Genomic DNA, 57,671 nt, shown 5'->3' with positions numbered 1-57,671 from the left:
CAGGCGTAATCGAAAAATCGCTATTTGCGTTCACGACTTCCGCAAACTTCTCTGGAGTTTGCTCTTTCTTATCAAGCGCTTGGAATTCACTGATCATGCCGTAGTAACTTTTCTTTTGGTTGTATAAACCATCGAGGATCTCGAACTGACCAAAGTTGAAGTTTGGCGCGTAATCCTGATTTTTGAATGCTTCGCCGTCGCGTTTTTGTGGTTTAGGCAAGTTTGCTGATGAGTAGCTAAAGCCAAAAGAGCCGGTTTCGTGGTCAGCAGTAACAATGATCAGGGTGTCATCACGGCCTTTTGCCCACTCATAAACTGAGTTTACCGCTTCATCGAATTTAAGCATTTCATGCAGCATCGTACCTGCATCGTTACTGTGGCCAGCCCAGTCAATTTGGCCGCCTTCAACCATCAAGAAAAAACCGTCTTTGTCTTTTGAAAGAATGTCGATTGCTTTGGTGGTCATTTCTTTCAGCGATGGCTGCGTGCGTTTTGGATCGTTTTTGCTTTGACTGTAGGCAATACCATCGTTCATGCCCGAGTAAGCAAAAAGTCCAAGTAATTTGTCACCTTTAGCTTGTGTGAGCATATCGCGGCTGAAAGCTAAGCTATAGCCTTGGTCTTGCGCTTCGGCAAGCAAGTTGCGTTCGTCTTTGCGTTTCGATTTTAGGTAGACATTACCTTGAGTGAGCTTTTCAAGTTGCTCGTATGTCTCTCCCTTGTCGTTTGTCGACTTTGGAATCCAATGACGAAGTCCACCAGACATCATCACGTCTACGCCTGTTTCGAGCATATCCGCCGCAATATTGTTTTCTAGGGAGCGATGTGGTTGATGAGCGGCAAATGCTGCTGGCGTTGCGTGGGTCATACGCGTATCAGAGACGAGCCCTGTCGCTTTACCTTTACTTTTGGCTTTTTCCAAAATAGTTTCGACATGGTTGCCTTGGCTATCAATGCCAATGACTTCAGAAGCGGTAGGGATTCCTGTCGCTAGCATCGTAGCTGAGCACGCAGAGTCGACGACAATTGCGTCTTCTGGATTGGTTAGTGATGATCCAATCACACCTTCTTGAGCGAGTTTGTATAACGCTGTGCTTTCGCCTTTGTAAACCGAGTTAGGTGCGTGTTTTGCGTAGGTCTCGAGTAAACCAACTTGTTGAGGACCCATGCCGTCGCCGATCATCAAAATGACGTTTTTGATTTCAGCTGAGAGTGCGTTGAAAGAGAGGGTAGATGCAGCCACTGCCGTAACGATTGGAGATACTAAGCGCTTCATTATATTTTCCTTGTTTATTGAAAGCGCAGGCATTAAAGCAATGATTTATGAAAGTTTTGTGTCGGTAATAAAAGTTTAACCAAATTGTCGTTTTTGTTTGGTTTTGCAGAAAAAATGAGTCGCTCTCTAACGTTCGTTAGTTTGGAAAGAAGAAAGCCCACAAACGTGGGCTTGGATTACGCTTAGGAGTTGAAAGCATGGACTAAAGTTATCCATTCAGTGCCTTCACAAGAAACCTAGTTTAGGGAGCAATAAACGAGCATATATTATCGGGCCACAAGAGCGGTCGAATTCACTTACGTTTGCATCATATCGTTCTTTGGCTTATTAAATTATGGGCTGCAGTAAGTGTTTGGTTCAAATAGGATTTGTTGTCGTGACGATTATCAGACTGGTTATCAGACTAATGCCAGTATGATGCCACCAACGGTAAGTGCCGCAGAAAGGTATTGACCCGCAGAATATGAGCCATCCTCTTCTTTCTCGATTTTATCGGGGTGATCCATGCCAAGCGCACCATGTGTGAAAGATTCGACCTTTTCACCAACAGATTTATCTTCTGCTTCTATTTTTTTGCTGTCGTGCTCGATTTGTTGCAGAGCGGCAAGTAGCGCTTTGCCTTCGGTCGAAAGCGTCACCTTATTGTGTTCGACTTTCAGCGGCGAAGCACTAGTTTCTTCTTGTGCAATACTTGCTTGTTTAGAGGCGACAGGTTGTTTGGCATAGCTATTAACAGAAGTGCTTCCTACTGGATTCATCGAATACTCCTTGGAACATCGACACTCGGTCACTGAGTGCGGGTAAAAAGCAGTTATATTTTTATCGGCGGCAAAGTTTATTTCTGAAGCTATTTGGATAAAAACAGGTCTGCTTTTGCCGCTTCTAGTTTCTATTGGTGATCATTAGCAAAAAATAGACCAGCAGGAAGCAGACCCTTGTCACTCTATGAACTTGAAGCGGTGTGATGATGCAACGCAACGGCAAGGTAGTAACTTAAATTGAAGACCAGCTACTTACATTGAAGATCGTTATTGCGTTTAGTTAGATGTTGATATGCCGCCATGCGGTGAGCATCTTGTACATACCGTACTGGTGGTGCGAGAACCTCTAACTGATAGTCTGTATTATCAGAAAGCACGTTATCTGTTGGGCTAATTACAACCACTTTTAAGCTCGGGTTGCGGCTTAAGATTGATGCTGCCGTACCCAACCCTTGCTCGGTGTGAAACTTGCCCGCAACATGGACAATCTGAGCGCCTGGGTTGTCGTCTAGATAGCTAACGATAGATTCCGCCATAGTTTCATCCCAAGTAACTTGAGCTGCAAACTGTTTTTCCGTCTGCTCTGGCTTACCGTGATGCATGGATGCCATGAACTTTTCTTTGTACGGACTACTACCAGTGTTGATGGCTTGTGCAATGAACATCCGCTGATCATCATCGAGCTTGTTAATGTAATCTAGCCCTTGTCGACCAATGCATCGGACAATGCTCTTTGGTGCATTTGCTGCAATGACCGGGAGATTTTTCTGCTTAGCAAACTCCACGAGAGGGCGATAGTCGCTTTCATAATTGGGCCAAGCGTTGGCTTGTTTCATTAAGTACTGTTCGCCGATCTCCCCACGTAGGTAAGCGTCAACAACAGGTTGTTTGTCGCGGGTAAATTGTTCCATAGATAACGCGAGTGAGCGGTCGTAGGACGTAAGTTGTTTGAGCATATCGGTTTGAAAGCGATGAACGCCGGCGTGTGTGTGCCATTCACCAATAAGAATGACATCTGCTTGTTGCAGCTCAATTGGCAGTTTGCTTAGAGCGATGTGCTCGCCAGAAGGGGTGTATAGTTGGTAGTCGTAAAAACTAGTGACTTCCGCTGAGGTTGCGTGAGAGTTGGTGTGCGTATATGAAGAGCAACCAGTAAGTAAGCCTGCAAAGAGCAAGCTCAAAGTAGAAAAGCGCATTGAAAAGCCTCCAAAAATGTCCGGATGATATTAATGGAGGCTGAGCAATGAATCAATATAAATGATAACTATTTGCGTTTGTTGTTTTTTTGACGTATTAATTGAGTGTTTTTTTGCGATATACACGCAACATAAAATCAGCCTCACATTGGAAAAGTGTAGCGGATTTCAACTCTTCACGAAGAGCATCGGTTGCTTTCCATGCGAATGGCGTCATTTGCAATAAATCGACTGCGGCTCCGTTTTTCAAGTCCATAACATAGTTAAGATGCTGCTGGTGCTCTAATTCAAACCCTTCAATATGTTCTGGTTCTTCATTGTGAAGACGAACTTCTTGATAAATCCGCTCACGCAGTTGGTATAAGTGGCGACTAGCAGGAGTAACCGTGACAACAACGCCGTCGTTTTTTACAACGCGCTGCAGCTCCTCAGCTTTACACGGGGCATAAATGCGCAAAATGGCATCTAAGGATTCATTTGCGAAGGGAAGTCGGTGACTAGAAGCCACACTAAAGTTGCAGTGCGTGTAACGCTTCGCCGCGTAACGAATGGCAACTTTGGAAATGTCTAAGCCATAAATCGTGGCATGGTTCGCTTGTGTTTCTATCGTCTTTTGTACTTGATCTGTGTAGTAACCTTCACCACAACCAATATCTAATAATTGATGGGTGCTCCCCTCAGTGTATGTTGCACACAGCTGCGCCACTTCTTGGCGCATTGGGTTGTAGTAATCTCCTTCGAGGAATCGACGACGAGCTTGCATCATCTCTTTGTTGTCACCAGGATCTTTAGAACGTTTGTGGTGCGCTGGCATCAAGTTAACGTAGCCTTCTTTTGCTAAGTCAAACTGATGATTGTTTTCGCACTTAAACGTTTTTTCATTTAACGCTAGAGCTTGGTGGCATAGAGGGCATTGATAGTTCATGACGATCTCGAACAGAAAGTAGGGCGGCAAATTCTATCAAAAAGCGTGGTATCAAGTGAAACAAAAAGAGCCGACTGGGTCGGCTCTTATTAAGTATTAGTGGAAGAAGTCGACTTGCTCTTTCAAGTTTCGTGCTTGTTGTTGAAGTTCAATGGCACTTTGCGAGGTTTTTGCGCTCGTGTTGCGGCTTTCTCGGTTAAGTTCACTGATAGAATGGGCATTTGCTGCAATTTCTTGTGAAACTTGAGCTTGTTCTTCTGAAGTCGCTGCAATGGCGTCGGCTTGAGAGGCTATCGACTGCACTTGTACTGCGATGGCTTCTAATGCTGTGCCCGCGTCTTGTGCTTTGTCCAAGACCTGGTTTGCACTGCGTTGGCTGTCTGTCATCATATTAACTGCATTATGAGTCGACCCTTTTAGTTTCTCGATAATTTCCACGACATCCTGAACTGAGCTTTGGGTTCGGTGCGCAAGTGTGCGCACTTCATCTGCTACAACTGCGAAGCCACGACCTTGTTCACCTGCTCGTGCTGCTTCAATGGCGGCATTCAAGGCAAGTAAATTGGTTTGCTCAGCAATTTCATCAATCATTTTAGTGACGGTTTGAATACTCTCGCTATCGCGATTTACTTGCTCGATAGCCGTTGCTGATTGATCCAATTGATCGTTAAGTTGAGCAACGTCGATACATACGCCTTCAACAATCGCGAGACCAGACTGGCTATCGGTATTTGCTGAGCGTACGTTTTCCGCAATGCTTTCGACTTGTTGTGCGACAGATTGAGCGGAAGAGGCCATTTCTTCAATCGCTGTCACAACTTGCTCGACTTCTTGTTGTTGTCGGTCGGCTTGGGTCAAATTGCTATGTGCATCGTTGGCAACGCTGGTGGAGTTGCTCTCCACTAAGTCGCTTGTTGAACGGATCTTACCGACAAGTTCATTGAGCTGACTTGCCATACTGGCGACACCCGAGCTCAGGTTCGTAATTTCATTCTTTGATGCTTTACGAGACGCTGGGACGCTCAAGCTGACTTCGCCGCCGGCTAAGCGAGTCATGTATGAGTTTAGAGTCGTGAGAGGTTGTAAGCTGTGATTCAAGAAAAGTGTCAGTACAACAAAAGTAATGATTGCCGCTACCGAAGAAATGATGGCAATGAGTGTGAGAAGCGTGTCGCTACCTTTTGTAACTTCTTTGATAAATGTACCGCCTAGCAGTTTCCAGTTCCAACCTGGAACCTCTGTGTAGACAAGATACTTTTCGCCTACGTTACCTTGGTACTCGAAAGGGTAGCGAATTAATCCACTAGATTGTTCGAAAATCTGGCCAAAAGGCTTGTGACCATTGTAGTCGGCGACTTCTAGTATTGACGAATCTGAGCCGCTTTTTGCTGGATGAAGTAGGTATTTACCAAGATTGTTTTCGTCGTTATCAACGATAATGGTGTAACCAGTGTCGCCCCATTTTATCTCTTCGAGTGCATCGAATAAGGTTTGTGTCGCTTGGTCTACTGGTAAGCCAATAAACGATAGGCCTGCTACCTTTCCTGTCGCATCTTTGATTGGGGCATAGTAGGTAATGTAGCGCTCGCCATACAATTTAATTTGAGCGTAATACGGTTGTCCTGCTTTAAGTTGCTGATAACCAGGATGGTTGATGCCTAGCGTGGTTCCGACCGCTCGCTGACCTTGTGGATCTTTTAGGGAGGTGGACACCCGAATAAAGTCGTCACCCAATGGTGCGAATAGCGTTGCTATAGCGCCGGTATCACGTGTGAAACTGTCGACCAACTTGGTGTCATTAATTAAGCTTTCACTGTATTGAGTGATGTTTGGTACTTCATGTCCCATGAAGTCAACCGTGTAATTTTCGACATAGACACCGGCAAGGTAGCCATTGCGAAAAGTAGATTCGAGGACTTTAGCGGTGTGCAGGTAAGCATCGAATTGGCCAGCAATGGTTTTTGCCATTGATTCTACTTTAGATTGGTGTTCTTTCAGTGTGCTTTCCAATAGAACATCGGAAGCGTTGCGGTAAACAAGCGCTGCAATACTGCTGAAAGCAATGAATAGACACAAAGTGATCACCAGTTTCAACTGGAATCCGACACTTTGATTTCGGTATCTCTCTAACATAGACTAATTCCTGATATTTTTATTATTTATGAGTTTTGTATCGGTATGCTATCGGTTTATATGATCAATTTTTTTGATATTTATTAATGAAACCGTCAAAAGTGACCAGTAACCAATAAGTTAGTAAAGATAGGACCATCTAAGCAGAGCTTTTATTACAAAAAAGCCGGGTATCCCCGGCCTTTATATGGTGATTCTTACTGCGCTGAAATGACAGTGACAAGTTCATGTGTCTCACCTGGTTGGAGCGTTTGACCTTGCTCAATACTTGGTGCATGAACAGCAGACTCCACACACAACATGGTTTGATAACCATCGTCAGCCATGTCACCCATGCTTTGCGCACCTTCTGCCCAAGGGTTCCATAATACTGCTGAGTTGTGGCCTTGGTTGTGTACGCTTAGCGTACGATCCAATACCGGGTCTTTTACCAAAATTTTCGCTTCTGGTTGCGTGTAAACGCGATCAATGGTGTCAGTTAGTTGTAGAACATTACCACCTTGGCATACCGCATCAGCTTTCAAGCTATCAATGTACTCGGCACCCATGCCTGTCGTTTGTGCTTGCTTAATGTCTCCAACGTTTAGGTAAGTATGTAATGCGCCAGAGAAGGTCCAAGCCTCGTCATCGATGTTCATGACTTTGAGCGTCACTTTTAGCTCATCGCCCACTTCAATCACCAAACGAGCGTCAAACATATGGGGCCAAATATCGTGGATTTCTTCTGTCGGGAACAGAGCAAGTTCAACAATCACACCGTTATGGTTCTCACGATGTTCAACCAACTCCCATTCTGCGGTGCGGGCAAAGCCGTGAGCTGGAGCAGCAATACGCCCAAACCAAGGCCAACAAATCGGAATACCACCGCGAAGAGCAGCTTTACCATCGAAGACAGCTTTTTCGCTCATCCAGATCAGATCTTCTTGACCTTCAGGCGTGAACGACACGACATGACCACCGTGTAGCGAGATGCCTGCCGTTGCTTTGTCATGAATCACTCGGATGATTTTTATCTGATCAACTTCAACGATAGTGACGTTATCAGATAGCACCGTTAGGGCTGGGAGAGTTTTTAAATCCATGTATAGTTTCCTATCGCTGGGGAGAGCTTTTAGACGCGCTTCTCACATTAAATGCAACATCGAGCCTGCATTCTCTCAAATTCCAGATACAAAAAAGGCGACCCTAGAGCCGCCTTTTCTTTAACGAAGTTATTCGCTAATTGCTAACTTTCTAATTACTTAGAGATGTGAGCGATTAGGTCTAGAACTTTGTTTGAGTAACCGATTTCGTTGTCGTACCAAGATACAACCTTAACGAATTTGTCAGTTAGCGCGATACCAGCTTTAGCATCGAATACTGAAGTGCAAACTTCGCCGATGAAGTCTTGAGATACAACTGCATCTTCAGTGTAGCCTAGAACGCCTTTTAGTTCGCCTTCAGAAGCTTCTTTCATCGCTTTACAGATGTCTTCGTAAGAAGCACCGTTAACTAGGTTAACAGTTAGGTCAACTACAGAAACGTTAGCAGTTGGTACGCGGAAAGCCATACCAGTTAGTTTGCCGTTTACTTCTGGAAGTACAACGCCTACAGCTTTAGCAGCACCAGTTGAAGATGGGATGATGTTTTGAGAAGCACCACGACCACCGCGCCAGTCTTTAGCAGAAGGACCATCTACAGTTTTTTGAGTTGCTGTAGTTGCGTGAACTGTAGTCATAAGACCAGATTCGATACCGAACTTGTCGTTAAGAACTTTAGCGATAGGCGCTAGACAGTTAGTAGTACAAGAAGCGTTAGAAACGATGTCTTGACCAGCGTAAGTGTCGAAGTTTACGCCGTTAACGAACATTGGAGTAGCGTCTTTAGAAGGACCAGTTAGTACAACTTTTTTCGCGCCAGCAGTGATGTGCTTACGTGCAGTCTCGTCAGTTAGGAAAAGACCAGTTGCTTCAGCTACAACGTCAACACCGATTTCGTCCCATTTTAGGTCTTCAGGGTTGCGCTCTGCAGTAACACGTACAGTTTTACCGTTAACGATTAGGTTACCGCCTTCAACTTCAACAGTACCGTTGAAACGGCCGTGAGTTGAGTCATACTTAAGCATGTATGCCATGTAATCTACATCGATAAGGTCGTTAATACCTACTACTTCGATGTCGTTGCGCTCTTGCGCTGCACGGAATACGAAACGACCGATACGGCCAAAACCGTTAATACCTACTTTGATAGTCATTATAGTTGCTCCACAACTTAATTTCTGATTAAAGATAACTGGTAGTAAAATTACAGAATCCAGTAAACATCTGCAAGTGATAATCGGACTTAACTTGTTTAAAGTCAAAAAAAAGCGACGCTTTTTTTAACAATTCTTTGCAAATGTACGTTTTTTAAACTTTTAACTGATTCTTCTGTAGCCCAGTTGGCGTAATATAACTGGTGAGATAAGTGCTCTTATCAAATTAATTACGCATGGTGTCCTGGTGAGAAAGTATGTGCTACAACTGTTAAGAGAAGCAAGTTTTTTGCTAAAAAAGTCAATACCAAGAACAGTAAATAAGGAGCCGAAAGTCGTGGAACAAAGCGGGAAAAAAGTGACGAAGTCAGATGAACAGTGGCGTGAGCAACTGTCTGATGAAGAGTTCCGTGTTTGCCGAGAGCAAGGTACAGAGCCTCCTTTCAGCGGTAAGCTACTGCATAATAAGGAAACTGGTGTTTATGCTTGTACTTGTTGTAATGCCCCTCTCTTTGTCTCTGATAACAAGTATGACTCTGGCTGCGGATGGCCAAGTTTTGATGCGCCTATCAACGATCAAGCGGTGCGTTATTTAGAAGATCTAAGTCACGGAATGGTACGTACAGAGATTCGTTGTGCAACGTGTGATAGCCATCTAGGGCACGTTTTTGAAGATGGCCCACAGACCACAGGAGAGCGTTTTTGTGTTAATTCTGTGTCGTTAATTTTCAACAAATCAGAATAATAACGACAAAATTGTGCTCGAGATTGTTTTATCCTTTCAGGATGATTCATGCTCAACAGTGATCTGAGTGTCGCTCGACTTAAATAAAAACTCCCGCTCATTGCGGGAGTTTTTCGTTTATATCTCACTGGGTATCATTGCTGGGGAATAGATACCTTTCTCTATGGCTTTCGCCACCGATTCGGCTAATTCATCCAACTGCTTATATCGCTCTGGATGACTGAAATTGAACATACGTTGGAGCTGCTTTTCATCAGCAAGCGGTACGTCGAATCTCTTCGCGACCATTGCCCATAGATACGCTTGCTCTTTGTCTCCAAGCCCCTGATGAATACTTGCCATTGACTTGAGAATGACCGGATTGATGTTGTCTTCATCAGATAAAGACAACGCGTTATTAAGAAGCTCCAGGGTTTTCTTGGTATCTCGGTTGGTATAAAAAGTGGCTAATGCATATTGCATCTCAGCATTATTTAATTGGGGAGACCCTTCCATTTGTAAAAATGCGCGCCGAGCTTGAGTATCTCCCGTTTGAGACCATAAGAAATACAAAGTAGCCGGGTCTTCTGAGCCTTTTAACTCGTTTACGATGCGCTCTAGCTCATCAATACTGTGTACCAATGCATTAAAGCGTTGTCTTTTGAGAGCACTTTGATCAATAGGGGTGATCTGGGAGGCGAGTTCTAAGCATTTCCTATATTCAGCGACCAGACCGTATTCGATGATTTGGTTGGCCTCTGATGGGTTTTTCAATTGCTCAAACCGATGCCAAACCAAATTTGTTCTTGGAATTCGACATTGGCCGTCATCCATATTGAGCTGCTCGCAACGCAGCTCTGGTGTTTTTTGGCACAACTCTTCGGTTGTCACATTACCTTCAAAACAGCCCGATAGCGCAAAACATGCGAGGCTGAGAAGTAACCAGTTTGTTCTTTTCATGGCTTTGCTTGTGATCCGTTACACCAATTCATTTTCGTATTCTTGACTCAGTTTCTTAACCCGTTATGTTCTGTAAATAGAATGTAATAAGAAGGTACACTATGGACGCAGAACAACTATTACAAGCGATGACTCCAGAAGTTTATGATCGCTTAGTCTATGCAGTAGAAACGGGAAGATGGCCTGAGGGTACAACACTTTCTAAAGAGCAGCGAGATTCGTGTATGCAAGCTGTGATGTTGTATCAATCAAAACATAATACTGATGCGCAGCATATGACGGTTGCAGCCGGTGGTGAAATCAGTTTTAAATCAAAACAAGAGCTTAAAAAACAATTCAGCGGAGAAGAGAGCGATATTGTTCGTGTCAATCCGAACATTGATTAATCCTTACGCCTTATTTCTCAAAATTTTATTATTTTGATTTTGAAAGAAAAAAGCCCAAATTGTATTGGGCTTTTTAGATCGTAGAAAGCTTGAACTTACAGGCTCATTTCACCACGCAGTACTTGTTGCATTCTCTCTTTTACTTCTTCGTAAGAAAGGTTTTGGCTTAGAAGGTAGTGTAGTTTTGCCAGCGCCGCTTCGGGCGTCATGTCAAAGCCACTGATAACACCAGAGTCTGCGAGAGCACAACCTGTGGCATATCCGCCCATATTCACTTTACCTGCCAAACACTGAGTTAGGTTTACGACAATAACGCCGCGCTCAGAGGCTTCTTTCAGGTGACCAAGCAGCTCAGGGTTCTGAGGAGCATTACCGACACCAAAAGTCAGAAGAATCATCGCATTCACGGGCTGACGAAGCGTGTTGCGGATAACTTCGTGTGAAATACCAGGGTACATGGTGATCACACCGATTGGTTGTGGCGTGATGTTGTGAACCTTAAACTCACCTTCTGGTTGTGCACCAACGGTTACGCTGTTGCTAACTTGAATATTGATCCCAGCTTCCAATAGTGGAGGAAGGTTTGGTGAAGTAAAGGCATTAAAACCGTCTGCATGAGATTTTGTACTGCGGTTACCACGCATCAATTGATTATTGAAGAACAAAGTTACTTCGTTGATCGGGTAGTTTGCCGCAATATGTAGCGCGTTTAATAGGTTTGCTTGGCCGTCAGAACGCAGCTCTGCGAGAGGGATTTGTGAACCCGTTACAATCACTGGCTTACCAAGGTTTTCAAGCATGAAAGACAATGCGGACGCTGTGTACGCCATGGTGTCAGTACCATGTAGGATAACGAAACCATCGTATTTGTCATAGTTGTCACGAATATCATTCGCAATCTGCTGCCAGTCAGCAGGTGTCATATCTGATGAGTCAATCAGAGGGTCGTATTCGTGGATGGTGTAATCCGGCATTTCAGGACGATGGAATTCGGGCATGCTTGCTAATTGCTTTTCCATAAAGCCAGCAACAGGCACATAGCCGTGGTCGGATTTTTGCATTCCGATGGTACCACCGGTGTAAGCGATGTAGATGTGTTTTCTAGTCATCGTTTTTTCTTTCGTGTAGGGGAACAGAGGCGGGGATTATATACCTAAATAACCTTGAGATGCGAGGCTATACGCACAGCATCAGAAAGTCATCTGAGGAGATGCAAAGCCTAATAAAAAGGGCACTTCAAGTAGAAGTGCCCTTTGTAATATTGATGGAAAAACTACTGCACTTGGCAGTTCAAACAAAATGCGTATTGACCTTTAGGATCGTTGAAGCTTTGGAGCAAGCTTGCGTCTTGTTCGAATTGTTGAGCTACGGGTTGAAGACTTTTTGGTAGCAAGCTTGTTGCATCAATACCTAGAGAGACTTTCACCTGTTTCATAAACTCTTGTAGAAATAGTTCAGTAGGTGAAAGAGGCTCTTCTACCCAGTAAATGCCATAATCGGTCACGTTCGCTAGTTTCGCCGCTAGCTCTACAGCATCATCAAAGTCACCCATTTGATCGACAAGACCAAAGGATAGTGCATCTTGGCCAGTCCAAACTCGACCTTGAGCAACTTTGTCAACTTCCTCTAGAGACATATCGCGATTCTCGCCAACTAGAGAAATAAAGCGCTTGTAACCGTGCTCGATACCTAACTGGAACACTTGAGACGCGCCCTCAGAAAGGCCAGTGGTAATACCGTCACCTGAGAACGGCGATGTGCCAACGCCATCAGTATTAATACCTAACTTGCTAAAGCCTTTTTCAAACGTGGTGATGACACTAAATATACCAATGGAGCCCGTCAGGGTTGTTGGCTGAGCAACGATTTTGTCTGCGCTCATTGAAATCCAATAACCACCAGAAGCGGCCAAACTCGACATGGATACAACAACCGGCTTACCTGCTTGCTTCAGAGCTTCTACTTCGTTACGAATCACTTCAGAAGCAAAGGCACTGCCTCCTGGACTATCTACTCGTAACACGACCGCTTTCACTTTTTCATCATTGCGTGCTTGACGCAGCAAGCTTGCGACCGTGTCACCACCAACAGTTCCGCGAGGTTGTTGACCGTCCATAATCGCGCCACTGGCTAGAACAACGGCGATGTCGTGTTGAGGTAGTGTGTAATCAGGACGAATCGTTGCAAGGTAGTCGTAGTAACCAATCGCGTTGTAGCTGTCTTTGCCGTCGCTACCAAACTGTTTTGCAAATAGAGTGCGAATGTCTTGGCGTGTCGCGAGTTCATCCACTAGCCCCAATTTGACTGCGAGCTGAGCAATATCGCCATTTACAGACTTCATCTCGTTAATCAGCTCATCCATGGTTGGATTAAGCACTTTCGCATCAATGTTTCGGTTTGTTGTTACGTCATCAACAAAAGCACTCCATAATTGAGTAACCCAACGTGTTGCTGACTCTTTCGCCGCATCGGACATGTCATCACGAATAAAAGGTTCGATAGCGGATTTATAAGTACCTACGCGAAAAACATGAGTAGAAACGTCAAGCTTTTCAAGTAACGTTTTGTAGTACATTGAGTAAGCGCTGTAACCTTTAATCAATACACCACCATCAGGTGCCAGATAAACTTTATCGGCGTAACTTGCCAAGTAATATTGGCTTTGGTTGTAGAAATCACCTACGGCGTAAACGGGTTTGCCTGATGCTTTAAATTCGTTCAACGCTTTCGCGATGTAACGTAGTTTCGTGAGATTTGTTTCTGGCATGTCTCGCAGTGCTAGCACTAATCCAGACACTTTAGGATCGTCTTTCGCGTAGCGAATAGTATCAACGATATCGAAAAGGACGTTTTCTTTCGGTAGCTCATTACCCAAAAGGGAACCAGCAAAAGAGTCCATTGGGTTTACATAACGTCTTTGTTCGACAATTGGGCCTGAAAGGTTCATCACCAATGCCGATTCTTTTTCGACGACAGGTTGACCGTCTCCGGTATAAGTAAAGGCAAAGTAGAAAACGGCAATCATCAGCAAGAAAATTAGGTTTGCCAGTGCGAGTCTGATGAAAGTGATACTTTTCCATATCCCTTTAAATATCAAACCAATAAATTTGAAGAGTTTTTTCATCTTGTCTCCATAACGAGATAGTTACGCCGAGTCTAACAAAGTATGGGTTCTTATCTCTAAGATCTCAAAAGATAACATTTTTTTAGCTTATCACGACCACTCAACAATTGGCATATTTTCACACGAGATTGATCGGTGTTACAAAAATGTAAACGCTTGTTTGATTTTTTGGTTGAGCAGGCTTAATCTGGTCAGACCATGATAATAACAATGGATGTTAAGTGATGTCTGCCATGTACCCAAACCTATTAAAGCCACTGGACCTCGGTTTCACACAATTACGAAACCGAGTTCTGATGGGATCAATGCACACTGGCTTAGAAGAGCACAAAGAAGGATTACAGAAGCTCGCGGCTTTTTATGAAGAACGCGCGAAAGGCGGTGTCGGACTGATTGTAACCGGAGGTTTTTCTCCTAACTTACGCGGTCGTTTACACCCGTTGAGTGCTGAATTCAGCAAGCCAAAACATGCTAAAGCCCATAAAGTTGTGACAGAAGCGGTGCACAAGCACGGTGGTAAAATTGCGTTGCAAATTCTCCATGCTGGGCGTTATGCAATGCATCCATTCTCGCAAAGTGCATCTGGCATTAAAGCGCCAATTGCAAAGTTTGCTCCGAGTGAAATGAGCGACCGCCAGATAAAGAAAACCATCGACGCGTTTGCTAATAGTGCGGAGTTAGCACAGCTTGCTGGTTATGATGGCGTCGAGTTAATGGGCTCGGAAGGTTACTTGATAAACCAATTCTTATGTAAACGTACTAATATGCGTTACGACGAATGGGGTGGCAGCTATAAAAAACGTATGCGTTTTCCGCTAGAAATTGTTAAAGCGGTACGCAAGACGGTAGGTGACAAGTTCATCATCATCTTCCGTCTTTCTATGCTGGATCTTGTCGAGCAGGGCAGCACTTTTGAAGACGTTATCGAATTGGCGAAAGCACTTGAAGAGGCTGGCGTCACGATTATTAATACGGGTATCGGTTGGCATGAGGCTCGAATTCCGACAATTGCGACTCAAGTACCACGCGGTGCGTTTACATGGGTTACGGAAAAAGTTAAACCTCACGTTTCGGTTCCTATTATCACTTGCAACCGTATAAATACGCCAGATGAAGCAGAACGTATTTTATCTTCAGGTCATGCCGACATGGTTTCGATGGCGCGCCCATTCTTGGCCGATCCTTACTTTGTTGCTAAAGCCGAACAGGAAAAAGCGCAGCTTATTAATACGTGTATTGGTTGTAATCAGGCGTGTCTAGATAACGTGTTTAAAGGTAAGCGCGCCAGTTGCTTAGTGAACCCTCTAGCGTGCTATGAAACCGAAATTGTTGTTGAACCAGCCTTTAAAAAGAAAAACATTGCAGTTGTTGGTGCTGGACCTGCGGGCTTGGCTTGTGCGACCACACTGGCTGAACGTGGCCATAAGGTTGATTTGTTCGAAAAGAACGACCGCATCGGTGGTCAGTTCCGTCTTGCGATGCAGATCCCTGGTAAGGAAGAGTTTCGAGAGACGATACGATATTTCGCTAACCGTATTGATGAAACAGGCGTGAATCTGCACTTATCGACGGAAGCGAACTATGACTTACTCACAGAGTACGATGAGATAGTGATGGCATCGGGTGTTGAGCCACGTAAAGTCAATATTGATGGAATTGATAACCCAGAGAAAGTCGTCGACTATCAAACTCTCATTCGAGACAAAACGCCAGTCGGTGAGAAAGTGGCTATCGTTGGTGCTGGTGGCATTGGCGTAGATGTCGCGACCATGCTCACAGAGCCAGTTGGACAAACGTTGGATGACTGGTTGCATGAATGGGGAATCGACAAGGAGATGTCTCAGCCGGGTGGTTTATACCCTTACCCTGATGCGGTTAGCGATAAAGAAGTCTGGGTACTTCAGCGTCGTAAAGGTCGTGTAGGTAAAGGTCCGGGTAAAACGACAGGTTGGATCCATAAACGTACCCTTGAAAAACGGGGCGTACATTTAGTCGGTGGTGTGTCTTACGATAAAATTGATGATCAAGGTTTGCACATTCATGTAGATGGAAAAGAACAATTATTGAACGCGGACAAAGTCGTCATTTGTGCGGGGCAAGAGTCTGTTCGTCCATTTGAAGATAAATGGTCTGAACTCGGAGAGAAGATTCATATCATTGGCGGAGCTGACCATGCGGGTGAACTTGATGCTGTGCGTGCGATTCGTCAAGGTGTTAAATTGGCGGTAAAACTCTAGCCTTTTAATGTGTGTTTACCAAAAAAGCTGCGCTTTGAGCGCAGCTTTTTTGTATAGAACTAGTCACTGATATCTGGCAGTTGTTTGGCCATTACCACGCCAGCAAAAGTAATAAAAGAGAACACTAACACCACAGCTGAAAGGCTCAAGAAGTTCGACATAACACCAAGAGAGCTCATTAGAAGCAGCATTATCCCAACCACTGTGTTACTCACGGCTACATAGCTCGTCCGTTTGTCACCTTCTGCGATATCAACTAAATAGGTTTTTCGTCCGACTCGTATTCCGTCGTGGGCAATACAAACACAAAAGTAAAGCAGAGGAATCACGAATAGGAAGCTTTGGCTAGCGGTGACCCATGTATCGTAAATAAATAACACAACACCAAGTAGCGCGCTCATCATTGCGCCTATGACCATCACACTGCGGCTGGAGCGATCGGACATTCTTCCCCAGAAAGGACCTGACACAAAGGAGGCTAAGCCACTCGCAAACATAAAGAGAGCTAGCACCCAGAGCTGTCCACCCAGAGATTGCTGTGCCAGCACAACGTAGTACGGTGCACTCAGCGCAGAACATAAAAATAGTGTCCGCGTGATAACGAATCGACGAAAGGTCACGTCTGTCTTAAGTAACGCGAGTTGTTTAAATGCTTCGAGGACGCCATTTCGACCACCGTCTACCTCACCGGCATACTCATTAATTCGCGCATAGACGAATGCCGCGATGAGCCATATGACGCCCGCTAAGCCTAAACTCAGACCGTAAAAGCGCTCTGTCGGCTCTACGTCCCATAACCAGGCTAGTGCCAGAAGGCTCGCGAAAAGCAGCGTAACCAGGCCAGCAGCGCTTGAAGACCAGCCGTTGACTTGACCTCGTTGGTTTTTAGGGATGGTTTTGCCCAATACATCTTTTGATGCGACGGAATTTAAACCGCGTGAGAGGCTGAAGATCACAAGGCATGCAATCACACCATAACCCGCAGCTGCTCCTGTTAGAGTTAATGCGACCAATCCGATTGCAAATATGGAAAGAGCCTGCAAGATACTGCCAATTACCCAGACCCATTTTCTTACTGGAATGCGTCGGATGTAGTGCGCGATGCTAAGTTGTGGGATAAGGGATCCTGACTCACGAATAGGAACCAGCCAACCAATTAAGTAAACCGGAGCCCCGAGACTTTGTAGTATCCACGGCAACGTGACTTTAGGATTGATTAACGCATCGCCGACTTTCGTTAAAAACTGAGCGAGAATGATTTTAAGAAAGTTGCCGGGAACTTGATGACAAGCTGATTCAGGAATCGCCTTACAGGCACGGGCATCTTCGTCATTAACGATCTTTTCGTAAATGCTGTTTTGTTTGTCCTTGTTCATCAACCTGCCTATGTTCAACTTATTCATTTCGCGAATAAATTAACATTAAACCCAGATTGATGTTAAGTGAAGCACGTTATCAAGCCCACAGAAAACCGGTTGTTATTCGCAGGAGCAGATTGTGCTAAAGTGGCGTAAACAAAATAACAACGATATTCAATAAGGATTCTTTCATGGACGCTCTCGATCTTTTGCTCAATCGCCGATCTATCGCGAAGTTATCCGCGCCTGCACCAGAAGGTAAAGCTCTTGAGAACATCATTCGTGCTGGCCTTCGTGCGCCTGACCATGCGGGATTAACCCCTTGGCGTTTCGTTATCGCACAGGGCGATGGTTTGAAAAAACTGTCAGATATCTTGGTAAAAGCGGCAGAAGCTGAAAATAGTGATGAAGCGGTGGTCGAAAAGGTAAAGAATGCCCCATTTCGCGCACCAATGGTGATCACGGTGATTGCTAAAGTAACAGAACATGAGAAAGTACCAGCACTAGAGCAACACTTATCTGCGGGATGCGCTGTACAAGCGATGCAAATGGCAGCCGTAGCGCAAGGCTTTCAAGGGTTTTGGCGCTCAGGTAAGTGGATGTTCCATCCAGAAGTTCATCAAGCATTTGGTTTAGAAGGTGACGATGAGATTGTTGGTTTCTTGTACTTAGGCACGCCTGGTTGTACACCGATGAAAGTTCCTGAGCGTGACCTTTCTCAGTTTGTTGAATTTCTATAACTGAAAACTTAAATAAACTGACTGTTTATTTATACAGTTTTTCTTGATTTATTAGGGCTACATTCGTTAATGTGGCCCTAATTATATTTATTTCCAAAACGTTATGTCTCGTCTGTTTATTGCTGAAAAACCAAGCTTAGGCCGTGCGATTGCCGCTGCACTGCCAAACCCTCAAAAGAAAGATCAAGGATTCATCCGCTGTGGGAACGGGGATATCGTTACTTGGTGTATCGGCCATTTGCTCGAACAAGTCGAACCTGACGCTTACGATGAGCGTTATAAAAAGTGGAATATGGCAGATTTACCAATTGTTCCGCAGCAATGGCAGCTCAGACCGAGGAAAAGCGCAAGTAAGCAATTAACAGTGATTCGTAAATTGCTCAAAGAAGCTAACGAAGTCATTCATGCAGGAGACCCAGATCGAGAGGGTCAGCTGTTAGTTGATGAAGTTCTGGACTATTGCAAGTTATCTAAAACCAAGAAGGAATCCACACAGCGTTTGCTGATTTCCGACTTGAACTTACCTGCGGTTAAACGCGCACTCAGTTCTATGCGCAGTAATCGCGAGTTTATCCCACTTTCAGTTTCTGCATTGGCCCGCTCTCGGGCTGATTGGCTGTATGGTATGAACATGTCTCGTGCTTATACCTTGCTTGGTCAAAAAGCAGGGTTTCAAGGTGTTCTCTCGGTAGGGCGAGTGCAAACGCCAGTTCTTGGCTTAGTGGTGCGTCGTGATGAAGAAATCGAAAACTTTGTCCCGAAGGACTATTTTACCCTACATGCTCTGATCCCATATCAAGATGCCAATGGTACTTTTGATATTCGTGCTCGTTGGAAGCCAAGTGAGGCATGCAAGCCTTGGCAGGACGAAGAAGGTCGAGTGTTAAACCGTAAGTTGGTGGAAAATGTTGCAAACCGCATCGCAAATCAACCTGCAAAAGTGACGGAGTCGGAACAAAAGCAAACCAAGCAATCAGCACCATTACCTTATTCGTTATCTGCCTTACAGATCGATGCCGCGAAGCGCTATGGTATGAGTGCGCAACAAGTACTAGATACTTGTCAGGCATTGTATGAAAAGCACAAGCTGATCACTTACCCGCGTTCAGATTGTCGCTATTTACCGATGGAACACTACTCACAAGCAGGGACGGTGACAACTGCTATTGCGAATAACGCAAAAGAGTTGCAAGTTGCCGTTCAGGGAGCAGACTTAACATTAAAGTCCAAAGCCTGGAACGATAAAAAAGTGGATGCGCACCATGCGATTATCCCTACACCGAAGCAAGCTAATGTGAATGCGCTTTCCGGCAATGAGATGAAAGTGTATCAATTGATTGCACGCCAGTACCTCATGCAGTTCTATCCGGCGGCGGTTTACGCAGAAGCGAAATTGGTTTTCGATATCGCTGGTGGTACGTTTGTCGCGAAAGGTCGTCAGTTAGTTTCGCCGGGTTGGAAAGCGCTAATGGGCAAAACTGACAAGGAAGATGAAGGTATTGATGCCGTGCCACCGCTACCCGAAGGCACCGTGTTAACTTGTCGTGAAGGGGAAATAAAAGACCGAAAAACCGAGCCACCAAAGCATTTTAACGAGGCATCGTTGTTGCAAGCGATGACCGGGATCGCCCGTTACGTTGCGGATAAAGAACTGAAAAAAATCCTTCGTGACACTGATGGGCTAGGCACGGAAGCGACTCGCGCTGGTATTTTGGACACGCTGTTCAAACGCCAACTGCTTACGCGTCAAGGTAAGTCAATTCTCAGTTCTCCTGCTGGAAGAGGTCTCATTCATGCCTTGCCAGAAGATTCAACATACCCTGATATGACGGCTCATTGGGAGCACCAGTTACAAGGTATGGCAGAGAGAAATCAAGCATATCAGCCGTTCATGCAAGCACTGGAACAACGCATTGATAGCTTGATGGCACAAGTAAAAGCAGGGCCTATCCCTGATTCATTACGTCATCTACCCAAGGTGGAACGTCCTGCGTTTAAACGTAAAAAGCGCAGTTATTCAAAGAATGGTGGCGCGACTAAATCTCGTGCAACCAAAGGTAAGCAGGCATAGGACAAGCGCGGCGTAATTAAACTCCGCGCATGCTTGAAAATAGATTACTCGAACAGATCACCGTGGTTTTGGATCGCGCCTCTTACTTCACCTTGAGTTAACACGCGTTTGTCCAGTACCTCTTTCACCTGGTTGCCCAAGTCAACTAATGTATCTCGATTCGCTTGAGTTTGGCGTTTACCAGCACTTCTCAAGCAGTAATTTAGTTCGTGCTCTTCGCTAAAATTAACCAAATCCCTATCTGCTGCCATCGTGCTTTCTCCTTATTTGTTCTACTTTTTCCTAAGTCTGGATTGGATGTAGATAAATTCAAGTTAGATTGCGCGAATTATGCTGGTGGATCACTTATGAACATTATGTTTGCCAACCAAGTCACGATTATGAAGCCTGGCTTTGATGGTATTTGGTTTAGTGATGGTTGTGTCTTAATGCTGCTACCAAGGTAACTCAGTACCATCGTAGTTAATAAATCGACCTGAAAGCTGCGGTGTGCTCAGTTCTATCACGTTCGCTAGGCCTAGCGCGGAGGTTTGCGTATCTATCAAAGCATTTGGCCCGCCCATCGCCGTTTTTACCCAACCAGGGTGAAGCGCTAAAACGGTAAATCCTTCAGGTGTTAAATCATTACTTAAGCTTTTCACAACCGAGTTAAGCGCCGCTTTCGATGAGCGATAAATATAGCCGCCGCCGGACGTATTTTCGGTCATACTGCCGACTTTTGATGAGATACAAGCAATCTTTTTCATCTTGCCTTGTTGTAAGCGAGGGTAACAGTACTCAACCAGTTTTAATGGAGCAATGGTGTTTACTTCGAAGACTTTACGCCATGCTTCTACGTCAGTATTTCCAAAGCCATATCCCTTGGGCCCGTAATATCCTGCATTATTGATGAGTAAGTCGATGGCAGGGAGTTTATCGGCAAGCTTAGCGACTTGTTCGTAGTGCGTGACATCCAGTTCGTGCAAAACTAGATTGCTGAATTGTGAGGCTAGAGTTTGTAGTTCTGAACTGTTCTCTAAGGAACGGCTAGTAGCATGTACTTGGTGGCCTTGCTTCAGGTACAGCTCAGTTAAGCTAAGGCCAATGCCGCGATTTGCTCCGGTAATAAAGACGGTTTGACTCATACAAACACCTATGTTTTTTTGATTTCAGTTGAAAGTCATTGTGTTAGCTAAGCACAATAAAATCAACCAACCACCACGCACCAACAACAAGAGATGAAAATAGGGACAGAGCACAAAGAGAGCCAAACAGTGCGCCGAGAATAGCAAAGAAAGTAGAATTCATATGTATATTAAATTTAATTGATATTGAAAATCATTATCAATTAAATTGCGTTTTATTCAACCCTTGAAGTTGATACTATTTCGTTACCATTGTTATTAAGAATTTCTCATGCTGCCACTTATCTACCACCCGATTTATTCTCAACTTGAGTTGCCAGAGGGGCATCGTTACCCAATTATGAAATACCAGTACCTCTATGAATCGGTATTGGTGCATATGGAGAAAGATAACTGGAAAGAGCACACGCAGTTTTTCCAGCCCGAAGCATTAACTGTTGGGGAAGTAAAACGTGTTCATGACGAGGAATACGTCGAGTTACTTGTTAGTGGAAACATGCCAGCTGCGAAGATGCGCCGAATAGGTTTTCCTTGGAGTGAGTCTCTCATTACCAGAACGCTAACTTCAGCTGCGGGCACGGCTCTGACCGCAAAAAAGGCACTTGAGTACGGTGTGGCCATTCATTTGAGTGGTGGGTATCACCACGCACACAAAGAGTTTGGCAGTGGTTTTTGTTTATTTAATGACTTAGTGATCGCGGCCAGGCAAGCGCTCGAAGTCGAGCATGTCGATAAAGTATTGATCATTGACAGTGATGTTCACCATGGGGATGGAACAGCAACTTTATGTGACGATGAGCCAGATATCATCACGCTTTCTTTCCACTGTGATAAAAACTTCCCAGCGAGGAAGCCTCAGTCTGACCTCGATGTGCCTTTGGTGCGAGGGACAGGTGATGAGGATTTTTTAATGGCGTTTAAAGAAGTGGTCGATATGGCACTTAATCTTCATCGCCCTGATTTGGTTATCTACGATGCTGGTGTCGATATACATCAAGACGATGAGCTTGGATATTTTGATGTGTCGACTCAAGGGATTTTAGAACGTGATAGATTTTTAATGCAAACAGTGAAATCTCGAGGTATCCCTGTCGCAGCTGTCGTTGGAGGTGGATATCGAACGAATCATGCTGACCTCGTCCCAATCCATTTGCAGCTTATCAATGCCGCTAAAGAAGTCTTTATTGATGAGTAGATACAACTAGATGTAAATATCAAATTGATTCAACACTGGAACGAACGAAAAGGGCATTAATTTTTTGTGGGTTCTTTCGGAGTGTGGCGGAGTGCTTAGTTGCGTTCAAGAAGTGATAAGTGATTTGTACAAATCTTTTAAGTCTGGAGATGCGAAAAAGCCCGCCAATTTCTTAGCGGGCTTTTTCTAAAAGTGGCGGAGAGATAGGGATTTGAACCCTAGATACGCTATTAACGTATGCCGGTTTTCAAGACCGGTGCTTTCAACCACTCAGCCATCTCTCCATTGTTGAGGCGCATAATATAAGGCTTTGAAAATGTTGTAAACCCCTAGTTGAACTGATTGGATGTTTACTGCGCAAATTTGTGGTTTGTGTTGTTTAAATAAACAAAAACTCCCCAAAAAGGGGAGTTTGAATAGTATATGGATTGCTAGGTATTAATCGTTTTTAGAATAAAAACGCTGTAACTCAGTTAAACCTTGCATCAAAACTGGCAACTTCGGTGCATCATCTCTAAGTCGTTTGTAGTTTTTGTCATACAGCTTGTAGTTGCCAAACTTATCGATCACTGTGGTTTGCGAGCTAGTAATTAAGGCAAGCTCGCGAGTATCGCCCGCCAAGATCCAGCGACGACGACTTTCATCGAATAGGTTGCGACCACTACTGTAATCATATGGGTTGGAAGATACGCCGAGCATATCTTGCAACAGTGTAACTGAGAGGTCCAAGTGACTTGTGCTGTGATTAAATTCGCCAGCCAGCATTCCAGGCCAATGGATCACCATCGGAACTTGTAATTGATAACGGCTGTAGTTGCTGTTTGCTCCCCAGCTGTTCGTATTGGTTTCGTTAAATTCACTACCGTGATTAGAAGTGATGATTACGATGGTGTTTGTCAGTTGTCCCGTCGTTTCTAGTTCATCAATAATACCGGCGATAGTTCTATCCGCCGACTTCACTGCATATTCATAAGCTTTTTTGAATCGCTCACTTGCGGGCATTTCTTCGTCATTATTTGAAGGAATCGATTCAAAATTATCAACGGTGGTGACTTCGATGTAACTAAACCATGGCTGACTTGCTTTCTCTGCTAACCATGTATTCCAGTTTGCGATAGATTGTTTATCGGTATGAGCTTGCGTGCCATCTAGGTCTTCCGCTAAGTTCAAGTCGCGGAAAATAATTTCTGAGTAGAGATCATCTTCAAACCCACTGCCACTGAATAAACCAAAGTTGTAGCCCTGATCTTTCAGTACATCGAGCAATACTGGGGAAGCACCTTGCGCCTTGATGCTTGATGCATAACTGGTCGGTAAGCCATAGAACAAACCAAAGGCCCCGTATGTATCATTACTTGAGCTGTAATGATTACGGAAGTTCTGATTGTTTTCAGCAAACTCATAGAGGTTAGGCATCTCTTCTTGGTTCAGCGCATCCGCTCGTAAATTGTTTATGCTGATCATCAACACATTGAGCTTATTAACTCGGCGGTTAAACTCAAGCTTTTCAAGAGGGTAGTTGACTAACTCTACGTTGCCTTCGTTTTCTGCTAAACGTTTTAGGTATTCCTCACGGTCAAGTAGACCATGTTTTTCCATAAAACTCTTCGCTGTCATCGGGTAAGACAACGGGAAGTTTGAACGCTGGCTAGTAATTGGGTTGTAAAAATACGCATCTGCCCAAATGTAAACCAAATGGCTGGTCATAAAGCTGAGGAAAAAGACGGCCGCGAGAGGGCGTCCTACGTGCTTATGAGATAGTTTGCGCTGTTTTCGCCATACCCATTCGGATAGTGCGAGTTGAATAAGGAAGATCAGCGGCATCACAACAAATAAATGTTGTAGGTCAGTGCTGAGCGCACTTTTGTCTTCGCTGAATAGTAACTCCCAGACAACGGGAGTTAAGTGCAAATTGATCGACTGATACGCTTGGGTATCAATTAATAATATGGTTTGCCCAACGGTTGCGAAAATCACTGCCACCAAACGGAACAACTTCCGCGATGGCAGGATAAACGTCAACGGGAATAGAACAAGCAAGTAAAGTGCGAAAACTAGAAAGCCAAAGTGACCAACCCAAGAAACCGCCAGATAAAACTGACCAAGTAACGTCTCGGGCCAAGGAGACTGAACAATGTAGCGTGTGCCTATCAACATCGATGCAACGATATTGAAGAATGCAAACCAGTGACCCCAACCAACTAGTCGAGATACACGTTCGCCGTATGAGTTTCCGCTGTCTACCATGTATGTGTTCTATTGTCCGTGATTAGTGTGTTTTTGGTGTTTCTAAAGAAGACATCAGCGCCTGAGCAAATTTTTCAGCAATCGCTTTGCGTTGTGAAGCAGCAACACGTTGATTTAAGACATTGGTTGCGATATTTCCGGCAATCATTAGCGTCAACTCAGGAGAAGCAGCGTGTTTTTCAAGAACTGTTGCTACTTCAGCAAGAATTTTTTCTACTTGCTCGTCAGTATATTTAGATGTAATCGGCATAAAGACTCTAATAATGATAGTAAAAGCGGCTTATGATAACCTACAATGCCCATCAACTAAAACCTTGTAGCAAGATAAAATCACTATGAGTCTTCATCTTTCAAACGTTATTCTGCATCAACTGTGCAAAAACGATCAGGACGAGCTGGTTGTAAACTTTCGTCCAGCATCATTAGAGAACGATGCATCTACAGAAAACTTAGTCGCTGAGCTTCACCGAGTATTCCATTCTAAAGCTGGTAAAGGTTTTGGCGCTTTCCAGTCAGACAGCGAATTTCAATTTTGGCTTCAAGAAATGCGCAAAGGAGAGCGAGATTTTTACGACTTCTCACAAATTAGTGCAAATCGCTTGAAAGAAGAGTTGATTAAGTACCCATTTGCGGATGAAGGTATCTTGGTTTTCGCTGAGTATCAGAGTTTAGCAACGGACTACTTGTTCATCGGTATCCTACCAATGAATCAAAGTTTAAAAGTGACCGAAGGTTTGGACATCAGTGCGACAGATTACTTAGATATCACCAAAATGGATATTGCCGCACGCATCGACCTGTCGAGCTACGAGACCGACAAGGAATCCAATCGTTATCTGCAATACATTAAAGGACGCGTTGGCCGTAAAGTGGCGGACTTCTTCCTAGATTTTCTGCAAGCGGATATTGGCTTAGATACTAAACAACAAAACTTAGTGTTGATGCAGGCGGTGGATGATTTTTGTGCTGACTCGAAGCTAGAAAAGCAAGAAGTGAACGAGTACAAGAAACAAGTTTACGACTACTGCAATGAGCAAATTAAATCCGGTGATGAAGTTCAAATCTCAGAACTTTCCGGAGAGCTTCCTCAAAGCCAAGATGGCACGAGCTTTATGGATTTCACCAAAGAGCAAGGGTACGAACTTGAAGAGTCTTTCCCAGGTGATCGTGCGACGGTTCGCAAACTGACTAAATTTGTTGGAGCTGGTGGTGGTTTGAATATTAGCTTCGATAGTCTCTTACTTGGCGAGCGTATTTTTTATGATCCAGAGACGGATACCTTAACGATTAAAGGGACGCCTCCAAATCTAAAAGATCAGTTAAGTCGCAATTAAAATCATATCGTTAAATAAAGAGAGCAAACGGCTCTCTTTTTTATGTGAATAAGAAACATCCATAGTATATGCTTGTAATTAATGGAGATATGCGAGGGGCAAGTGTTGCTGAAGCTAAAAGAAGGAATACGGCGGTTTGTTTGGTTCTGGTTCGTTTTGTGGTGTGTTTTAGCACTTGGCATTTGGCTGCAAGCCAAACAAACGATTCAAACGATTTCGACTGTAAATGAGTTAGGAAGTAAAGTTGAAGAAGTCAGGCACTTTTTTAACTTCGATCTGCCTTACCGTGTTAAACACGTCGACCAAATTTCACTGAAACTTCAGTTGGCTTATGCAGTTCGCTTACAGCTTGAAAGTGAGTTTTCTGAAGGGAAAATCACACCAGACATCACTCAATTACTTTATACGACCGACCGATTTTTAGAAAGTGCTCGAGCTTTTGTAAGAAGTGACAGTGAATTGGTTTCGTTAGCAGAACAGTTACGAAGCAGCTGTGCTCGAACAGAAAACTCTGAGCAAATTCAGGCAATGTACTATCGCTTAGGTGCGCTTGTTTTTGAGTCTGTCTTTAGTGACTCTGCAACGAATAGCGATACTTACCGTGACTTAGACCGACTTTTTATTGAATCAGAGACGCTCTCTCCCGAAGAGCGAAGTGCTCTTCAGCGCCAGCTTGCTCAAACCTCAAGCGCACTATCTGCTCAGGCACAGGGTAGTTATTTATCCAATCAACTGCTTAATCCAGATTTCCCGAACCAGTTAACTTCGATAAATGATCAGTTGGAACAGAAGCTAATGACTTTTATTGTTTGGTTGTCTGTAATCAGTGGTTTGCTCCTTTTCCTCATTTCATGGGGAGCCTTCTCCCCAAAAACGATTCAACCGATACCACTACCCAGAACCGATGATAAAAAGTCAGAGCAAGTTGGCGATGATGAAAATGGAGCTAACGCTGTTCCCTCAGCTCAGTCAGAAAATTTTCAAAACGTCCAAATGAACGAAGAAAGTTGTAATGAGGTGAATTCATCACAAGTGGAAGTAGTGGAACGTGAGCCGTACATAGATATCAATAAAATGTTAGATTCTCTGTCTGGTGACGAGGGCGCTGTGCGGATGTTACTGGAGGTCTTTATTCAGGATCACTCTGGCGATGGCACTAAAATGTATCAGCTGTTAGAAGAGGATAAAGAGCAAGCGCAAAGAGCCGCACACAGTCTTAAAGGGGTCTCAGGGAGTTTAGGTGCAATGCCATTGCACTGTATTTCGGGTGATATTGAACTGTTGATTAAACAAGGGCAAAAAGTGCCGGAAGAGAAGTTGGCATGTTTAGATGATGTCCTAAAACAAACCATACTTTTTGCTAATAATGTTCTCAATAGTGAAAAGATAACAGAAGCGCTAACAGATTGATATTGCTCTGACTTAATGTCATAAGAGTTGAGGTAATAAAGGCTCGAACTATATGACTTAGTTCGCTTTATTCCTGTTCTATACAATTTGTTAAAGGTGTTTTCATGTCCGTTCGCCGAATGTCTTCAATGATGTTGATAGGGCTGGTTATGATGCTTTCAGGGTGCTCCCTGCTCGAAGTCAAGATCGAGAGTCAAACCGTCCCTCTTACCAAACAAGAGCTCAATATGCGTCTTTTGACTCGTGAGTATGCGCAGCAGTTTTTTGCTCAGGTTGAGCAAGCAGCAGATGCACTACACGAACAATATGATCCTCATGATAAAGTTCATCAATCTTATATTTTACTTTGGAAGATAAATGCTGAAGAAGGCATCCAAGCTTCTGCGTATCAAGTGTCCCCAATGGCTGCACTGATTGATACATGGACTTTCACGCTGCAAATGGAACAGTTCTTTACTACCGCTTCTGGTAATGAGCTCTTTGCGTCTGATGAGGCCAAGTTAGTTTCCGTTTATTTAGCGAAAGAGGTAGATAAACTGGCTCAATCTTTATTGAAGAAAGAAGCATACATCAAGACACAAACGTTTGTTGCAGAGTTCGCCAAGCAGCATCCATTCGCTGATTTAAGCATGATTAGGACTCCGGCTTACCGTAGGTGGTTAGATGCAAACCAAATTAGCGAAGAGGAAGCCGTTACAACGCTAGGCACGATGCCAGAAGCACTTGGGGATGTCTCTGATCGTCTAAGTCTGGTATCAGAACAGACACCAAAAATTATGACGTGGAAAGCGCAGTTGTTGGCCTTGAATAGCTCTGCCAGTATCGAAAAAGTCAATGCGGCGCTCAATAGTTTGCAAGTTACCGCTGATTCGATGAGGGGTTTTATCGATAACAACCCAGAGTACATGCGTTATTTGGCAGAACAAATGGCGCTGGAGTTACAACCTTTGGTTGACGATATCGATCAAAGGACGGAGGCGCGTTTATCTCAGTTGGGTGAAGAACGCCAAGCTATAGAGCTGATGGTTGCCAGAGAGCGCCAAGAAATCGCACAGATCATTACCCATGAGCGCGAGAAGTTTGCTCAAGATATGGATCGAGTGTCGCAAGAGGTTGTGAATCTCGCAATGACTAAGCTGATTGAACTTGTCAAAAGTACCATCATCTACTTTATTCTGTTCATTGCCGTTATATTCTTTGCACCGCTTGGCTTGGGCTATTGGTTTGGGAAGCGTGCAGCCGTGAAAACGCCAGTCAAACAAAGCTAACGATTTGTTTTGGAAATAAAAAAAGAGCGCTTTAAAGCGCTCTTTTTTAGTATTGAATTCGAAAGGGAGGTTCTTCCTATCTCTGCGAAATTAAGCGGTTTGCTGCTTTAATTCGCCTTCAGCTTCTTCAACTGCTTCTGCTGTTGGTTCGCACTTATCAACAAACCAACCCATGTAAGAAGTGAAGATCGTTACGATGATACATACAAAACTCAGCCACATGAACGGGGCATAAGACAGTGTAGCAACACCCAAAATACTGGCCATGTAGATACCGTTGTCACTCCAAGGGACCATACCTGAGGTTAGCGTGCCGCCAAATTCTGCGTTACGAGACAAATTCTTACGTTTGTAGCCTAGACGGTCGTAGTTCTTCGCACAGATTTTTGGGGTCAGAATAAGTGAAACGTACATCGCTGAACCAAATACGTTGCCCATAAAGGCCGTACCAATTGTGCTTGTTGCCAATGAACCTGCACTTTGAACGCGTTTTTCAAACAGCTTCGCGATAGTCTCTAGCACGCCTACTTTATCTAGTAGACCACCAAAACCAAGGCCAAATACGATAACCGCTACCGACCCAAGCATTGAAGACATGCCGCCACGGTTAAGGATTGAGTCAATGAAATCTACGCCAGATGAGATTGCAAACGGAGCCCAAGCCGTGTTGAACGCGGTTAGGAAATCGACATCTTGGATCATCACTGCCCAAATAATACCTAGCAGAGAACCAAAACTGATCACTGGGAATGAAGGCATACGCATCGCTAGAAGTGACAATACGATGATCACAGGAACAAATGAGTAAGGGGTGATGTAGAACTGCTGTTCCATCGCTTTGATGACAGAGTCTACCTGGCTCATGTCAACTTGACCTGCGTAGTGGAAGCCAAATGCAGTAAACATAATGCCTGTAATAATGTAGCTAATGAGTGCTATCGGCAACATGCCTTTAATATGTTCCATCACTTCAACGTTAGACATAGATGAAGCAAGGATTACTGAATCCGATAGAGGCGACATTTTGTCACCAAAGTAACAGCCTGAAAGTACGGCACCTGCAGTGATTGGCGCAGGAACACCAAGACCTTGACCGATACCCATCATTGCAATACCTGCCGTGCCAGCCGCACCCCAAGATGTGCCGGTCGCTAGCGCAGTCAATGAACAGATGATCATGGTCGCGAGCAAAAAGATGGAAGGGTGGATTGCTTTAAGGCCGTAGTAAATAATGGTTGGAACAATACCACCAGAGATCCAAGTACCTACAAGCGCGCCAACGGCCAAAAGGATTAAAACGGCTCCAAGTCCATTGGAAATGCCATTTAGTGCTGCTTTTTCCAGATCTTTATACTGATGGCCAAGCTTTATGCCCAATATCATGACAATGAACCAACCGATGTATAGCGCTAGCTGAATCGGTAGGTCTAGCTTGGCTGTGAACGAAAATGCCAGCAGGAGAAATAAACCGAGCGAGATAAATACCTGTATCAAGCTTGGTAGGCGTGGTGTAACTTGCTTCATATGTGCCTCTGTCAATCTTGGAGCAATAGAGGAAGGCGCTCCTTGTTGTAATCGCGCATAACATACATTAACAAAAATTATATTTCGAACATTTGGTGTTTTATCTTGATGTTCGTCGGTAAAAACGTTTGCTTGTGAAATTAACTGTTAGTTTGTTTTAACTTTTTTGGTTTTAAATGTTGTGTAATGTGAAATTATTGTGCTTCATGTGTTATTTTCTCATTGAGTGGTAAGACCAATTAGGGGGCTAAAGTGCTTTCCCTACTTGAAAAATGGTTAAAACCGCAAACCAAACACTAAAAGATCTCGTGTAACCCGGTTTTTCAGAGGAAAAGGTTAAAAAACGCGCTTATTTACAAAATAGGGGTTGAGATTTTGCTGTGAAAAATTAACTATGGGGTAGGTTTTTTTAATACATGGAGAGTTAATACGATGAGAGTTGGTTTAGTTGGTTGGCGCGGTATGGTTGGTTCAGTCCTTATGCAGCGTATGGTTGAAGAGAAAGACTTCGACCTAATCGAACCAGTATTCTACAGTACTTCTCAAGTTGGTATTCCTGCTCCTAACTTAGGAAAAGACGCAGGCTTACTGCAAGACGCGTATGATATTGAAAGCTTAAAACAGCTTGATGCGGTAATCACCTGTCAAGGTGGTAGCTATACAGAAAAAGTTTTCCCTGCACTTCGTCAGGCTGGTTGGAAAGGCTACTGGATTGACGCGGCCTCTACGCTACGTATGGCTGAAGATTCGATCATCACACTTGATCCAGTGAACTTAAAGCAAATCCAACAAGGCATCCACGGTGGCACGAACACATTTGTCGGTGGTAACTGTACGGTTAGTTTAATGCTAATGGGGCTAGGTGGTCTATTTGAGAAAGGCCTTGTTGAGTGGACAAGCGCAATGACTTACCAAGCCGCATCTGGTGCTGGTGCGCAAAATATGCGTGAATTGATCTCGCAAATGGGCGTTATCAATGACTCTGTTAGCTCTGAACTTGCAAACCCATCAAGCTCTATCCTAGATATCGATAAGAAAGTCGCGGATACAATGCGCAGCGGCTCTTTCCCTACCGATAAGTTCGGTGTGCCACTAGCTGGTTCGTTGATCCCATGGATCGATGTGAAGCGCGATAATGGTCAGAGTAAAGAAGAGTGGAAAGCGGGCGCTGAGGCGAATAAAATTTTGGGTTCTCAAAGTTCACCTGTTCCAATTGACGGTACTTGTGTGCGTATTGGCGCGATGCGTTGTCACTCTCAAGCACTTACTATCAAGCTTAAACAAAATGTACCAATGGACGAAATCGAAGAAATCATCGCCACTCATAACGATTGGGTGAAAGTGATTCCTAACGACCGTGACATCACTGCTCAAGAGCTAACACCGGCAAAAGTTACGGGCACAATGTCTGTACCAGTGGGTCGTTTACGTAAGATGGCAATGGGTGATGATTTCCTAAATGCTTTCACTGTTGGTGACCAACTGCTTTGGGGTGCTGCGGAGCCATTGCGTCGTACTCTGCGAATTATTCTGTCTGAGAAAGCATAATCACATCAATCCTTTATTTGATGACAAAATAAAAGAGCTCCTTAGGGAGCTCTTTTTTCATGCGTCGTCTTCCGTTCGAACGACTCTTTTGTCTGGATCGGCCAGTTCACTACCACAATGTTTACAGTAAATTGCGTCAGAGTCGTGCCCTGCGTGGGAGCAGTTTGGGCATTTCACCAATACTTTGTGCGATTGCATCTCTTGGTGCAGTTCGGCAGTGAAAATACCTGTAGGTACCGCCAAAATGGAATAACCCAGTAACATGGTGAGTGATGCAAGCCCTTTACCTAGGTCTGTTTGAGGGACCAAGTCACCATACCCAACCGTTGTGATGGTCACGATCGCCCAATAAATACTCTTAGGAATGCTAGTAAATCCGTTTTCAGGTCCTTCAATGATAAAAATCAACGAGCCGAAAATCGTTACCATAATGGCGACGGAACTAAAGAAGATAAAAATCTTTCTGCGCGCCATAAGCAGTGAACGTAAGAGGATATTGGACTCTTGGAGGTATCGGACTAACTTGAGTATGCGGAATATTCGCATCACTCGCAGCGCCCTGATCACACCCATAAACGAAGCGGATGGGAAGAAGAGTGCTAAATAAGTGGGCAAAATCGCAAGTAAATCGACGACACCATAAAAACTCTTTGCGTAGGCGGCAGGTTTAGGAGAGCAATAAAGCCTTAGAAGGTATTCAATCGTGAATAGGCCAGTAAATGTGTATTCAATAAACTTCAGCTCTTTTTCCCACTCGGCCCGAACGGAGGGTATCGAATCTAACACCAGTACGATTAACGAGCTGATGATCGCGATAATGAGAGCAATATCGAACGTTTTACCAGCTTTGGTATGAGTACCAAAAATGGTGACATATAGAGTATGTTTAAGAGAGTCAGTCGTCATGACAAAGCGATCCATTGTTGAATCGCTCTATCATACAATTTTATAGAAACTCAGGCTAATCCTGGAAATAAGTTGCGTAAGCCATTCGCAATGAACTCTATGCCAAGCGCGCCCAATATCAAACCCATGATACGAGTAATGACGTTGATTCCAGTTTGACCTAAAAATCGTACGATCAATGGGGCAGAGCGGAACAATAGCCATGAACAAAGGCAGAACAAACCAATCGTAATACTAATGCCCACGGTATCGAACATGCTTGGGTAGCGTGCACCATAAACAATAGTCGAACTGATTGCACCAGGCCCTGCCATTAAAGGCATTGCAAGAGGGACCACACCAATCTGTTCACGACTGACGTATTCCGTTTTCTCTTGTTTGTTCTGCTTATCTTCCCCCAGTTTACCGCTCATCATCGAGAATGCGATGCTAAGTAATAGCAACCCGCCAGCGACACGAAACGAATCCAGAGAAATACTGAACATGTCTAACAGTAACTGACCAGCAAAAAGCGAAATGATCAGGATGATCGCAACAGCCACATTTGCTGTTGTTGCCGTATTGCGCTTTTCGTCGGGTGTCATATGCCCGGTTAGTGACACAAACACAGGCATGATACCAACAGGGTTTACTGCGGCGACCAAACCGAGAAAAAACTGCAAGAAGATAGCAAGTTCAAAAGTTTGCATGTTGCTTACTCATCAAAGTTCACATTAGTGAAAAGGAGAAGGGGTAATTTGGGCGTAATGTAAGGCAAAAGTTAGGTTGTAAGAAATGAAAAAAACTAACGCATTCCCTGCCATTTAAGTGAGAAAAACTAATTCTTTAATAAACTGTATCTAATCTGGAAAGGAAATGTTACCTATAAAGTTGCTGATAAATTGCACTGTTTTACATAAACGTTAACATTCGCACATTTTTGATAAAAACCAAGGTGGTTTGTAGAGAGATGTATTCGGTTCGATATACTCTCAGTAGCACAAAGAATTGGGCCTACATGTAATTTTGTTGGTCAAAAATGAAACTTTTTTACAGGTTGTTGTAGTTTCTTTTATTTATTTGTCCATTTGCTTCTTTTTTACTCAATAAAAAATGAAAGTTAATTTATTTGTTTATCAGTGATTTATGTCATTTTGGTGTGATGAAGCACCACTTTGGTAGTATTTAGGTGGTGAGAACTGATCCAAGTCAATTTTTTTCACACTCTGAAATATTATACTCAGTCCTGAAAGCAATTTACTAAGACGTTTGTTTTCTAAGTGACTGATAAACAGTAAAAACGATAAGTAATAGCCTTAGTAAAAAGTTTTTAATATTTGTTAATTTTAGGAGATTCCCTATGCCTGTAACTAATATGGCTGAACTAGATGCAATGGTTGCTCGCGTTAAGAAAGCGCAAGAAGAGTTCGCTACTTACTCTCAAGAGCAAGTAGATAGAATCTTTCGTGCAGCTTCTCTAGCAGCTAACCAGGCCCGTATCCCGCTAGCTCAACAAGCGGTAGAAGAATCTGGTATGGGTATTGTTGAAGATAAAGTAATCAAGAACCACTTTGCTTCTGAGTTTATCTACAACAAATACAAAGACGAACAAACGTGTGGCATCTTAGAAGAGGATGACAACCTAGGTACTATGACTATCGCTGAGCCTGTAGGCATCATCTGCGGTATCGTACCAACGACTAACCCAACTTCTACAGCGATCTTCAAATCTCTAATCTCTTTGAAGACTCGTAACGGTATCATCTTCTCACCACACCCACGTGCGAAAAACTCAACTAACGATGCAGCTAAACTCGTTCTAGATGCAGCAGTAGCAGCAGGCGCACCAAAAGACATCATCGGTTGGATCGACCAGCCTTCTGTTGAGCTTTCAAACGCTCTAATGAAACACGATGACATCGCTCTTATCCTTGCAACTGGTGGTCCAGGCATGGTTAAAGCCGCTTACTCTTCTGGTAAGCCAGCAATCGGTGTAGGTGCAGGTAACGTTCCTGTTGTTATCGATGAAACAGCAGACATCAAACGTGCTGTTGCTTCTATCCTTATGTCTAAGACTTTCGACAACGGTGTAGTATGTGCTTCTGAGCAGGCTGCAATCGTAGTTGACGAAGTATACGACGAAGTGAAAGAGCGTTTTGCTTCTCACAAAGCGTATGTCCTAAGCAAAGCAGAAGCTGATAAAGTTCGTAAAGTTCTTCTTATCGATGGCGCGCTAAACGCGAAAATCGTAGGTCAGCCAGCAGCAGCAATCGCTGAAATGGCAGGCGTTAAAGTTCCAGCAGACACTAAAGTTCTTGTTGGTGAAGGTCTGGGTAAAGTATCTCACGATGACGCATTCGCTCACGAGAAACTATCTCCAACTCTAGGCCTATTCCGTGCTGACAACTTCGAAGACGCGGTTGCTCAAGCGGTAACTATGGTTGAGATTGGTGGTATCGGCCACACATCTGGTCTTTACACTAACCAAGATACTAACGCTGATCGTATCCGTTACTTCGGTGACAAGATGAAGACAGCTCGTATCCTAATCAACATCCCGACTACTCACGGTGGTATCGGTGACTTGTACAACTTCAACGTTGCGCCATCTCTAACGCTAGGTTGTGGTTCTTGGGGTGGTAACTCTATCTCTGAGAACGTAGGTCCTAAACACCTAATCAACAAGAAAACTGTAGCGAAGCGAGCTGAAAACATGTTGTGGCATAAACTACCTAAGTCAATTTACTTCCGTCGTGGTAGCCTTCCAATCGCGCTTGGCGACCTAGAAGGTAAGAAACGTGCATTCCTAGTAACTGACCGTTTCCTATTCAACAACGGTTACGCAGATGACGTAGTAAGCCTACTAAAAGCTCAAGGCATGGAAGTTCAAACATTCTTCGATGTTGAAGCTGACCCAACACTGTCTGTAGTAGAAAAAGGTGCTGCTCAAATGGCTAGCTACCAACCTGACGTTATCCTAGCGCTAGGCGGTGGTTCACCAATGGATGCAGCGAAAATCATGTGGGTAATGTACGAGCACCCAGAAACTCACTTTGAAGAACTAGCAATGCGCTTTATGGACATCCGTAAACGTATCTACAAGTTCCCTAAAATGGGTAAAAAAGCTGAGCTTGTATGTATCACTACAACTTCAGGTACTGGTTCAGAAGTTACTCCATTCGCGGTTGTTACTGACGACAAGACTGGTGCTAAATACCCACTAGCTGACTACGAAATCACGCCAAACATGGCAATCGTTGATGCGAACCTAGTAATGAACATGCCTAAGTCTCTAACAGCATTTGGTGGTTACGATGCAGTAACTCACGCTCTAGAAGCTTACGTTTCTGTTCTTGCTAACGAATACTCAGATGGCCAAGCTCTTCAAGCACTTAAGATGCTAAAAGAGTACCTACCATCAAGCTATGCGAACGGTGCAAATGACCCAATCGCTCGTGAGAAAGTACACAACGCAGCTACTATCGCTGGTGTTGCATTTGCGAACGCATTCCTAGGTGTTTGTCACTCAATGGCTCACAAACTGGGTGCTGAGTTCCACTTGCCACACGGCCTAGCTAACGCACTACTTATCTCTAACGTGGTACGTTACAACGCGAACGACAATCCAACTAAACAAACTGCGTTCTCTCAATACGACCGTCCACAAGCACGTCGTCGTTACGCTGAAGTTGCTGACCACCTAGGCCTAAGCCAAGAAGGTGACCGTACTGCTCAGAAGATTGAACGTCTACTAGCATGGTTGGATGAACTAAAAGTTAACCTAGACATCCCAATGTCTATCCAAGCGGCAGGTGTTGCTGAATCAGATTTCGTAGCGAAACTGGATGAGCTAGCGGTAGAAGCGTTCGATGACCAATGTACTGGTGCGAACCCACGTTACCCTCTAATCAGCGAACTTAAAGATGTGTTGATGGCTTCTTACTACGGTAAAGCATTTGTTGAAGGCGAAACTTTCGAAGGTACAACTGTTATAAAGAAGAAAGCAGACCAAGAAGCAGCAAAAGCAGCACCTAAAGCAAAGAAAGAAAAAGCTGACGCGTAATTAAAAAATCGAGTGAGCAAGGTTTTCGCTAGCACGAAACCTTAATCGGGAAAAGGTTAAAGCCCCAGTCAAATGACTGGGGCTTTTTTTATTTTGGTGCAGGAGTTACATCTGGCTCGGGAAAACAGAGTTGCTGTGTATGCTTACACTTCGGTCGCAACTACTCGGCCACTGAAGTATTCATTCGCGACGATGTATGCTGTGTTGCGGACTAGTTCGTCTTGGATCTCAGCCCAGTGTCTCTCGTTGAGCTCCTCTTTTGTATGATTTACCGAGGGAATAACGCCGCCCACTCGAATGTTGAATGGTGTGAGTTCTTTTGCCCAGCTGTGAGTAAAACCTGACACCAACGCCGCCATGCTTTCAACTCCCGTAAAGTCTTCATGGTTGTCATGAGAAATGACGTTAACAATGACGCCTTTCTTGTTTCTGGCTCGAAAGCGCTCTGCTCCTACTTGGCCGTAGGTATAAAGGAAGCGTGCCGCAGACGACAAGTGATCAATGTAAGTACTCATTGGTTCTGGCGCCATTAAGCCAGGCATAGGGGAGCTGGTCCAGCAATTAACAATCACATCTGGTGTCGCACGTAGCTGTGATTCTATCTGGTCAAACAATAAGTTAATGGACGTTGTGTTATCACTACACACATTCATCGCATACACTTTGTCAGTGAAAGCGCTGATTTGCTCATAGCTCGCTCTCAAAGCGCTAGAATTTTGGTCACAAAGAATCAACGTTGCTCCAAGGTGAGCAAAGTGATTTGCACAGGTTCTTCCTATAACTGAACCTGCAGACGTGACGAGAATAATTGATTCTTTGATATCCATAGCACCTTCACTGTATCCATATGTGAAAAACAATACACCAGTGGTTTGTGCTAATAGCATGGTTGAAATTCGTTGGGTTCAGTGTGAAAGGCTTCAAACTAACGCTTTCGAGTGAGGACTATTGTGCGGTAATTTGTAAGATGTCACATTTCTGACGTGTAGGTATTGCAAGCTATTGGATAAAAAGCGGATCTCTATGCTTTAGCTTGAATTTGATGCTGACGTTGAGCCGTCACTAGCTGATTATATAGCCCAGCATCTGGGATCAGTTGTTTGTTGCGTTCGCCCAATCTGCGTCGCTCATGACCAGATAGGTTGTGATAAACCTCCTCTGGTAGGTTGAATGTGTCTTCAGGCAGGTAAGTCAGCGCATCTGGTTTTAGGTAATGGCTCAGCTTTGCGGAAGGCAATCCTGCATCGTGAAACTGTTTCGCTTGTTCAGCTGCGAGTTCATAGCTGCTGCTATTAGAACGAAGAGCTTGAGGTTGCGATAAACCCAATTGTTGGCGAAGAATACTGTCACTGGTGATGACTTCCTGGACCTCTTCAACTGGGACCACATCGCGAACATCATTAGAGAACATAGACAGAATCAGCGAGAAATCCGCACGACGACCTTCGTGTACGGCATGGTTAATACCATTACCGAACTGAAGTTCGTTGATAATTGCAGCTTTGTCTAACGTATGAATTTGCATGATGTTCCTCGCTCGATGCTCTTTTAACGGCGTGGATAAGAAAAACTTTAGTAAAAGAGGGAATTATTTAAAGGTGCTAGGGAAGGCGAAACAAAAAAGCCCGCTAAATAGCGAGCTTTTGAATAAGACTAAATTGAACTTAGGGGGAAGTATATTACTTCGCTAGGTTCTCAGCTACGAAGTCCCAGTTTACTAGAGCCCAGAAGCCGTTCATGTAATCAGGACGTACGTTGCGGTAATCGATGTAGTACGCGTGTTCCCATAGGTCAACAGTTAGAAGTGGTGTTGTACCTTCTTCTGTTAGAGGAGTAGCAGCGTTAGATGTGTTAACGATCTCTAGAGAGCCGTCAGCTTTCTTAACCAGCCAAGTCCATGAAGAACCGAAGTTGTTGATTGCTGAATCAGTAAACTTCGCTTTGAATTCTTCAAAAGAACCGAATGCTGCGTTGATAGCGTCTGCAACTGCGCCAGTTGGCTCGCCGCCCGCATTTGGAGCAAGACAGTGCCAGTAGAACGTGTGGTTCCAGATTTGCGCTGCGTTGTTGAATACGCCACCAGTAGAAGTCTTGATGATCTCTTCTAGAGTTTTGCCTTCGAACTCAGTACCAGGGATAAGACCGTTAAGCTTAACAACGTAAGTGTTGTGGTGCTTACCGTGGTGGTAGTCTAGAGTCTCTGCTGAGATGTGTGGTTCTAGTGCGTCTTTCGCGTAAGGAAGAGCTGGTAGTTCAAATGCCATTACTCGATTCTCCATTGATTTGAAAGGATGACCTTTCGATTGCTTCCAGTGTTTTTTATAGCTATGTCGCCTTTAAGGCTGACTTGCTAAGTATTTTAGCAAGTTTTTACTTTATTAAAACCCCGATATGAAAATATTTTAAGAGGTTAGCAGTGGTGAAGTGCTGCATTGCTCGCCAATAAGCAACCTAAAATTAAGCCTTATTAATTATATGGTTTTTATTCTGTCGTTATTGAGTAGAATGTGGCAAATAAATAAAGTTCAAACCCATGAATGAGGAAGCGATGGAAACTATCGACAAAATCAAACAGCAGATCTCTGAAAACTCAATCCTGCTGTACATGAAAGGATCACCGAAACTACCTAGCTGTGGTTTCTCTTCTCAAGCGTCACAGGCACTAATGGCATGTGGTGAGAAGTTCGCTTACGTAGACATTCTGCAAAACCCAGATATCCGTGCTGAGTTACCAAAGTACGCGCAATGGCCAACTTTCCCTCAACTATGGGTTGAAGGTGAGCTTATCGGCGGTTGTGACATTATTCTAGAAATGTTCCAAAAAGGTGAACTGCAGCCTCTAATCAAAGAAGCAGCAGCGCGCGCTGAAGATCAAGCTGAGTAATTCGTAAATACTCACATTTAGCGATAGAATACGAAGGAGCCGTACTGGCTCCTTTTTCTTTTTAGGTTAGTGGAATGAACATAAAGCTTTACTACGTGCATGACCCAATGTGCAGTTGGTGTTGGGGTTACAAACCAACGCTGGATAAACTAAAACAGCAACTGCCAGGTGTGATTCAGTTTGAGTATGTGGTTGGTGGTCTTGCGCCAGATACTAATTTACCGATGCCGCCCGAGATGCAACAAAAACTCGAAGGTATTTGGAAGCAGATTGAGCGCCAGTTAGGCACTAAGTTTAACTACGATTTCTGGAAGCTTTGTACGCCAGTTAGAAGCACTTACCAATCTTGTCGTGCGGTTATTGCAGCGGGCTTTCAAGACTCTTATGAGCAGATGCTAGAAGCGATTCAGCATGCGTATTACTTACGTGCGCTGCCTCCTCATGAAGAAGCCACTCACTTGCAACTAGCGAGAGAAATTGGCTTGAATGTTCAGCAATTCAAGAATGACATGGATGGCTCTTTCTTAGAAGGTGTGTTCGAAGATCAATTGAGCCTTGCAAAGAGCCTAGGTGTGAGCTCTTACCCTAGCTTGGTTCTTAAAATTAACGACGCTTATTTTCCGATTGCCATCGATTACCTGTCGACAGAACCAACCTTGAAGCTGATTCGTGAGCGTATTATTGACAATATGCCAGCGCAATAACCACAGTTATGAATAACAAAAAGCCGCTCATTGAGCGGCTTTTTCGTAACTAATGTATATCCATCCAAACAATAGTATTAAAGCACCATTGCTGCAATCCAACCAAAGATGATTAGAGGGATATTATAATGGATAAAGGTTGGAACGACTGTTTCCCAAATGTGCTCATGTTGACCGTCGGCATTTAGACCAGATGTAGGGCCTAATGTAGAGTCAGAAGCTGGAGAGCCTGCATCACCTAACGCCGCTGCAGTACCTACCAGTGCAATCGTTGCCATCGGCGAGAAGCCGAATGCTAGCGCAAGAGGCACATAGATAGTTGCAAGGATTGGAATCGTAGAGAACGATGAACCAATGCCCATTGTTACTAATAGACCAACGATCAGCATCAGTAGTGCAGCTAGAGGCTTATTGTCACCGATGCTGGTTGATAGCGATTGTACTAGTGTTTCAACACCGCCAGTTTGCTTCATTACTGCTGCAAAACCTGCCGCTGCAATCATGATGAAGCCAATCATTGCCATCATGTGTACACCTTTAGTGAACACGTCGTGCGTCTCTTTCCATGCAATAACGCCGCCGAAAGTAAACACCATAAAGCCAGCTAGAGCACCGATAATCATTGAACCCGTGTAAAGCTGAACACCCAATGCAGCGACAATACCAAGTGCCGCAACTAAGATGTGCTTTTTATTGATGACATGATCGGTTTCGTCAACGACAGTCAACTCAGTTTCTTTGTAGACACGCGGTTTACGATAGCTAACAAAGATAGCCAGTAATAGACCAAACAGCATCCCTGCACCTGGCAGTAACATGGCGGTTGGGACTTGGCTTGCAACCACGTTTTCCAAACCGTTGTCATGTAGGTTCTTTAATAGAATGTTGTTTAAGAAAATACCGCCGAAACCAACAGGTAAGATCATGTAAGGTGTGATCAAACCGAAGGTAAGAACACACGCGACCAAACGTCGGTCGAGTTTAAGTTTCGCAAATACGCCCAAAAGAGGTGGAATCAAAATTGGAATAAAGGCGATATGGACCGGAATTACGTTCTGAGATGACATCGTAACAAGCACTAATGCCACCAACACGGCGTACTTTAAGCCAGTAGTGGAAGCGGAGTTTTCTTTGCCATTTAAGCGCTTGATAACACTTTTGGCCAGTAGATCCGTGATGCCTGATTTCGAGATGGCAACAGCGAAAGTACCTAACATGGCGTAGCTTAGCGCGATAGTTGCACCGCCACCTAGACCACTTTCAAATGCGGCAACCGTATCCCCAAGGCTCATGCCTGCGACTAGGCCGCCTACGATGGCACTAAACGTGAGGGCAACCACCACGTTTACGCGCATCAATGCTAACACGAGCATGACGCACACTGATATAACGACAGGATTCATACTTTTCCTAATATGTTGTGTTTACTTATTATTCTTCGTCGACAAGCGGCCAACCGCCGAGGGCCTTCCATTTGTTGACAATACCGCAGAATAATTCTGCTGTTTTTTGTGTATCGTAAAGCGCAGAGTGTGCTTCACGGTTATCAAATTCCATCCCGGCTGTTTTGCATGCTTTAGCGAGAACTGTTTGGCCATAAGCAAGGCCACTTAATGTAGCCGTATCAAAAGTAGCAAAGGGATGAAAAGGGACTCTTTTTAGTTTACAGCGTTCATTTGCTGCATTTACAAAACCCAAGTCGAATGCTGCGTTATGAGCAACCATAATTGCACGTGAGCAATCTGCGGCTTTTTGTTCTTTGCGAATAAGCTTATAAATTTCCTTTAGCGCCTCTTGCTCAGAAACAGCACCACGAAGAGGGCTGAAAGGGTCACGAATACCATTGAATTCAAGCGCTTCTTTTTCTAAGTTAGAGCCTTCAAATGGTTCCACATGAAAATGAATGGTGGAGGCCGGATGCAACACGCCATGTTCGTCCATTTTCAACGTAACGGCACAGATTTCTAAAAGTGCATCAGTTTGAGCATTGAAACCAGCGGTCTCAACGTCTACTACCACAGGGAAATAACCACGAAAGCGTTTTTTCAAGGTTAGAGCTTCATTTTCTAGTGTCATGTTGGCTTATTTTTGTGTGACGAAGGCTGCATTATTGCAGATTATACCGATGAGAAAAACCGCAATTTAAGAGAAAACCGGAATTCTATTTTGCATCCAATCAATAAGTTTGTATTGCATATTATGTAGACGTTTATTCGCCATACTTTGCATCATGTAAACCGATAAAACATGAGGAAGTAAAACGCTAAGTGGCGGTTAAGGTGATTGGAACACTATGGCTCACATTAATGGCAGTGTGACAGATATTCCGATATTGGCGAGATTTTTGCATGCCGGTTGAAGTGGTTTTATTGATGCAAATTGACGGCAACAGACTGCCGTTTAAGAGACAGTATTAGATGAAGAAATGGCTGATTACCAGTGGTGTTGTATTTTCGTTGTTTAGCACAAGCAGCTTCGCTTTGATGGGCAAACGTTATGCTGCAACTCCACAGCAATCTCAATGGGAAATGGTGGTCAATACACCATTAGAATGTCAGCTTGTACACCCCATTCCAAGCTTTGGAGATGCGGTATTTTCATCTCGTGCAAATAAAAAAATCAATTTAGACTTTGAGTTAAAAATGCGTCGTCCGATGGGAGAAACACGTAACGTCAGTCTCATTTCTATGCCGCCACCTTGGCGGCCAGGTGAACACGCCGATCGAATTACAAACCTAAAGTTTTTTAAACAGTTTGATGGTTATGTCGGAGGGCAAACAGCATGGGGCATTTTGTCTGAGCTGGAAAAAGGCCGTTATCCGACTTTTAGTTACCAAGATTGGCAGAGCCGAGATCAGAGAATTGAAGTCGCATTGTCATCAGTACTATTTCAAAACAAGTACAACGCGTTTAGCGACTGTATTTCCAACTTATTGAAATATAGTTTTGAGGACATTGCTTTTACGATTTTGCACTACGAAAGACAAGGTGATCAGTTAACCAAGGCTTCTAAAAAGCGTTTATCACAAATTGCAGATTATATCCGACATAATCAAGATATCGATCTCGTGCTGGTGGCGACGTACACAGATTCAACCGATGATAAAAGTGCGAGTCAAAGTTTATCAGAGCGACGTGCAGAGTCACTTCGTGACTATTTTCAGTCTCTAGGGCTACCGGAAGATCGAATTCAAGTGCAAGGGTACGGCAAGCGTCGTCCTATTGCAGATAACGGTTCGCCAATAGGAAAAGACAAAAACCGCCGAGTCGTGATATCTCTAGGGCGAACCCAAGTGTGATGCTTATAAAAACGCCGAAGCTGAAAGCTTCGGCGTTTTTGATTTACTGACGTTGTTAATAATATTTTAGTGGTATTTTGCCAAGCACCTTTCGGTGATTCCTGCTGTATAATTTGAATGTTAGTTTAAGCGGAATTTGGCAATGACTTCGCAATTGGTTGCGGTATCTATTTTTTCAACCTGTTTGGCAATAGCTGGATTAGGGTGACGCTTCATAAAGTCTATCAACGCCTTAGTACAGCATCCTATCGAGTCGATAAAGCTTGCACACTCTTTATTTGGGCATTGTGGGATAAGTGTTAAGACTTTCTCAGAGGCCAGTTGAAGGTATTTGAGTTCATAGTCAGTATCTCCGGCCCAACGCCAGAACTGAGCTAAGTTATGACAAGAAATCACAGAAATTAATAATCGCTCGTCCGCCTCAATTTCCACACATTCGCTGATATCTTCACTCAGGCTTAGGGCTTGCTGGTAATGAAGAATGCTGCGAACAGGGTCATCTAGTTGAAGTGCCGTATCGGCTAGAAGTGTGTGTTTTTCCCATTCACTGATCATTATCGTAATCCCGCATATCGAAGTTGCGGATAAATCTAAACGATAACTATTATCAAGTAAAGAGTTTTGTTTATAAAAGGACAGGCAGATCGCAGACCTGCCTGTAATCGGAGTTCAACTTGCAGTACAAGTGATTATTAGAAGTGCCGCTTAGCCTTCAAGACCTGCTGAAGCTTGCTTGTTTTGAATAAGCTCAATCATATAACCATCTGGGTCTTTTACGAATGCAATGTGCGTGCTTCCGCCTTTTACTGGACCTGGCTCACGCGTCACATTACCGCCCGCCGCTTTGATAGCGTCGCAAGTTGTGTAGATATCATCAACACCAATGGCGATATGACCAAAAGCGGTACCTAAGTCATACTCAGTTTTACCCCAGTTGTAAGTCAGTTCGATCACTGCACCTTGGGATTCGTCACCATAACCAAGAAACGCTAGCGTGTATTCGTACTCTTTATTTTCGTTAGTACGAAGCAGCTGCATGCCCATAACTTCAGTGTAAAACTTGATGGATTTGTCTAGATCACCTACGCGAAGCATAGTGTGGAGAATTCGACCGTTTGACATTTTTTGCTCCTAGCTTTGATTTACAAATAGCGTTAGCTATCTGGGTATACTTTCTCTTTATATTCGCACAAATCTTCGATAATGCAGCTACCGCAGCGAGGCTTTCTTGCTACGCACGTATAACGACCATGAAGAATGAGCCAGTGGTGCACATCGAGTTTGAACTCTTTTGGCACAACTTTTAATAGCTTCTGCTCGACATCATCAACCGTTTTTCCCATCGCAAATTTAGTGCGATTCGACACGCGATAAATGTGCGTATCGACGGCAATAGTTGGCCAACCAAAAGCGGTGTTGAGCACGACGTTTGCGGTCTTGCGACCTACGCCTGGCAGCGCTTCTAACGCTGCACGATCTTCAGGAACTTCACCATTGTGTTTTTCCAACAAGATCTTACAAGTCTTGATTGTGTTTTCTGCCTTTGAGTTAAACAAACCGATGGTCTTTATGTATTCTTTTAAGCCATCGACTCCCAAATCAAGAATGCTTTGAGGTGTATTCGCTACAGGGAAAAGCTTGTCGGTGGCTTTATTGACGCTTACATCGGTTGCTTGAGCTGATAGTAATACAGCGATTAGCAGCTCAAAAGGGGAGCTCCAGTTAAGCTCAGTTTGAGGATTCGGATTGTTTTCTCGTAATCGCTCAAGAATTTCGATTCTTTTTATTTTGTTCATTGCTGACTTCCAATACCGTCTCTGCGGTTTATGAAAAAGGCTCCTATGACAGAGCCTTATCTTGTTATGCGTTAGTGACGCGAGCACGTTCTATGGTTGGTTTTTCTTCTTTTGGTTGACGTGCCTGAATTGAATTATCTATGACATTTTTGAGCGCTATCAACAGCCCAACACCGATAAATGCACCAGGTGGGAGAAGCGCTAACAGGAAGCTATTGTCAAATTGGAAAACTTGAATCCGTAGAGCGGATGCCCAGTCTCCTAATAGCAGATCTGCCCCGTCGAATAGTGTGCCATTACCAATTAATTCGCGCATGGCACCTAAAACAACCAAGACGCTCGTCATACCAAGGCCCATCCACAAACCATCTAGCGCAGCGGGTGCAACATCATTTTTTGACGCGTAAGCTTCTGCTCGGCCAATAATAATGCAGTTCGTTACAATCAGAGGAATAAAGATACCTAGAGACAGGTACAAACCGTACGCATAGGCATTCATTAACAACTGAACGCAGGTAACGAGTGAGGCAATGATCATAACGAATACAGGTATACGGATCTCTTTTGGCACATAGTTACGGATAAGAGAAACTGTTACGTTGGATCCAACTAGCACGAGTAAGGTTGCAATACCAAGACCTAATGCATTGGTTATCGTGGAAGAAACCGCTAGCAGTGGACATAAGCCCAGCAGTTGTACGAGAGCGGGGTTATTACTCCACATACCGTTTTTCATCAGTAATTTATTCTCATTCATTACTGCTCTCCTTCACAGCCTAACGGCTGGCTAAGAATGTCTTCACGAGATTGGTTTACGTAGTTAACGGTATTTCGCACCACTTTTACGACGGCTCTTGGCGTGATCGTTGCACCAGTAAATTGATCGAAATCGCCGCCATCTTTACGAACTTTCCACGAATTCCAATTGTTTTCCGTGACTTGTTTTCCTGTAAAGCTCAGGATCCAGTCTGTGACACGAAGATCGATTTTATCGCCCAGACCAGGGGTTTCTTGGTGGTTTAGGACGCGTGTCCCCAAAATATTGCCCTGATTATCAATCCCAGTAATTACTTTTATCTCACCATTGTAGCCATCTGGCGCGATAGATTCTATTGCGATTGCTGTTGGTTCACCATTCTTCGTGGCGAGGTAGGCTGGCATCGCACGTAATGTCCCCAGATCTGGAGACGTGACCATTGTACAAGCTTGCGTGAGTGCGTTGTCATGCATATTTTCTGGAATGACTTGATTCAAAACAGAAAGTAATTGTTTTTGCTCTTGTACCTTGATTTGGTCTTTTGTTAGGTACTGAGTAAGGGCGACTAATCCGGTTGTTGCACAGGCAAATATCGCGAGTGTCAGACCATTTTTTCTAATAGCGGTTAACATGTTTACCTCAGTGACCGTAAGTTCTAGGTTTGGTGTAGTAATCGATCAGTGGCACACACATATTTGCAAGCAACACTGCAAATGCAACACCATCTGGGAAACCGCCCCAACTGCGAATGATAAAAACCAAAGCACCAATAAGCGCACCGAAGATTAAACGTCCTTTGACGGTGGTAGACGCCGAAACGGGATCGGTTGCAATAAAGAATGCGCCAAGCATGGTTGCACCAGATAACAAGTGTAAAACTGGCGACGCAGTTTCCCCTGGCGTCAGCAACGTGAACACTAGGCTAAACAGAGTCAGACTCGCAAGGAAACCTGCTGGAATATACCATTGGATGATACGCTTTTTGATCATGACTATGCCGCCAAGAAGGTAAGCAAGGTTTACCCATTGCCAACCAATACCACCTAAGCCATCAAATATTGGCTGCGACATTACTTCGCTTGGAGTGGCACCTGTAAGAATGCCAGTCTTAAATGCATCAAGTGGTGTCGCCATTGTCACGCCGTCAACACCTGAGCGAACTTGCTGAAGTGATAAGCCGTCGTAATCATAGCCCGTAAAAATTAAAGAGAGTGTATCTGCAAAATTTACATGATCAGGTATGAGTGATGTCGGTGCACTCCAACTCGTCATTTGTACTGGGAAAGAGATCAACAAGACCACATAAGCGACCATTGCAGGGTTGAATAAGTTTTGTCCAAGGCCACCATAGAGGTGTTTAGCAATTACTATCGCAAAAATAAGCCCGATCACCATAATCCACCACGGAGACCATGGTGGTATAGCAACGGCTAACAACCAAGCGGTAACTATTGCACTGTTATCACGTAGCGCTCTCATTGGTGAGCGTTTACGACAGATCATGACTAAGGCTTCAAGGGATACAGCGACTGCAATGGCAAAAATCAGCTGAATAAGCGTACCCCAGCCAAAGAAGTAGGTTTGAGCTACTAAACCTGGAAGTGCGCAAAGTGCCACCCATTTCATTAAGTCTGGCGTACTACGACGACTGTGGGTATGCGGTGAACTGGCAATAAAAAACGACACTACTCGTTCTCCTCAGTATTATTTTTATTAGCTTCTTGTTGCGCTTTGCGTGCCTTCGCGCGCGCAATTGCTGCGGCAACCGCGGCTTTCTTCGGATCCACTTCTGGTTCTTCGGAGGTTGCTTCTTCAACAGGCTCTGTTTGCGTTTCTTGCTTCGCTTTGCGCGCTTTAGCTCGAGCGATGGCAGCAGCCACGGCAGCTTTTTTCGGATCGTCGGTTTGCTCGGCAGGTGCTTCAGCTTCTTCCGCTTCAGTTGAGTCTGCTTGTTTCGCTTTACGAGCCTTCGCGCGCGCAATTGCTGCGGCAACCGCGGCTTTCTTCGGATCCACTTCTGGTTCTTCGGAAGTTGCGTCTTCAACAGGCTCAGTTTGCGTTTCTTGCTTCGCTTTACGTGCTTTGGCACGTGCAATGGCAGCTGCCACGGCGGCTTTCTTCGGATCTTCGGTTTGCTCGGCAGGTGCGTCAGCTTCTTCCGCTTCAGTTGAGTCTGCTTGTTTCGCTTTACGCGCTTTGGCACGTGCAATGGCAGCAGCCACTGCGGCTTTCTTCGGATCGTCGGTTTGCTCAGCAGGTGCTTTAGCTTCTTCCGCTTCGGTTGAGTCTGCTTGCTTCGCTTTGCGCGCTTTGGCTCGAGCAATTGCAGCGGCAACTGCGGCTTTTTTCGGATCGTCGGTTTGCTCGGCAGGTGCTTCAGCTTCTTCCGCTTCAATTGAGTCTGCTTGCTTCGCTTTACGTGCTTTGGCACGTGCAATCGCAGCAGCCACGGCGGCTTTTTTCGGATCGTCGGTTTGCTCAGCAGGTGCTTCAGCTTCTTCCGCTTCAGTTGAGTCTGCTTGCTTCGCTTTGCGTGCTTTGGCACGTGCAATGGCAGCAGCAACCGCGGCTTTCTTCGGATCGCCGTCTTGCTGTGCAGACGTTTCCGATTCTACGGATTCAGTTGAATCTTCTTGTTGTGCTTTTTTCGCTTTAGCTCGGGCGATGGCGGCCGAAACTGCCGATTTTTTATCATCAGCGTTATTGTCTGGCGTTTCGCCTTGCTCTTTTTGTGCTTTACGTTCGCGGGCTAGACGTTTGCGTTCTTCGCGCAGTTTTGCCATTTCTGAGTTATCAGGTTCACTAGAGCCTGCTTTAGCGGCTGCGGCCTGTTTTGCCTTCGCTTTGGCAATGGCTGCCGCTACGGCAGGTTTAACGGCTGGCTCTGCTTTTTCTGTTGTTTCTGTCTTCTGAGCTTTCACTCGTGCGATCGCTGCTGCAATCGCATCATCACCACCAGAAGATTTCATGTCTTTACGGCGCTGATCGGCTGCTTTCTTAAAGCGATTTTCACGTTCTGCTTTTTCGCGTTCCATACGCGCTTTCTTCTCTTCAAAACGCAGTTTTGCTCGCTCTGCCACTTCCGCTTCTTGTGTTCTAGTTCTAATTTCTGCTTTCGCTTGGCGGTAGTACTGTACGAGCGGAATTTCACTTGGACACACAAACGCACAAGCGCCGCACTCGATACAATCCTTTAAGTTTAATTCTTCGAGTTTGTCATACTCTTCAGCTTTCGCATGCCATTGCAGTTGTTGAGGCAGCAGCGAAGCAGGGCACGCTTCGGCACATTGGCTACAGCGAATACATTCCATCTCATACTGGTGCGGAGAGATCTCACGACGAGTCGGAGCAAGGATACAGTTTGCTGTCTTGGTAATCGGCACTTGGGAGTGAGGAAGGGTAAAGCCCATCATTGGCCCACCCATAATTAAACGCTGTAACTTCTTATCTCCTTTATAGCCAAACTCATCCAACAGTGCTTGTACTGGTGTCCCTAATAATGCCCAAACGTTGCGTGGTTGTTTGAAGGTTTTACCAGTGAGAGTCACGATGCGTTTTATCATCGGCTCACCGTCGATGACTGCGCGTTTTATAGCGTAAAGAGAACCAACATTCTGGACCAAAATACCAATATCGGCTGGAATCGCGCCACTTGGCACTTCTTTATTGGTTAAAATTTTGATCAGCTGTTTTTCACCACCAGAAGGGTATTTAGTTGGGATAACGCGAATAACGATATCTTTGTTTATAGCCGCAGCTTCTAGCGCTTTGATTGCTTCTGGTTTGTTGTCTTCAATGCCAATAATCGTGAGCTTTGGTGTCAGGATATGTTCGACAATTTCGATACCTTGAATAAGCTCTTCGGCATGTTCTTGCATGAGCTTGTCATCAGACGTGATGTATGGCTCGCACTCTGCTGCATTAACGATAAGAATCTCGGTACGAGCAAAACCTGATTGGATTTTTTTTGCAGTAGGGAAGCCTGCGCCACCCATACCAGAAATACCAGCGAGACGAATAATATCAATCAGTGCGTCAGGGGTTTCTTGTTGGTAATCTGCGACGGGGTTTCTTTCACACCATGCATCTTTCCCATCAGGCGTGATGACTGCGCACAACTCACTTAACCCAGAAGGGTGCGCGACAGTTCGTGGCTCAATCGCGGTGAGCGTACCTGATGTTGGAGCATGCACTGGAACCGTAAAGCCGGTCTCCGATTGCGTTAATGGCTGACCTTTTAACACGTAGTCACCTTCGGCAACCAGTAGGTTACCCGCTTTACCAATGTGCTGTTTTAGCGGCAATACAATTTCTGACGGGATAGCCGCATGAGCGAGTTCAGTTTTGTTGGACTGCTTTTTATTTTCTGCCGGATGCACACCACCTGGGAAATCCCAAAGCGCGCCTGTACGAATTTGTTCAATCAAAGACAACATGTGAAACCTTACTTAATTGAATCTTTCACGTTCGCTGCATTGTCGGCAGCATCCGTAATGTTAAGTACCGGAATGGAGTGAAGTTGCCACTTCCAGCTTTCTGTGGTCGTTGCCACAGGAATCATTTCAATACAATCAGTCGGACATGGGGCAACACACAAGTCACAGCCCGTACATTCGTCTTTGATTACGGTATGGACCGCCTTTGTTCCGCCTACAATTGCATCCACCGGACACGCCTGAATACACTTAGTGCAGCCAATACACATGTCTTCATGAATAAACGCAACGGTTGGAATTTTGCTGTCGAGATCGTGCGCAGATTCTTCTGGCTCAACACCCATTAAGTCGGCGAGCTTTTCGATTGTTGCCTGACCACCAGGTGGACATTTGTTGATGTGGTCGCCATTTGCAATTGCTTCAGCATAAGGGCGGCAACCAGGGTAGCCACATTGACCGCATTGAGTTTGCGGTAAAATGGCGTCGATTTGATCCACAATAGGGTCCGCTTCAACTTTAAAGCGAATAGAAGCAAAACCAAGTATCGCGCCGAAAATCGCAGCCAGAACCGCTAACGCGATAATCGCAATTAAAATCGTACTCATCGCTTACTTCACCAAACCTGTAAAGCCCATAAAGGCGAGTGACATTAAACCTGCTGTAATCATTGCTATTGATGCACCTTTAAAAGGTACAGGAACGTCGGCGGCGGCTATGCGCTCTCGCATGGATGCAAAAAGTATCAACACCAATGAGAAACCAACAGCGGCGCCGAAGCCGTAGATGATCGATTCAATAAAGTTATGGTTTTCATTAATGTTAAGAAGTGCCACGCCCAATACTGCGCAGTTTGTTGTGATCAGCGGTAAGAAAATGCCAAGCAAGCGATAAAGCGTCGGGCTGGTTTTGTGCACAACCATTTCGGTGAACTGCACCACAACGGCTATCACCAAAATAAAACTCATGGTTCGAAGGTACTCAATACCCAGTGGACGAAGGATGTAGCTTTCCACTAAATACGCACACACTGACGCGAGCGTTAGCACAAAAGTTGTCGCTAAGCCCATACCTATTGCTGTTTCCAGTTTTTTGGACACGCCCATGAAAGGACATAGGCCCAAAAACTTCACCAGTACAAAGTTGTTCACCAGCACAGTGCCGACCAACAACAAAACATATTCGGTCATAGTTATTACGTTCTTAAAATCCGATCTTGATATTATCGTGTTTTGTGACACCAATAACAACCAGTGAACGATGTGGTTTTACATACACGATGGAAAAATAGTCGTCTAATTGATGTATTTTGATGAATCAATAAGAAATTGAATCGTTTGCTGAATGTATTGTTAGCGAGAGGATACTACCTATTAATTTTCATCTAATGTGTGATTTTAAAAAAGCCCGCCTCTCCCAGGTAGAAAAGAGAGGCGGGCAATGTATATTTACAAGCTAATTATTTAAACTTTCTGAGTGCTTGATGGACTGTGTTTATATCTTACTCGTGAAGGTACGAGTGATGACGTCTTGCTGTTGCTCTGTCGTTAGAGAGTTAAAACGTACCGCATAACCAGACACTCGAATCGTCAACTGAGGGTATTTCTCTGGATGTTCAACCGCATCCAATAACATCTCTCGGTCTAGAACGTTGACGTTAAGGTGTTGACCACCTTCAATCGCAATGCCCTCGTTGCTTGCTTCGTGATGGAAGTAACCATCCATTAGCGCAGCTAGGTTCTTCTTCTGACTCAAGTCATCTTTACCCAATGCGTTAGGCACAATTGAGAAAGTGTAAGAAATACCATCTTTAGCGTAAGCGAACGGTAATTTAGAAACCGATGCCAGAGACGCAACCGCCCCTTTTTCATCACGACCGTGCATTGGGTTTGCACCCGGTCCAAAAGGCATACCTGCGCGACGGCCATCTGGTGTATTACCCGTTTTTTTACCGTAAACCACGTTAGATGTGATTGTTAAAATCGATTGAGTTGGCACTGCTTCGCGGTAGGTGTGCATCTTCTGAATTTTCTTCATGAAGCGCTCAACTAGATCACAAGCGATGTCATCAACACGGGCATCGTTGTTACCAAATTTTGGATAATCACCTTCGATTTTAAAATCAACGGCGATGCCATCTTCATCACGAACGGGTTTCACGGTTGCGTATTTAATTGCTGCTAAAGAGTCTGCAACAACAGACAGACCTGCAATACCACACGCCATCGTGCGGTGCACGTCGCGATCCATCAATGCCATCAGTGATGCTTCGTAGCTGTAACGGTCATGCGAATAATGGATGATGTTCAACGCTGTGACGTATTGCGTTGCTAGCCACTCCAACATATTGTCGAAACGAGGCATCAAAGCGTCAAAGTCGAGAATTTCATCTTGAACTTTGTCCACTACCGGACCCACTTGCGCTTTCGATTTTTCATCGATACCACCATTGATGGTGTAAAGCAGTGCTTTTGCAAGGTTGGCACGTGCACCAAAGAATTGCATGTGCTGACCAACAACCTGCGGGCTCACACAACAGGCAATCGCGTAGTCGTCATTGTCGAAATCAGGACGCATTAGATCGTCGTTTTCGTATTGAACCGAAGAGGTATCAATCGACACTTTTGCAGCATATTGTTTGAACGCTTCAGGCAATTGCTCTGACCAAAGAATCGTCATGTTTGGCTCAGGAGCAGGGCCCATAGTATGTAGCGTATGTAAGTATCGGAATGTCGTTTTAGATACTAGCGTACGGCCATCAACACCCATACCTGCCATGGCTTCTGTTGCCCAGATTGGGTCGCCAGAGAACAATGAATCGTATTCTGGTGTGCGTAGGAAGCGAACCATCCGTAGCTTCATGATGAAGTGGTCAATCATTTCTTGCGCTTGTGATTCATCAATCAAACCGTTTGCTATATCGCGTTCTAGATAGACGTCTAGGAAAGTCGAAGTACGGCCCAGTGACATTGCTGCGCCGTTTTGCGATTTAACCGCCGCTAGGTAGCCAAAGTAGGTAAATTGGATCGCTTCTTGTGCAGTTTTTGCAGGTAGCGACATATCAATGCCGTATTTCAGACCCATTTGACGAATGTCTTCAAGCGCTTGAACTTGATCGGCTATTTCTTCGCGCAGACGAAGTGTTTTCTCAAGATCGTTGCCTTGTTCTAAGAACGTTTGTGTTGAGTTGTATTGCTCTTTTTTGTCTGCTTTTAAGAAGTCGATACCGTATAGGGCGAGACGACGATAGTCACCAATGATACGACCACGGCCATAGGCATCAGGAAGGCCCGTGATGATGCCGGATTTACGACACGCTAGGATTTCTTTGGTGTAAAGGTCGAAACACGCTTTGTTGTGAGTTTTACGGTATTCAGTGAAGATTTTTTCAACCGTTGGATCCAGCTCGCGGCCATAAACTTCGCACGAGTTTTTGACCATGCGAATCCCGCCATTGGCGATGATTGCACGTTTTAGCGGTTGATCAGTTTGTAAGCCAACGATCTTTTCCAGATCTTTGTTGATGTAGCCTGCATCGTGGGAAGTGATTGTTGAGGGCAAGTCTGTGTCAAAATCAATAGGGGCGTGTGTGCGGCTTTCTTGTTTTATGCCTTCAAGCACTTGGTTCCATAATGCTGAAGTGGATTCGCTAACTTCAGCTAAGAAAGTCTCGTCTCCCTCATAGGGTGTATAGTTTTTTTGGATGAAGTCACGAGTGTTGACAGAGTTTTGCCATTCACCAGCAGTAAATCCAGCCCATGCATCTAGCATGTCAGTTGTCGGAATAGTCATAAGTAAATCCCTAAGTTATTGATAATTAGAATGGAGGCGACGAGTAGGACGGAACCATTCTTAACCCTTTTAATCGTATGGATTTATTTATTATGAGTAAAATGAATGCTTTTCATTTTTTTAATGATTAAATTGCATTAATAATAGATTCAACTATTTACGATTGTGTTTTGCTAGAAAAGAGACAGAATTAAATGTGTGGTGCTGTGAGAACACTATCTATGACAATGTTATGAGTTCTGTAATTTGAACTTTTTTCGGTGTGATTTTATGGCGCCTAGATTGGCTTAGATTTCATGGCGATTAAGATACAAAAAAGCCGTGTCTTGCGACACGGCTTTTCTATAATCTGGCTCCTCCTGCTGGGCTCGAACCAGCGACCTGCGGATTAACAGTCCGTCGCTCTACCAACTGAGCTAAGGAGGAATTGCTTTGCTTGAAAGCGGGACGGATCTTACCGAGCACTCAAACTACTGTCAACAGTAAAAAAATACATTTTTAGCAAAAAATATTGAGTTAAGGGCTTTACTTTTCTGTATGGCTTGCCAGTAAAGGCTCGAGGTTAGTTATCCACTAAATTTGTGGATAAGTGTGTTGATGAGATCTGGGTAAAGAAAATTTATATGCAACTAAGTTTTTATTTGGTGAATTTTTAGTCGGAGTTATGCGTAAAATAAGCAAATAAAACAGAGATTTATCGATGTTAATCAAAAGGTATTCAAAGTGGATAAAAATCAATCTTTTGGGGATAAGAAAGTTTTAAGCTAATTTTTGGGGAAAAGTTGTGGAAACTATAATGTAAAGAATGTGTGTAGCTCTTCAACTAGGGCGAAGTACTATATCAGAGTCACTTTTGTATGGCTATAGCATTCTAGACAAACAAGAAAATTTATTAACAATGATGGTTAAATTCTCGATAGACGTAGATTTCATTAGCTAAGGTGTATATATATACAGCCAAAGCGCAGTAAAATTGAGGAAGGGTATGAGTAAAGTCTATGAATTGGTCTCCGATTATCAGCCGTCGGGCGATCAACCAGGAGCGATCAATCAGTTGCTTGAGGGGCTCGATGCTGGGCTAGCACATCAAACCTTGTTGGGGGTCACAGGCTCAGGTAAAACCTTCACACTAGCGAATGTGATTGCTCAAGCCCAACGACCTGCAATATTACTTGCGCCAAACAAAACGCTTGCTGCTCAGTTATATGGTGAGATGAAGTCATTCTTTCCTAATAATGCGGTTGAGTATTTTGTTTCTTACTACGATTACTACCAACCTGAAGCATACGTTCCCACAACAGATACTTTCATTGAAAAGGACGCTTCGGTTAACGCCCACATTGAGCAAATGCGACTGTCTGCCACTAAAGCTTTATTGGAACGGAAAGACGCTATTATCGTTGCTTCGGTTTCAGCTATCTATGGTTTGGGTGATCCGGAATCCTACTTACAAATGATGCTTCATTTGCGACGTGGAGATGTGATTGATCAGCGTGATATGCTTCGTCGCCTAGCGGAGCTCCAATACTCGCGCAATGATGTTGCTTTTGAGCGAGGGCAGTTCCGTGTCCGTGGCGAGGTGATTGATATATTCCCTGCTGAATCAGACCAAGACGCTGTGCGCGTTGAGATGTTTGACGATGAGGTGGATTGCATCAGTGTGTTCGATCCATTGACAGGCGTGGTGAAACAACGAGACTTGCCGCGCTATACCATCTATCCCAAGACGCACTATGTCACGCCAAGAGATCGCATTCTTGAAGCGATTGAAAATATTAAAGTCGAACTAGAAGTGCGCAAAAAGCAGCTTCTAGATAACAACAAGCTACTGGAAGAGCAGCGAATTAGCCAGCGCACTCAATTCGATATCGAAATGATGAATGAGTTGGGCTTTTGCTCCGGTATCGAAAACTATTCTCGTTATCTCAGTGGACGCTCGGAAGGTGAGCCGCCACCAACCCTGTTTGACTACTTACCTCATGATGGCTTGTTGATCATCGATGAATCTCACGTGACAGTACCGCAGATAGGTGCCATGTATAAAGGCGACCGTTCGCGTAAAGAAACGCTGGTGGAGTTTGGTTTCCGGTTACCTTCAGCTTTGGATAATCGTCCACTGAAGTTTGAGGAGTTTGAAGCACTAGCGCCACAAACGATTTTCGTCTCTGCTACTCCTGGAAATTACGAACTAGAAAAATCGGCGGGTGATGTAGCGGATCAAGTCGTTCGTCCTACAGGCTTGCTTGACCCTGAGTTGGAAGTTCGCCCAGTAGCGACCCAAGTCGACGACCTATTGTCTGAGATCCGTATTCGCGCAGCTAAAGATGAACGAGTTCTGGTTACAACACTGACCAAACGAATGGCTGAAGATCTCACCGAATACCTTCACGAACATGATGTTAAGGTACGTTATTTACACTCAGACATTGATACTGTTGAGCGTGTGGAAATTATCCGTGACCTTCGTCTTGGGGAATTTGACGTGCTGGTGGGAATAAACTTATTGAGAGAGGGCCTGGATATGCCAGAGGTCTCGTTAGTTGCAATTTTGGATGCGGATAAAGAGGGCTTCTTGCGGTCTGAACGCTCACTCATTCAGACCATTGGTCGTGCTGCACGAAACATCGAAGGTAAGGCGATTTTATACGCTGACCGAATCACCAACTCAATGAAAAAGGCGATGGATGAAACTAACCGTCGTCGCGAGAAGCAGGAAGCGTACAACGAAGAAATGGGTATTTCGCCACAAGCGCTCAAACGAAATATCAAAGACATCATGGAACTTGGCGATATCACTAAGTCTAAACGCCAGCGTAACACTAAACAGGTACCATTATCGAAAGTGGCGGAGCCTTCGCAAACTTACGAGGCACTGTCCCCTCAGCAGCTAGAAAAAGAAATCAGTCGACTGGAGGCGGCGATGTATCAGCATGCGCAAGATTTAGAATTTGAGTTAGCGGCACAAAAGCGTGACGAGATTGAAAAACTACGAGCGCAGTTCATCGCAAATAGTTGAACAAACTTACCGATTTAGCTATCCAAGCATTTTAGGTCGCTTGTAAAAAAAAGAAGCCAATAGGCAGTCGGGTCTATTGGCTTGTTTTGTGAACATATCGTTCACTAACAACGTCAGTTGGCTAGGTGACCCGAGGGGTCATTATCGTTACAGCATGGTTTGTGCCATTTTTTAAATAATTGATATTATTTTTGAATTTTTTCCTTTGCCCATAATTTAGTTAATGTTATTTGCAAAATGCAAAGCGTAATGCGATTATTGTTTAAAA

The 57,671-nt window shown here is 44.4% G+C and carries 48 protein-coding genes and 2 tRNA genes (1 of these 50 cut by a window edge); 15 read left to right on the top strand and 35 right to left on the bottom strand.

Translation table 11 applies throughout. The features are described from left to right. The 7 genes from R7P69_RS12695 to gap all read right to left on the bottom strand — a co-directional run. Positions 1-1,276: the 5' portion of an alkaline phosphatase gene (locus tag R7P69_RS12695; RefSeq protein WP_005380687.1), read on the bottom strand. Its footprint begins 302 nt before the window's first position; only the first 1,276 of its 1,578 coding nucleotides appear in the window; it begins with the start codon at positions 1,274-1,276; its stop codon lies off the left edge, out of view. 398 nt (positions 1,277-1,674) lie between these two features. Next, on the bottom strand, positions 1,675-2,034 hold the full coding sequence (locus tag R7P69_RS12690) for a hypothetical protein (RefSeq protein WP_053349598.1): 360 nt from the start codon (positions 2,032-2,034) through the stop codon (positions 1,675-1,677). Between the two features lie 251 nt (positions 2,035-2,285). Then, the gene (locus R7P69_RS12685) at positions 2,286-3,233 is read right to left on the bottom strand and encodes a ChaN family lipoprotein (protein WP_054701560.1); all 948 of its coding nucleotides are present in this window, start codon (positions 3,231-3,233) and stop codon (positions 2,286-2,288) included. 97 nt (positions 3,234-3,330) lie between these two features. Beyond that, complete coding sequence (gene rlmA, locus R7P69_RS12680; protein ID WP_062730495.1) at positions 3,331-4,158, bottom strand: 23S rRNA (guanine(745)-N(1))-methyltransferase; 828 nt, start codon at positions 4,156-4,158, stop codon at positions 3,331-3,333. A 96-nt stretch (positions 4,159-4,254) separates the two neighbouring features. Beyond that, a complete protein-coding gene (locus R7P69_RS12675; RefSeq protein ID WP_193837629.1) occupies positions 4,255-6,291 on the bottom strand; it encodes a methyl-accepting chemotaxis protein in 2,037 nt (678 codons plus the stop codon). Between the two features lie 197 nt (positions 6,292-6,488). Next, positions 6,489-7,373: a D-hexose-6-phosphate mutarotase gene (locus tag R7P69_RS12670; RefSeq protein WP_005384929.1), complete on the bottom strand. Its 885-nt coding sequence runs from the start codon at positions 7,371-7,373 to the stop codon at positions 6,489-6,491. A gap of 155 nt (positions 7,374-7,528) precedes the next feature. After that, a complete protein-coding gene (gene gap / locus R7P69_RS12665) occupies positions 7,529-8,524 on the bottom strand; it encodes a type I glyceraldehyde-3-phosphate dehydrogenase (RefSeq protein ID WP_005380697.1) in 996 nt (331 codons plus the stop codon). 337 nt (positions 8,525-8,861) lie between these two features. On the opposite strand from gap, the gene msrB reads away from it, so the two are divergent. Then, positions 8,862-9,269, top strand: a complete 408-nt coding sequence (gene msrB / locus R7P69_RS12660; RefSeq protein WP_005380698.1) for a peptide-methionine (R)-S-oxide reductase MsrB — start codon at positions 8,862-8,864, stop codon at positions 9,267-9,269. Between the two features lie 117 nt (positions 9,270-9,386). On the opposite strand, the gene R7P69_RS12655 is transcribed toward msrB, so the two are convergent. Continuing rightward, the gene (locus R7P69_RS12655; RefSeq protein ID WP_017821139.1) at positions 9,387-10,208 is read right to left on the bottom strand and encodes a DUF2989 domain-containing protein; all 822 of its coding nucleotides are present in this window, start codon (positions 10,206-10,208) and stop codon (positions 9,387-9,389) included. Positions 10,209-10,309: 101 nt separating this feature from the next. On the opposite strand from R7P69_RS12655, the gene R7P69_RS12650 reads away from it, so the two are divergent. Continuing rightward, positions 10,310-10,594, top strand: coding sequence for a YeaC family protein (locus R7P69_RS12650; RefSeq protein WP_005380700.1), 285 nt, complete (start codon positions 10,310-10,312; stop codon positions 10,592-10,594). A gap of 95 nt (positions 10,595-10,689) precedes the next feature. Here the strand turns inward: R7P69_RS12650 and ansA are convergent, their stop codons facing one another. Both ansA and sppA read right to left on the bottom strand, forming a co-directional pair. Then, positions 10,690-11,703 (bottom strand): asparaginase, encoded by a 1,014-nt coding sequence (gene ansA, locus R7P69_RS12645; protein WP_017635822.1) that lies wholly within the window; start codon positions 11,701-11,703, stop codon positions 10,690-10,692. Between the two features lie 164 nt (positions 11,704-11,867). After that, positions 11,868-13,718 (bottom strand): signal peptide peptidase SppA, encoded by a 1,851-nt coding sequence (gene sppA / locus R7P69_RS12640; protein ID WP_005380705.1) that lies wholly within the window; start codon positions 13,716-13,718, stop codon positions 11,868-11,870. A gap of 224 nt (positions 13,719-13,942) precedes the next feature. On the opposite strand from sppA, the gene R7P69_RS12635 reads away from it, so the two are divergent. Next, complete coding sequence (locus R7P69_RS12635; protein WP_053306674.1) at positions 13,943-15,955, top strand: NADPH-dependent 2,4-dienoyl-CoA reductase; 2,013 nt, start codon at positions 13,943-13,945, stop codon at positions 15,953-15,955. A gap of 59 nt (positions 15,956-16,014) precedes the next feature. Here the strand turns inward: R7P69_RS12635 and R7P69_RS12630 are convergent, their stop codons facing one another. Next, the gene (locus tag R7P69_RS12630) at positions 16,015-17,331 is read right to left on the bottom strand and encodes an MFS transporter (protein WP_053306673.1); all 1,317 of its coding nucleotides are present in this window, start codon (positions 17,329-17,331) and stop codon (positions 16,015-16,017) included. A gap of 173 nt (positions 17,332-17,504) precedes the next feature. On the opposite strand from R7P69_RS12630, the gene R7P69_RS12625 reads away from it, so the two are divergent. Together R7P69_RS12625 and R7P69_RS12620 are read left to right on the top strand one after the other, a co-directional pair. Beyond that, positions 17,505-18,053 carry an NAD(P)H nitroreductase gene (locus tag R7P69_RS12625; RefSeq protein WP_005380711.1) on the top strand — a complete coding sequence of 183 codons (549 nt, stop codon included), beginning with the start codon at positions 17,505-17,507 and terminating at the stop codon, positions 18,051-18,053. Positions 18,054-18,156: 103 nt separating this feature from the next. Further along, positions 18,157-20,124, top strand: a complete 1,968-nt coding sequence (locus R7P69_RS12620) for a DNA topoisomerase III (protein WP_238952066.1) — start codon at positions 18,157-18,159, stop codon at positions 20,122-20,124. A 44-nt stretch (positions 20,125-20,168) separates the two neighbouring features. Here R7P69_RS12620 and R7P69_RS12615 read toward each other — a convergent pair whose 3' ends face one another. Both R7P69_RS12615 and R7P69_RS12610 read right to left on the bottom strand, forming a co-directional pair. Then, a complete protein-coding gene (locus R7P69_RS12615; RefSeq protein WP_005380717.1) occupies positions 20,169-20,375 on the bottom strand; it encodes a hypothetical protein in 207 nt (68 codons plus the stop codon). Between the two features lie 183 nt (positions 20,376-20,558). Next, the gene (locus R7P69_RS12610; RefSeq protein WP_054575561.1) at positions 20,559-21,248 is read right to left on the bottom strand and encodes an SDR family oxidoreductase; all 690 of its coding nucleotides are present in this window, start codon (positions 21,246-21,248) and stop codon (positions 20,559-20,561) included. A 271-nt stretch (positions 21,249-21,519) separates the two neighbouring features. Between R7P69_RS12610 and R7P69_RS12605 the strand changes: the two genes are divergently transcribed. Next, the gene (locus R7P69_RS12605) at positions 21,520-22,443 is read left to right on the top strand and encodes a histone deacetylase (RefSeq protein WP_149192545.1); all 924 of its coding nucleotides are present in this window, start codon (positions 21,520-21,522) and stop codon (positions 22,441-22,443) included. Between the two features lie 193 nt (positions 22,444-22,636). Here R7P69_RS12605 and R7P69_RS12600 read toward each other — a convergent pair. The 3 genes from R7P69_RS12600 to R7P69_RS12590 all read right to left on the bottom strand — a co-directional run bounded on the left by R7P69_RS12600 (position 22,637) and on the right by R7P69_RS12590 (position 24,940). Further along, positions 22,637-22,727: transfer RNA gene (locus tag R7P69_RS12600), tRNA-Ser, on the bottom strand. Between the two features lie 154 nt (positions 22,728-22,881). Further along, on the bottom strand, positions 22,882-24,690 hold the full coding sequence (locus R7P69_RS12595; protein WP_005380721.1) for a DUF3413 domain-containing protein: 1,809 nt from the start codon (positions 24,688-24,690) through the stop codon (positions 22,882-22,884). Positions 24,691-24,712: 22 nt separating this feature from the next. Continuing rightward, positions 24,713-24,940 carry a YejL family protein gene (locus tag R7P69_RS12590; RefSeq protein WP_005380722.1) on the bottom strand — a complete coding sequence of 76 codons (228 nt, stop codon included), beginning with the start codon at positions 24,938-24,940 and terminating at the stop codon, positions 24,713-24,715. 85 nt (positions 24,941-25,025) lie between these two features. On the opposite strand from R7P69_RS12590, the gene yejK reads away from it, so the two are divergent. The 3 genes from yejK to R7P69_RS12575 all read left to right on the top strand — a co-directional run bounded on the left by yejK (position 25,026) and on the right by R7P69_RS12575 (position 28,702). Then, complete coding sequence (gene yejK, locus R7P69_RS12585) at positions 25,026-26,024, top strand: nucleoid-associated protein YejK (RefSeq protein WP_005380723.1); 999 nt, start codon at positions 25,026-25,028, stop codon at positions 26,022-26,024. Positions 26,025-26,105: 81 nt separating this feature from the next. Beyond that, positions 26,106-27,434 (top strand): Hpt domain-containing protein, encoded by a 1,329-nt coding sequence (locus tag R7P69_RS12580; protein WP_318121603.1) that lies wholly within the window; start codon positions 26,106-26,108, stop codon positions 27,432-27,434. 104 nt (positions 27,435-27,538) lie between these two features. Continuing rightward, positions 27,539-28,702: a chemotaxis protein gene (locus R7P69_RS12575; protein ID WP_238952065.1), complete on the top strand. Its 1,164-nt coding sequence runs from the start codon at positions 27,539-27,541 to the stop codon at positions 28,700-28,702. A 90-nt stretch (positions 28,703-28,792) separates the two neighbouring features. Here the strand turns inward: R7P69_RS12575 and nhaC are convergent, their stop codons facing one another. After that, positions 28,793-30,226 (bottom strand): Na+/H+ antiporter NhaC, encoded by a 1,434-nt coding sequence (gene nhaC / locus R7P69_RS12570; protein ID WP_005380726.1) that lies wholly within the window; start codon positions 30,224-30,226, stop codon positions 28,793-28,795. Between the two features lie 432 nt (positions 30,227-30,658). Here nhaC and asd point away from each other — a divergent pair, with 432 nt between their 5' ends. Continuing rightward, positions 30,659-31,774 (top strand): aspartate-semialdehyde dehydrogenase, encoded by a 1,116-nt coding sequence (asd, locus tag R7P69_RS12565; protein ID WP_005380727.1) that lies wholly within the window; start codon positions 30,659-30,661, stop codon positions 31,772-31,774. A gap of 57 nt (positions 31,775-31,831) precedes the next feature. On the opposite strand, the gene R7P69_RS12560 is transcribed toward asd, so the two are convergent. Then, positions 31,832-32,695: an ion transporter gene (locus R7P69_RS12560; protein ID WP_005380728.1), complete on the bottom strand. Its 864-nt coding sequence runs from the start codon at positions 32,693-32,695 to the stop codon at positions 31,832-31,834. Positions 32,696-32,730: 35 nt separating this feature from the next. Continuing rightward, positions 32,731-33,369, bottom strand: a complete 639-nt coding sequence (locus R7P69_RS12555) for a YchE family NAAT transporter (RefSeq protein WP_005380729.1) — start codon at positions 33,367-33,369, stop codon at positions 32,731-32,733. A 650-nt stretch (positions 33,370-34,019) separates the two neighbouring features. Between R7P69_RS12555 and adhE the strand changes: the two genes are divergently transcribed. Next, positions 34,020-36,722, top strand: coding sequence for a bifunctional acetaldehyde-CoA/alcohol dehydrogenase (gene adhE / locus R7P69_RS12550; protein ID WP_054574806.1), 2,703 nt, complete (start codon positions 34,020-34,022; stop codon positions 36,720-36,722). A gap of 143 nt (positions 36,723-36,865) precedes the next feature. Here the strand turns inward: adhE and R7P69_RS12545 are convergent, their stop codons facing one another. From R7P69_RS12545 to sodB, 3 genes are all read right to left on the bottom strand, one after another. Further along, positions 36,866-37,609: an SDR family oxidoreductase gene (locus R7P69_RS12545; protein ID WP_005380732.1), complete on the bottom strand. Its 744-nt coding sequence runs from the start codon at positions 37,607-37,609 to the stop codon at positions 36,866-36,868. Between the two features lie 134 nt (positions 37,610-37,743). Further along, a complete protein-coding gene (locus R7P69_RS12540; RefSeq protein WP_213874813.1) occupies positions 37,744-38,247 on the bottom strand; it encodes a VC2046/SO_2500 family protein in 504 nt (167 codons plus the stop codon). 154 nt (positions 38,248-38,401) lie between these two features. Continuing rightward, positions 38,402-38,986 carry a superoxide dismutase [Fe] gene (gene sodB / locus R7P69_RS12535; RefSeq protein WP_005396533.1) on the bottom strand — a complete coding sequence of 195 codons (585 nt, stop codon included), beginning with the start codon at positions 38,984-38,986 and terminating at the stop codon, positions 38,402-38,404. A gap of 284 nt (positions 38,987-39,270) precedes the next feature. Here sodB and R7P69_RS12530 point away from each other — a divergent pair, with 284 nt between their 5' ends. Next, positions 39,271-39,606 (top strand): Grx4 family monothiol glutaredoxin, encoded by a 336-nt coding sequence (locus tag R7P69_RS12530; RefSeq protein WP_017635833.1) that lies wholly within the window; start codon positions 39,271-39,273, stop codon positions 39,604-39,606. Between the two features lie 74 nt (positions 39,607-39,680). Then, positions 39,681-40,310 (top strand): DsbA family protein, encoded by a 630-nt coding sequence (locus R7P69_RS12525; protein ID WP_258488113.1) that lies wholly within the window; start codon positions 39,681-39,683, stop codon positions 40,308-40,310. A 77-nt stretch (positions 40,311-40,387) separates the two neighbouring features. Here the strand turns inward: R7P69_RS12525 and R7P69_RS12520 are convergent, their stop codons facing one another. Continuing rightward, positions 40,388-41,713, bottom strand: coding sequence for a Na+/H+ antiporter family protein (locus R7P69_RS12520; RefSeq protein WP_017821192.1), 1,326 nt, complete (start codon positions 41,711-41,713; stop codon positions 40,388-40,390). Between the two features lie 28 nt (positions 41,714-41,741). Continuing rightward, positions 41,742-42,386, bottom strand: coding sequence for a ribonuclease T (rnt, locus tag R7P69_RS12515; RefSeq protein WP_025767203.1), 645 nt, complete (start codon positions 42,384-42,386; stop codon positions 41,742-41,744). Positions 42,387-42,727: 341 nt separating this feature from the next. Between rnt and motY the strand changes: the two genes are divergently transcribed. After that, complete coding sequence (motY, locus tag R7P69_RS12510) at positions 42,728-43,609, top strand: flagellar protein MotY (RefSeq protein WP_258488110.1); 882 nt, start codon at positions 42,728-42,730, stop codon at positions 43,607-43,609. A 120-nt stretch (positions 43,610-43,729) separates the two neighbouring features. Here motY and R7P69_RS12505 read toward each other — a convergent pair whose 3' ends face one another. The 11 genes from R7P69_RS12505 to R7P69_RS12455 all read right to left on the bottom strand — a co-directional run bounded on the left by R7P69_RS12505 (position 43,730) and on the right by R7P69_RS12455 (position 54,813). Then, entirely contained in the window at positions 43,730-44,164 is a 435-nt protein-coding gene (locus R7P69_RS12505) for a DUF2753 domain-containing protein (RefSeq protein WP_005384886.1), read from the bottom strand. A gap of 150 nt (positions 44,165-44,314) precedes the next feature. Next, the gene (gene gloA / locus R7P69_RS12500) at positions 44,315-44,731 is read right to left on the bottom strand and encodes a lactoylglutathione lyase (RefSeq protein WP_005380739.1); all 417 of its coding nucleotides are present in this window, start codon (positions 44,729-44,731) and stop codon (positions 44,315-44,317) included. Between the two features lie 32 nt (positions 44,732-44,763). Beyond that, entirely contained in the window at positions 44,764-45,405 is a 642-nt protein-coding gene (gene nth, locus R7P69_RS12495; protein ID WP_005380743.1) for an endonuclease III, read from the bottom strand. A gap of 64 nt (positions 45,406-45,469) precedes the next feature. Beyond that, a complete protein-coding gene (locus tag R7P69_RS12490) occupies positions 45,470-46,162 on the bottom strand; it encodes an electron transport complex subunit E (RefSeq protein WP_005380745.1) in 693 nt (230 codons plus the stop codon). Then, the gene (rsxG, locus tag R7P69_RS12485; protein WP_005380747.1) at positions 46,162-46,794 is read right to left on the bottom strand and encodes an electron transport complex subunit RsxG; all 633 of its coding nucleotides are present in this window, start codon (positions 46,792-46,794) and stop codon (positions 46,162-46,164) included. Before rsxG ends, R7P69_RS12490 begins: the two co-directional genes overlap by 1 nt. 7 nt (positions 46,795-46,801) lie before the next feature. Then, a complete protein-coding gene (gene rsxD / locus R7P69_RS12480; protein WP_005390256.1) occupies positions 46,802-47,848 on the bottom strand; it encodes an electron transport complex subunit RsxD in 1,047 nt (348 codons plus the stop codon). Further along, on the bottom strand, positions 47,848-50,598 hold the full coding sequence (gene rsxC / locus R7P69_RS12475; protein WP_258619188.1) for an electron transport complex subunit RsxC: 2,751 nt from the start codon (positions 50,596-50,598) through the stop codon (positions 47,848-47,850). The genes rsxD and rsxC overlap by 1 nt, the downstream gene beginning before the upstream one ends. Before the next feature lie 8 nt (positions 50,599-50,606). After that, positions 50,607-51,203, bottom strand: coding sequence for an electron transport complex subunit RsxB (gene rsxB, locus R7P69_RS12470; protein WP_005380760.1), 597 nt, complete (start codon positions 51,201-51,203; stop codon positions 50,607-50,609). 3 nt (positions 51,204-51,206) lie between these two features. Then, positions 51,207-51,785, bottom strand: a complete 579-nt coding sequence (gene rsxA / locus R7P69_RS12465; RefSeq protein ID WP_005380762.1) for an electron transport complex subunit RsxA — start codon at positions 51,783-51,785, stop codon at positions 51,207-51,209. A 304-nt stretch (positions 51,786-52,089) separates the two neighbouring features. Further along, positions 52,090-54,387, bottom strand: a complete 2,298-nt coding sequence (pflB, locus tag R7P69_RS12460) for a formate C-acetyltransferase (RefSeq protein WP_213899700.1) — start codon at positions 54,385-54,387, stop codon at positions 52,090-52,092. Positions 54,388-54,737: 350 nt separating this feature from the next. Continuing rightward, positions 54,738-54,813: transfer RNA gene (locus R7P69_RS12455), tRNA-Asn, on the bottom strand. A gap of 559 nt (positions 54,814-55,372) precedes the next feature. Here R7P69_RS12455 and uvrB point away from each other — a divergent pair. Beyond that, positions 55,373-57,403: an excinuclease ABC subunit UvrB gene (gene uvrB, locus R7P69_RS12450; protein WP_017636056.1), complete on the top strand. Its 2,031-nt coding sequence runs from the start codon at positions 55,373-55,375 to the stop codon at positions 57,401-57,403. The last annotated feature ends 268 nt before the right edge of the window (positions 57,404-57,671 follow it).

Origin of the sequence: Vibrio sp. 661 (assembly GCF_033339315.1) — a bacterium.
In the GTDB taxonomy this organism is placed as follows: domain Bacteria; phylum Pseudomonadota; class Gammaproteobacteria; order Enterobacterales; family Vibrionaceae; genus Vibrio; species Vibrio alginolyticus.
Note: the sequence above shows the minus strand (reverse complement) of the source record. Positions and strands in the feature narration are given on the sequence as shown.

Excerpts from the sequence above, each read along its gene's own strand:
- uvrB (WP_017636056.1), top strand. The coding sequence starts at position 55,373 with ATGAGTAAAGTCTATGAATTGGTCTCCGATTATCAGCCGTCGGGCGAT.
- R7P69_RS12525 (WP_258488113.1), top strand. The coding sequence starts at position 39,681 with ATGAACATAAAGCTTTACTACGTGCATGACCCAATGTGCAGTTGGTGT.
- rsxB (WP_005380760.1), bottom strand. The coding sequence starts at position 51,203 with ATGAGTACGATTTTAATTGCGATTATCGCGTTAGCGGTTCTGGCTGCG.
- rsxC (WP_258619188.1), bottom strand. The coding sequence starts at position 50,598 with ATGTTGTCTTTGATTGAACAAATTCGTACAGGCGCGCTTTGGGATTTC.
- R7P69_RS12690 (WP_053349598.1), bottom strand. The coding sequence starts at position 2,034 with ATGAATCCAGTAGGAAGCACTTCTGTTAATAGCTATGCCAAACAACCT.
- sppA (WP_005380705.1), bottom strand. The coding sequence starts at position 13,718 with ATGAAAAAACTCTTCAAATTTATTGGTTTGATATTTAAAGGGATATGG.
- R7P69_RS12555 (WP_005380729.1), bottom strand. The coding sequence starts at position 33,369 with ATGCAAACTTTTGAACTTGCTATCTTCTTGCAGTTTTTTCTCGGTTTG.
- rsxG (WP_005380747.1), bottom strand. The coding sequence starts at position 46,794 with ATGTTAACCGCTATTAGAAAAAATGGTCTGACACTCGCGATATTTGCC.
- ansA (WP_017635822.1), bottom strand. The coding sequence starts at position 11,703 with ATGACTAGAAAACACATCTACATCGCTTACACCGGTGGTACCATCGGA.
- nhaC (WP_005380726.1), bottom strand. The coding sequence starts at position 30,226 with ATGAAGCAAGTTACACCACGCCTACCAAGCTTGATACAGGTATTTATC.
- R7P69_RS12560 (WP_005380728.1), bottom strand. The coding sequence starts at position 32,695 with ATGGATCGCTTTGTCATGACGACTGACTCTCTTAAACATACTCTATAT.
- R7P69_RS12520 (WP_017821192.1), bottom strand. The coding sequence starts at position 41,713 with ATGAATCCTGTCGTTATATCAGTGTGCGTCATGCTCGTGTTAGCATTG.
- R7P69_RS12595 (WP_005380721.1), bottom strand. The coding sequence starts at position 24,690 with ATGGTAGACAGCGGAAACTCATACGGCGAACGTGTATCTCGACTAGTT.
- R7P69_RS12655 (WP_017821139.1), bottom strand. The coding sequence starts at position 10,208 with ATGAAAAGAACAAACTGGTTACTTCTCAGCCTCGCATGTTTTGCGCTA.
- rlmA (WP_062730495.1), bottom strand. The coding sequence starts at position 4,158 with ATGAACTATCAATGCCCTCTATGCCACCAAGCTCTAGCGTTAAATGAA.
- R7P69_RS12605 (WP_149192545.1), top strand. The coding sequence starts at position 21,520 with ATGCTGCCACTTATCTACCACCCGATTTATTCTCAACTTGAGTTGCCA.
- R7P69_RS12575 (WP_238952065.1), top strand. The coding sequence starts at position 27,539 with ATGTCCGTTCGCCGAATGTCTTCAATGATGTTGATAGGGCTGGTTATG.
- R7P69_RS12685 (WP_054701560.1), bottom strand. The coding sequence starts at position 3,233 with ATGCGCTTTTCTACTTTGAGCTTGCTCTTTGCAGGCTTACTTACTGGT.
- R7P69_RS12505 (WP_005384886.1), bottom strand. The coding sequence starts at position 44,164 with ATGATCAGTGAATGGGAAAAACACACACTTCTAGCCGATACGGCACTT.
- rnt (WP_025767203.1), bottom strand. The coding sequence starts at position 42,386 with ATGACACTAGAAAATGAAGCTCTAACCTTGAAAAAACGCTTTCGTGGT.
- R7P69_RS12590 (WP_005380722.1), bottom strand. The coding sequence starts at position 24,940 with ATGCCGATTACATCTAAATATACTGACGAGCAAGTAGAAAAAATTCTT.
- yejK (WP_005380723.1), top strand. The coding sequence starts at position 25,026 with ATGAGTCTTCATCTTTCAAACGTTATTCTGCATCAACTGTGCAAAAAC.
- R7P69_RS12610 (WP_054575561.1), bottom strand. The coding sequence starts at position 21,248 with ATGAGTCAAACCGTCTTTATTACCGGAGCAAATCGCGGCATTGGCCTT.
- R7P69_RS12530 (WP_017635833.1), top strand. The coding sequence starts at position 39,271 with ATGGAAACTATCGACAAAATCAAACAGCAGATCTCTGAAAACTCAATC.
- R7P69_RS12625 (WP_005380711.1), top strand. The coding sequence starts at position 17,505 with ATGGACGCTCTCGATCTTTTGCTCAATCGCCGATCTATCGCGAAGTTA.
- R7P69_RS12545 (WP_005380732.1), bottom strand. The coding sequence starts at position 37,609 with ATGCTATTAGCACAAACCACTGGTGTATTGTTTTTCACATATGGATAC.
- R7P69_RS12675 (WP_193837629.1), bottom strand. The coding sequence starts at position 6,291 with ATGTTAGAGAGATACCGAAATCAAAGTGTCGGATTCCAGTTGAAACTG.
- R7P69_RS12635 (WP_053306674.1), top strand. The coding sequence starts at position 13,943 with ATGTCTGCCATGTACCCAAACCTATTAAAGCCACTGGACCTCGGTTTC.
- nth (WP_005380743.1), bottom strand. The coding sequence starts at position 45,405 with ATGAACAAAATAAAAAGAATCGAAATTCTTGAGCGATTACGAGAAAAC.
- R7P69_RS12670 (WP_005384929.1), bottom strand. The coding sequence starts at position 7,373 with ATGGATTTAAAAACTCTCCCAGCCCTAACGGTGCTATCTGATAACGTC.
- R7P69_RS12615 (WP_005380717.1), bottom strand. The coding sequence starts at position 20,375 with ATGGCAGCAGATAGGGATTTGGTTAATTTTAGCGAAGAGCACGAACTA.
- R7P69_RS12490 (WP_005380745.1), bottom strand. The coding sequence starts at position 46,162 with ATGAATGAGAATAAATTACTGATGAAAAACGGTATGTGGAGTAATAAC.
- R7P69_RS12630 (WP_053306673.1), bottom strand. The coding sequence starts at position 17,331 with ATGAACAAGGACAAACAAAACAGCATTTACGAAAAGATCGTTAATGAC.
- pflB (WP_213899700.1), bottom strand. The coding sequence starts at position 54,387 with ATGACTATTCCGACAACTGACATGCTAGATGCATGGGCTGGATTTACT.
- motY (WP_258488110.1), top strand. The coding sequence starts at position 42,728 with ATGAAGAAATGGCTGATTACCAGTGGTGTTGTATTTTCGTTGTTTAGC.
- R7P69_RS12580 (WP_318121603.1), top strand. The coding sequence starts at position 26,106 with ATGGAGATATGCGAGGGGCAAGTGTTGCTGAAGCTAAAAGAAGGAATA.
- adhE (WP_054574806.1), top strand. The coding sequence starts at position 34,020 with ATGCCTGTAACTAATATGGCTGAACTAGATGCAATGGTTGCTCGCGTT.
- R7P69_RS12620 (WP_238952066.1), top strand. The coding sequence starts at position 18,157 with ATGTCTCGTCTGTTTATTGCTGAAAAACCAAGCTTAGGCCGTGCGATT.
- sodB (WP_005396533.1), bottom strand. The coding sequence starts at position 38,986 with ATGGCATTTGAACTACCAGCTCTTCCTTACGCGAAAGACGCACTAGAA.
- asd (WP_005380727.1), top strand. The coding sequence starts at position 30,659 with ATGAGAGTTGGTTTAGTTGGTTGGCGCGGTATGGTTGGTTCAGTCCTT.
- gloA (WP_005380739.1), bottom strand. The coding sequence starts at position 44,731 with ATGTCAAACGGTCGAATTCTCCACACTATGCTTCGCGTAGGTGATCTA.
- R7P69_RS12540 (WP_213874813.1), bottom strand. The coding sequence starts at position 38,247 with ATGCAAATTCATACGTTAGACAAAGCTGCAATTATCAACGAACTTCAG.
- rsxA (WP_005380762.1), bottom strand. The coding sequence starts at position 51,785 with ATGACCGAATATGTTTTGTTGTTGGTCGGCACTGTGCTGGTGAACAAC.
- gap (WP_005380697.1), bottom strand. The coding sequence starts at position 8,524 with ATGACTATCAAAGTAGGTATTAACGGTTTTGGCCGTATCGGTCGTTTC.
- R7P69_RS12650 (WP_005380700.1), top strand. The coding sequence starts at position 10,310 with ATGGACGCAGAACAACTATTACAAGCGATGACTCCAGAAGTTTATGAT.